This is a genomic window from Rhodococcus sp. MEB064 (genome assembly GCF_000834565.1).
Lineage (GTDB): Bacteria > Actinomycetota > Actinomycetes > Mycobacteriales > Mycobacteriaceae > Rhodococcoides.
The window spans coordinates 57,348-98,188 of record NZ_JXQS01000038.1; the positions used below are offsets into that span (position 1 = coordinate 57,348).

The following is a 40,841-nucleotide window of genomic DNA, read 5'->3' on the forward strand; positions in this document are numbered from 1 at the left end:
GTAGCGGTCGATCAGTCCGTTCTCGTCGAGGTGCATCGCCGCGACGAAATAGCCCGTGACGACATCGCCGTGCTCGGTGACGGCTCCCTGGGCGAACTGGACGTCGCCGTCCTGTGCGCGACGCAGCAGTCGATGTTGTCGGCCGACAGGGGGACGTCCGGTGAGGTAGTCGAGCATCGCGGCGCGACCGGTGCCGGCTCGGGCTCCCGTCGGAACGATCATCACGAAGGCGACGTTCTCCGCCAGCATGTCGGTGGCCCGCTCGAGCTCACCGCTGTCGAGGGTGGCGTAATAGGACTCGATTCGATGCATGAACCGAACTTAGTTCAAGAAAAGTCCGCACGTCCTCGATTTCGCCGATACTCTCGAAACAGAACTGAACTCGACTCAGGAGTGTTATGTCTGTAGCGATCGACGACGTCACCTACTCGCCCTGGCCGGAAGCCGAGCCCGCGGGCCTGATTCCCGGGCCGGAGCAGGCCGATCTCCGGTCCGCGATGCGCGCAGTACTCGCACGGCACAGTGGGCGAGACGAAGGGACCCCGACGGCACTGTGGCGGGCTCTCGTGGACGACATGGCCGTGACCATGCTGTCCGTTCCGGAGATCCGCGGCGGCCTCGGATACGGGATGACGGACATGGCCGTGGTCCTGGAGGAGTGCGGCCGCGCGCTCGTGTCGGAACCGGTGCTGTTCGGGGCGGGTGTCGGCGTGCACGCGCTCCTGCTTGCGCCGGCCGGAACCGTGGACGCGATGGTGTCCGGTGCCCTGGCCGGTGAGCTCCGCGTCGCGGTGCATCTGCCCGTGACGCAGGCGGGACGCGCTGCCGCGCAGGTGATCACGGCCGACCACACGGCGGACGGATGGCGTCTGAGCGGTGTCGCGACCGACATCGTTCACGGTGCGTCGGCCGACGTCGTCGTGGTCGGCGCGCACACGGCCGACGGCGCCCGAGTGTTCGCCGTACCCCTCTCCGATGCGGTGCGCGCCGTACCGCGGACGGTCATCGACCCGACGCGGCCGCGTGCCGACGTGCACCTCGACTCGGCAGCGGCGTCCGCGCTCACCGAGGTGGCAGACACGGCCTCCGCTCGCGACGACCTCGCGGCGCGAGCGACGATCGGGCTGGCGAGCGAGCACACGGGAATCGCCGACTGCATGTTGGAGATGACCGTCGAGTACGTCACCACCAGGCAGCAGTTCGGCCGACCCGTCGGCTCCTTCCAGGCCGTGAAGCACCGACTTGCCGACCTGCTCCTCTCTCTCGAACGAGCGCGATCGGCATCCCGCTTCGCAGCTGCGCTGTACGACAGCTCCCCGGACCGTGCCGCGCTCGCGGTCGCGATCGCCGGTGCCGTGTGCACGGAGGTCGCGTCCGAGTCGGTTGCCGAGGCGGTGCAGCTGCACGGTGGCGTCGGTTTCACGTGGGAGCACCAGGCGCACAGGTACTTCCGACGAGCGACCGGTGACGAGGCGCTGCTCGGCGATGCGGTGTATCACCGCCGCCGCATCGCCGACCTCATCGGACTGAACTCGCTTCGATTCGAGGCTTGACGCGCTCGACCCCATGCCGTAAAACTGAAGTGAATCCAGTTCAAGTACGACGCAGCCCAAGGAGATCCCATGATCGACACCGACCACATCCTGCTCGAGAAGGACGGCGAGGTCGCTCGCGTCTGGCTCAACCGCCCGCACAAGAAGAACGCGGTGACTCCGGAACTGCTGTACCGACTCGACGAGATCATCGCCGAGGTCGACGCCGATCCGAACCTCAAGGTTCTGGTCCTGCGCGGAGTGAACAACACCTTCTGCTCGGGGTTCGACCTCGACATCCTGCTGTCCGACTATGTCGGCAGCACCAACGCGATGGACGTCGCCGTGCTCTCGGCCAAGGTCTGTGACCGTCTGTACTCCATGAACACTCCGTCGGTCGCAGTCCTCGAGGGCTACGTCACCGCCGGTGGATTCGAACTCATGATCTCCTGCGACTTCGCCATCGCCGACGACGACGCCAAGATCGGCGACTTCCACATCCGCCGTGCACTGTTCGGCGGCGCAGGCCCCATCTACCGCCTGCCGCGCATGATCGGTATCCGCAAGACGAAGGAACTGATGCTGACCGGCAAGCTGCTCTCCGGTGTCGAGGCTGCCGACTTCGATCTCATCAACGCGTCCGCGCCGGCCGCCGAGCTGGACAAGACCGTCGAGGAGTTCATCGCGCAGCTCACCGACAAGAGCCCGTTCATGATGAAGCTGACCAAGATGACGATCGACCGCGGCCTCGACGCGGACATCCAGTCCCTCATGGTCATGGAGCATCTCGCCGTGGGCAACGCCCTGCAGTCCGAGGACGGACGAGAAGGCGTCACCGCGTTCCTCGAGAAGCGTGAGCCGAAGTGGGTCGGTCGCTGACCCTCGGCGAAACACGACGGACGAACGACGGTCGGCGGGGAGCGGAAGGAACACGATGACGAACAGTCTCGAGGCGCAGCGGGTCGTGCTGCAGGGCAGCCGATGCACCGTGTGCGGCACGGTCGCGTTCCCCGCGTCGACTCTCTGCTCACGGTGCGTCACGCCCACGGCAGAACCCGTCGACCTGAGTACGTCGGGCACCGTGTGGGCCCACACGGTGCAGCGCTTCCCGCCCAAGTCGCCGCCGTACGTGCCACCCGTGGGCGGGTTCACCCCGTTCGCGGTCGGCTGGGTCGAGTTGAGCGAAGGCATCCGGATCGAGGCGATTCTCGACACCGAGAACGTCGACGACCTGCACGGAGCCCTCGTCCACCTCACGGCCGTCGTCCCGGTTCCCCGGTTCGAGGTCGTCGAGGCCGGCCCGTCGTCTGCACCGAGCACAGTGGGAGATACCGCATGAGCGAGTCCGTGGTCATCGTCGGAGTCGGGCTGTCGAAGTTCGGACGCCAACCCGGTGTCAGTGGCCGCGCGATGGCCGTCTCGGCCATCACCGCCGCGCTCGCCGACGCGGGAATCGCCTGGCCGGACGTCGATGTGGCGTTCGGCGGCAGCGACTCCGCCGGCCTCGCCGACACGCTCGTCAGCGAGCTCGGTTTCACCGGACTGCCCTTCACCAACGTGCGGAACGGCTGCGCCACCGGCGGCAGCGCCCTGTTCTCGGCAGTCAACGCCGTACGGGCGGGATCGGCGTCGATCGGCCTGGCCGTGGGCTTCGACAAGCACCCGCGCGGTGCCTTCGATCCCACGCCCGCGGAGTGGGGTCTGTCCGAGGGGTACGGCGAGGCGGGTCTCATGGTGACCACGCAGTTCTTCGGCGCGAAGATCTCCCGGTACATGCGCCAGCACGGCATCACCGCGGACACGCTCGCACGCGTCGCCGAGAAGTCCTACCGCAACGGCGCGCTCAATCCCAATGCGTGGCGCCGCGAACCTATGTCGGCCGAGGCGATCGCCTCCGCGGACATGGTGAACGATCCCCTCACCCGCTACATGTTCTGTTCGCCCGGCGAAGGCGGTGCGGCGGTGATCGTGGCCTCACCCGAGGTGGCGGAGCGTCTGACAGGCCGGCCGATCCGGTTGCGCGCCATCACACATCGAACCCGGCGTTTCGGTTCTTTCGAGGTCTTCAGTCCGTCCGTCCAGGGCGTCGGCGAGCCCACCAGCGTCAGCGCGGATGCTGCCGCGGCCGCCTTCGAACAGGCCGAAATCTCCCCGTCGGATGTCGACGTGGCCCAGCTGCAGGACACCGAGAGCGGCGCCGAACTCATGCACATGGCCGAGTGCGGCTTCTGCGAGCACGGCGAGCAGGAGCAGTGGGTCGCCGAGGGAGCCACCGAGATCGGCGGGCGTCTACCCGTCAACACCGACGGTGGGTGCATCGCGAACGGTGAACCGATCGGCGCCTCCGGTCTGCGCCAGGTGCACGAGGTGGTCACTCAGTTGCGCGGCGAGGCCGGCGATCGTCAGGTGCCGGGCGGGCCGTCCATCGGCTTCACCCATGTCTACGGGGCACCGGGCATCAGCGCCTGCACCGTTCTGTCCGTCTGAACCAGTCCGATCCGACCAGCGAGGTCAGTCCATGAGTACCAGCACCGTGTCGTCCGACGTCCGAGCATTCACCGCCGAGGCGACGGCGTGGCTCAGCAGCGTGGCCGCACCGCGGACCAGCACGACGTGGGGCGAGGGCTCCGACTCGGTGGCCGTCTTCGAGAACTGGACGCCCGAGGAGGAACGCCGGCACACGGACGTCATCCGCGACTACGAACGGCGGAAGTTCGACGCCGGCTGGGGTCCGCTCGACTGGCCCGCGGAATACGGTGGACGAGATCTCCCGCTCTCCCACGTACTCGCCTTCCGCCGCGCGGAGGACCGGTTCGATGTCCCGCGCCGCACCGAGATGTTCTCCGTGACACAGCAATTGGTGGCACCCACGATCGAGAAATGGGGGACGCCGGATCAGCGCGCAACGTACGTGCGCGCGATGCTGCGCACCGACCTCATGGCCTGCCAACTCTTCTCGGAGACCGAGGCCGGTTCCGACCTCGCTGCAGTCCGTACGCGCGCAGTCCGTGACGACGACGGGTGGGTGCTGAACGGCCACAAGGTCTGGACGTCGGGAGCCACCGTCTCGGACATCGGAGTGGCGGTGTGCCGCACCGATTCCTCGGTCCCGAAGCACAAGGGCCTCACCGTCTTCCTGGTCCCGATGGACGCGGAGGGCGTCACCATCCGCCCCATTCGGCAGATGACGGGCGGCAGCTCGTTCAACGAGGTGTACCTCGAGAACGTGCGGCTGACCGATGCGCACCGTCTCGGGCCGGAGGGACAGGGATGGCAGGTGGCTCTCACCGTGCTGGCGGCCGAACGGCTCGATGGCGGCAACCTCGGATTGGCGAACGCCGACCGGGCAGTGGAACTGGCGCGCAATCTGGGTCGGCCCCTCACCGAGATCGAGCTGGATCAGGTTGCTGATCTCGTTGTGCACAGCCATGTTCAGCGCGTCACCGCCATGCGCGTCGCCGGCGTCGTGGTCTCCGGACGCGATCCCGGCCCCGAGGCGTCCGTCGGCAAACTGCTGGCGACCACCACGATGTCCCGGACATCAGCGGCGGTCCGCCGGATGCTGGGCTCCGATCTGGTGTCCGACACCGGTGAATGGGGCACGTTCGCCTGGACGGAACACGTCCTGGGCGCACCCGGATACCGCATCGCCGGCGGCACCGACGAGATCCAACACAACATCATCGCCGAGCGCGTTCTCGGCCTTCCCCGAGAGCCGAGGCCGTGACCACCGACGACACGACACACTCCGCACTGCAGCAGCGCGTCGCCGAGAAGCTCGAGGCCGGCGGCCTCGGATCGCTGCGCAGCTACGATCCACTCCTCGGCGGGCACTCCGGTCTGACCTACCGCGTGCGGACCGACGACGCCGAGTTGGTGGTCAAGGCCGTGCCCGCAGGGCAGCGCCCCGTCGGGCGCCACGACATGCTGCGGCAGGCGACCATCATGCGGGAACTCGCGGGTACGTCGGTGCCGGTGCCCACGATCGTGATGGTCGACGACACCGAGCCCTCCTGGTACGCCATGACATTCGTCCGCGGTGAGTCGCTCGAGCCTGTTCTGGACGATCCGGCAGTCGACCCGGAGCTGGCGGCCGCGCGCATGCGGCGTGCGGCAGCGGTTCTGCCCGAGCTGCACGCGGTCGATCACCGGGCTGTGCCCGACGCCGGTCCCACACTCACACCGGGTGACGAACTCGCCCGGTGGGCTCGCACTCTGGGCGCCGTTCCACCGGAACTGGTGGAGGGCGGAGACAGACTGCTGAGCCTCCTCGGTTCCCACGTTCCGGACGCGGTCTCGTCGACGCTGGTGCACGGTGACTACCGCCTGGGCAATCTGATCGCGGACGGTACCGAGCCGGTCGCGCTCATCGACTGGGAGATCTGGAGTGTGGGCGACCCCCGTGTCGAGCTGGGGTGGTTCCTCGTCTTCGCCGATGGCGACAACTTCCCCGGTGTCGGGCGGTCCGTCCCCGGTCTGCCGAGCGCCGACGAGTTGGTGGAGATCTACGCCGGTGGGGGACGCGACCTGCCCGATCTGCCGTGGTTCGACGCCCTGGGACGACTCAAGATGGCCGCCATCATGGGGCACAACCTGCGTCGTCACCGGGAGGGCCGTCATCACGATCCGGACCAGGAGAAGCTGCCCGCCACCATCTCTCGGCTCATCGACACCGGCACCGCCTTGCTCGCCTGAGCTCCCCGTCCTCGCTTTCACACGCTCGATCCGCCCTCCAGGAGGCCAACCGTGGACTTCTCCTACAGTGCTCGTACCGACGCGCTGCTCGAGACCCTCGAGACATTCATGACCGATCATGTTCTGCCCGCCGAGAAGGTGTACGACGCGCAGATCGCGGCGAACACGAACAAGCACGAGCAGCCGGCGGTGATGCGCGAACTGCAGGAGACCGCGCGCTCGCAGGGACTGTGGAACCTGTTCATGACGCACGACGGGCTCGGGGCCGGACTCACCAACCTCGAGTACGCCCCTCTCGCCGAGGTGGTCGGGCGCTCGATCATCGGCAACGAGGCCATCAACTGCTCCGCCCCGGACACCGGCAACATGGAGATCCTCGCCATGTTCGGTACCGAGGAGCAGAAGAAGGACTGGCTCGAGCCCCTGCTCGACTGTCGTATCCGGTCCGCGTTCGCCATGACCGAACCGGCCGTGGCCAGCTCCGACGCCACCAACATCACCTCGACGATCCGACGCGACGGTGACGAGTACGTGCTCAACGGCCGAAAGTGGTACACCTCCGGTGTTCTCGACCCGGACTGCAAGCTCATCATCTTCATGGGCAAGTCGGATCCGGACGGTCCGACCTACCGTCAGCAGAGCATGATCCTGGTTCCGGCCGACAGTCCCGGCATCGAGGTGCTGCGCGATCTCCCGATGTTCGGTTTTCACGACCGTCTCGGGCACGGCGACGTCCAGTTCACCGATGTCCGGGTGCCGGCCTCGAACATGCTCGGAGCCGAGGGCGACGGTTTCGCGATCGCGCAAGGTCGTCTCGGCCCGGGCCGGATGCACTACGCCATGCGCGCCGTCGGCATGGCCGAGCGCGCTCTGGAGATGATGTGCCGACGCTCCCTCGACCGAGTGGCCTTCGGTGCCCCGCTCGCCGATCGTGGCGTCGTCCGCGAGTGGATCGCGCGCAGTCGTATCGAGATCGACCAGATCCGACTGCTGGTCCTGAAGTCGTCCTGGATGATGGACACGCGCGGTAACGCCTCGGCGCGCTCCGAGGTCGCCGCGATCAAGGTCGCGGCGATGGAGGTGGCGCACAAGGTGGTCGACCGCGCTGTCCAGACGTTCGGAGCGGCCGGGGTCAGCGACGATTTCGTCCTGGCCCGCCTGCACGCCATCACCCGCGCCCTCCAGATCGCGGACGGACCCAGCGAGGTCCATCTCCGCACGATCGCCCGCCTCGAGACGAAGAAGTACCGATGACCGATATTCATTCCCTCACCGGCAGAGTGGCTCTCGTGACCGGTGCGAGCCGCGGACTCGGCCTCGCCATCGCTCGTGGACTGCGCGACGCGGGAGCCACCGTCGTGGTGTCCAGCCGCAAACTCGAGGCGTGCGAGGAAGCAGTCGCCTCACTCGGACCGTCGACGGTGGGCAGCGCTCACGCCCGCGCTCTGCACGTCGGTCGCTGGGACGAGATCGAACCCGCGGTCGACGCCATCGTCGACGAGTTCGGCTCACTCGATGTCGTGGTCAACAACGCCGGCATCGCACCGCTGTCCGAGAACCTCGTCGGAGTGACGGAAGGGTTGTGGGACAAAACCATCGAGGTCAATCTCAAGGGTCCGTTCAGGCTGATGGCAGTGGCCGGAGCGCGGATGGCGGCCGCCGGACGCGGGTCGATCATCAACATCTCGAGCATCGGAGCTGTTCGACCGAGCCCGCCCGAAGCCATGTACGCCGCGGCCAAGAACGGCCTCAATGCGTTGACCATGGCGTTCGCGCAGGAGTATGCGCCGCACGTGCGAGTGAACTGCGTGATGCCCGGGGGATTTGCCACGGACATGGCCGAGCACTGGGACGACGAGTTCGTCGGCAAGATCGTCGACCGGCTGCCGTCGGGACGTCTGGGTCGCCCCGAGGAGATCGCCGGTCTCGTCGTACATCTCGCGAGTGACGCCTCGTCGTACACGACGGGTGCCATCATTCCCGTCGACGGCGGCCGCACCGCGGTCTACTGAGGAGGACGTGGACGTGACGGACATGAACGACACCCCGACCCCTGCTGCCCTGTTCGATCTGACCGGTCGAACTGCGGTGGTGACCGGAGCGTCGTCCGGTCTCGGTCTCGGGTTCGCCCGTACGCTCGCCGCCGCAGGAGCCACGGTGTACGCGGCGGCACGCCGCGCGGATCGTCTGGCCGCGGTGGCGGAGACGGTCCCTGGCCTCGTTCCCGTGCGATGCGATGTGACCTCGGACGAGGACCGTCGAGCGTTGGTGGATCGGTGCCGCGAGGAGACCGGGCGCCTGGACATCCTGATCAACAATGCCGGCATGCCCGGCCCGCCGGACGCGGAACAGGAGACCGCGGAGGGCTTCTCGGCGATCCTGGAGGTCAACCTCCTCGCAGGCTTCCACCTGGCGGTGCGCGTCGCCTCGACGACGCCGGAGTCCGCTCCGGTGTCGATCGTCAACATCTCGTCCGTCGTGGGTCTCGTGTCCACCGCCCCCATCGGCGGTGCGAGTTACGCGGCATCCAAGGCCGGTGTGCTCGGGCTGACCCGCGAACTCGCCGGGCAGTGGGGGAGACGGGGTATCCGCGTGAACGCGGTGGTCCCCGGGTGGTTCGACACCGAGATGACCGACGGGCTGTTCGAGAACGAGAAGTCGGCCGGGTGGGTGCGGCGCAACACGATGCTCGGTCGCGGAGGCACCGCGGGCGAGGTGGACGGCGCAGTGCTGTTCCTCGCCTCCGATGCCTCGTCGTACGTCACCGGGCACACCCTGGTTGTCGACGGCGGCTGGACGGCGCGCTGATGCTGGCCGTGCAACTGCTCGAGTGGGGCTCCGCTCCCGAGCTGCGGGACATTCCCGTTCCCGAACCGAGGGGTGAGCAGCTGCTGCTCGAGGTCACGGCGGCCGGCCTGTGTCGCAGCGATCTGTCCGTCTGCGATGCGCCGGCAGGGCGGTTCGACTACCCGTTGCCGCTCACGCTGGGACACGAGGTGGCCGGACGCGTCGTCGCTGCCGGCCCCGATGCCGACGGCAGCACGGTGGGATCCTCCGTGGTCGTCCACGGCGTGTGGTCCTGCAGGATCTGCCGCAACTGCCGGCGAGGACGAGAGAACTATTGTCTGGCACTGCAACCGGTCGACGGCAGACTCGCCGTGATCGGGAACGGGCTCGGCGCACCCGGGGGACTGGCCGAATACATGGTGGTTCCGCACAGCGGCGTGCTGGTCGACACCGGCTCTCTGGCACCGGAACTCGCTGCGCCCCTTGCTGATGCGGGCGCCACCGTGCATCACGCCGTCAGCGGTCAGGCCGACCTCCTCGACTCGAACGCCGTGGTCGTGATCGTGGGTGTCGGCGGACTGGGTCACCTCGCCGTCAGGATGGCATCGCTGCTGGGAGCCGGCCACGTCGTGGCCGTCGATCCGCGCGACGCGGCTCGGCGATCCGCGTCGACCATGGGCGCGACCGCGGTGTATTCGTCACTGGCCGAAGCGGATTCGGCCACGAGAGATCTCGGGGGCGTGGACGTGGTGTTCGACTTCGTCGGCAGCGACGACACGATGGCCGAGGGGCTGGCGACGCTAGTACCCGGAGGGCGCCTGGTCGTGGTCGGCGGCGCGGGTGGGTCCGTGTCGGTGGCCAAGAACCGGGGGATCGCCGCCGGGTGGCAGGTCTCGGCTCCTTTCTGGGGTAGTCGCGCGGATCTGGTCGAGGTGGTGGCGCTCGCGGAGTCCGGGGCGCTGCTGCCCGAGGTGACGACGAGACCTCTCGACGAGGCGATCGACGCCTACGCGCGTCTGCGTGCCGGGGAGGACGCCGGCCGAATCGTGCTCCTACCCACCACGTCCGACGACCCCACACCAGAACGTGATGCCGGAAAGGACCACCGTCAGTGAAGACTCTCGCGCTCGAACTGCGAGACCGCGTCCGGGAACACCCCGACGCGATCGCCGTGATCGACCTGCACGGCACCCATCGACTCGCCGACGTGATGGCTGCCGCCGAACGCGGAGCCGAGCAGATGGCACAGCACGACCCCACACCTCCCACGGTGCTGATCCAGGCGGACAACACGTGGCAGACGGTGGCCACCGCACTGTCGGTCGGTTTGCTTGGAGGCGTGGTCGCCGTGCTCAGTCCGCATGCCACAGCATCCGAGTTCGTGCTCGCCGTCGAGGACGTCGACCCCGACATGGTGGTGGCCGACCTCCGCACTCTCGACCACTGGGGAGTGTCCGACCAGGACTTCCCGTCGGGGAACGGGGCCATCGGGGATCGTCATCTGCGTGCACGGCGTGGTGACCCACGAGGTGTGGCGCGATGGAACGGAGGCAGTGTCATCGCGATGACCTCCGGATCCACCGGCCGCCCGAAGTGCGTCGTCCAGTCCGAGGACGCACTGCGCTATGCCTGTTCGTGCACGAGGGACGCCGTGGGCCTGCGGCCGGGTGACGCGGTGGGCGCCTTCGTGCCCCTGTCCTCCGTCGCCGCAGCATGTTTCGGGATGTATCTCCCGCTGTTCGTGGGTGGACCCATGGTGTCGATCGGCAAGTGGTCGCCGGCGGACGCGCTCGACGCGATGGCCGCTCACGACGTCCGCTGGACGATGCTGGTGCCGACGATGGCGCTGCAGCTGTCCCTCGTCGAGAACGGAGCCGGTCGACTCGCCGGAATGCGGGCGATGACGGTCGGCGGAGGGCCGATGAACGCGGCGGCTCTCGAACGCGCCGAGCAGTTCCTGGGGACGAGATTCCTCCGAGTGTTCGGCATGTCCGAGTGTCTCGGTCACACGACCGCGGCCCCGGACGACGACTCTCGGCTCCGTCTCGGTACGGACGGACGGCCGTTCCCCGGCACGACAGTGCGGGCCGTGAGCAGTGCGGGGAAGGACGTGGGAACCGGCGAGATCGGTGACGCGCAGGTCCGGGGACCCTCGATGTTCGTCGGGTACGCACGCGGAGGACAGGTCGCGGCTCCGGCCCTGACCGACGACGGCTTCCTCCCGACCGGTGATCTCGTCGAGGTGGCGGAGGACGGCACCATCACCGTCATGGGTAGGCAGAAGCAGATCATCATCCGCGGCGGCCGCAACATCGACATCAACGAGGTCGAGGCGGCGGTGGCCGGCGTCCCCGGAATCGTGCAGGTCTGCGTGGTGCCGATCCCGGACGAGCTGCTGTCCGAGCGCGCCGGAGCCCTGGTGGTGACCGACGGTCGCGCTCTCGGTCTGGCCGAGGTGACGGACGGGTTGTCCCGACGCGGTGTGCCGCGACACAACTGGCCGGAGTACGTCTTCGCTGTGGACGATCTGCCACAGAACCGGGTCGGGAAGCTATCCCGACCCGATGCCGTCCGGATGGCAGCACGTCTCGCCGGTGTAACCGATCCGAATTCACCTCGAGACCAGTAAGGTGGTGTCGATGACGACACGTTCGGAGGTGGCAGGATGAGCGTGGGAACGACGGCACGCCGTGAGAGCCCGCGATCCAAGCGGTCTCGCATTCTCACCGTCGCCATCGAGCAGTTCGGCAGGGTGGGCTACGACCACACCAAGTGGGCGTCGGTGGCGGACGAGGTCGGTATAGGCCAGACCGCGCTCTACCACTACTTCGAATCCAAGGCGCACTGCCTGCTCACCATCATGCGCCTGGAACTGGCCGACTCCGTCGAGCGATTCGACGCTGCCACGGCCGAGCAGAGCGACCCGGAGGCTGCGCTGCGAGCCGCCGTTGCGGGAGCTCTCCAGGCCTCGCCGCTGGACGCGCTGCAGCGCCGGATCCTGCAGAACCACATGGATCTTCTGGCGACGGAGCGACAGTCGGAGAAGGAGGAGGCCGAGCGTCTCCAGTCCCGGGAGCTGGTCCAGGAGATCGAGCGCCGGTGGACGAGTCTGATCGCCAGTGGCATGGACGACGGTGTCTTCGCCGACGGAGATCCGAAGACCGTGGGTCGCCTGGTTCTCGCCCTCGTCATCAGCGTATGGCGATGGTACCGGCCGAACGGCCCGGCCACCCTCGACGAGATCGCCGAAACCGTCACCACCGCAGTGCTCAAGATGGTGCGCCCCTGACCGCTGGGCCCTGAGCCCGGGCCGGCCATTCTCGACAACCATGCTCACGTATACCGAACCGAATTCATGTTGATCACACGCTGGAGGAAGTCATGTTCGATCTGATGGTTCTCGCCGCCCGTCCGAACGACTGGACGCACGAGCAATTCATGACCTGGTGGCGAGGGGAGCACGCGGACGTGACCTACCCGCTCCCGGGCCTGCTGCGGTGGCAGCACATCGACATCGTCCACTCGATCGACGAGCGCAGCGCCGGGTGGGACGGACTGTCGATTCTGAGCTTCGCCTCTCGCGACGACCTCGAGACCGCGCTCGCCAGCCCGGAATGGAAGGTCGCAGTCGAGCACGTCGGGACCATGCGCGGGCGTCGGATGATCTGGTACGGCGACGAGCGGACCATGGTTGCCGACACGTCGACCACCTCGTGACCGCCCGGTGGTCCGATCCGGGATCCGTTCGGGTCGCGGACGGCATCCACCGGGTGCCGTTGCAGATGCCGTCCGACGGACTCCGCGCCATCAACGTCTACGCCCTGGAGACCGATCGTGGCCTGGCGCTGATCGACGGGGGATGGCGACGGCCGGGCACGTACGACGAGTTCCGCACCGCCCTGGCCGAATTCGGTCACCGACCGGACGACGTGCACGACGTGTTCGTCACCCACGTCCACCGTGACCACTACACCTTCGCCGTCGACCTCCGCCGTCGACACGGCTGCCGCATCCACCTCGGGTCGGCCGAGGCGCCGGGGATCGTCGCCATCGGCGAGCTGGCCTCCAACATGCCGACCTCGTCGTTACGGGAGCTCCGACGGGCCGGTGCCGACGACATCGCTCGAGCGGTTCGTCTGGACACCGGCGACGAGGACTTCGACTCGGACGACTGGGAGCCGCCGGATTCGTGGCTCACCGACGGAGCCCTCGACATTCCCGGTCACCGGTTGACCGCGGTGCACACACCCGGACACACCAAGGGTCACATGGTGTTCCACGATCTCGACCGAGACATCAGCTACACGGGCGACCACGTTCTGCCGACCATCACACCGTCGATCGGATTCGAACTCGGTGAGTGGGACCTGCCCCTGGGGCACTACCTGCAGTCGCTGGAAATGATGCTCGACGATCGGGACCGCACCGTGCTGCCTGCCCACGGGGACACCGGTGTCGGTCTGCACGCGCGCGTGCGCGAACTTCTCGATCACCACGCCCGTCGCTTGGCGGCGACCCGGGCGGTCGTCGCCGACATGACTCGGGCGACCGGCCGCGATGTCGCCGAACGTCTCCCGTGGACCCGTCGTGATCGCCCGTTCTCGGATCTCGGAACGTTCGATCGCATGGTCGCGGTCTGCGAGACCCTGGCCCACCTCGATCTGGACGTCCACCGGGGCGTGCTGCGTGTGGAGAACCAGGACGGCGTCGACGTGTTCGGCCTCGCCTGAGAATCAGGCGGCGGTCCAGCCACCGTCGACGTACAGCTCGGTGCCGGTCACGAAGCGCGCATCGTCACCGGCCAGGAACGCCACCGCCGCAGCGACTTCCGCACCGGACCCCAGTCGTCCCATCGGCGTGCCGGCCAGCATGGCCTCGTGACGCGGGGTGCCCTCGTACCGTGCAAGCAACGGCGGGGTCGCGATGAAGCCGGGGTGGATCGAGTTGACCCGCACCCCCAGGCGGGCCCAGTGCAGCGCCGCGTTCTTCGTCATGGTCCGCACGGCACCCTTCGCCGCGGCGTAGGCGATGCTGTTGCCCAGGCCGCCGACGCTGCCGAGGATGGAGCAGATGTTGACCACCGATCCGCCGCCCGTCCGCTCGATCATGGCGCCGGCATGCTTCATTCCCAGCCACGTACCGGTCTGACTCACCTCCACGACGCGGCGGTACTGCTCCACCGTCTCGTCGACGACAGTGGCGAGCGAGCCGATAGCGCCGTTGTTGACGACGGCGTCGAGCGTGCCGTGGCGGTTCTCCACGAGGGCGAGCGTCGCGGCCCACTGTTCCTCGTCGGTGATGTCCAGCGCACACGCCAGATGAGAAGCCGAGCGCTCCAGCGCGTGTACCGCTGCGTCGCAGGCGCTCTGGTCCACATCGGTGACGATCACGCTGGCTCCCTCGGACGCCAGCCTCGTCACGATGTCGACACCGATCCCTCCGGTGGCGCCGGTCACGAGGATCACCTTGTCGGTCAGACGGGTACTGCCTTCGGGCATGGTGGGCCTTTCAGAGCTTGCTGAGGACGTTTCGACCGCCGACGAGCATGGCGATCGCGACTCCCGTGGTGGTCACCGCGGTCATGAGCAGCGCCATCGCCGCGACGAGCGGGTACGAGCCGTTCTGCCACATGTCGTAGAGCAGGGTGCCCATGACCTGGGTCGTGGAAGCGCGGACGAGCAGCGAGGCGGCGAACTCGTGGGTCAGGAGGATGAACATCAGGGCGACTGCGCCGAAGATGGCTCCTCGCATGAGGGGCAACAGGATTCGCAGGTTGGTCACCACAGGCGAGGCGCCACTGGTCGCGGAGGCCTCGGTGTAGGTATTGCCCAAGGCGAGCATCGCCGTCATCTGCAGCCGGACCGAGAACGGCAGCATCAGCACGATGTAGACGAGGACGATCACCGTCCGGGTGCCGTAGAGGATCAGTGGAGGTTCGGTGTACGTGAGGAGGAAGCCGACGCCGAAGATGACCGCGGGGATACCCAACGGCAGAGCAGTGATGAAGTCGCCGATCATGCCGAGAATGCGGAAGCGCCGCCCACGGACCAACAGGTTGGCCATGACGTATCCGATGGGAATGCACACGGCCACCGCGGCGAGAGACGTGAGGATGCTGGTGAGCACGGACGAGACGATCGCATCATCGGAGATCAGGGCCCGGAAGTTGTCCAGCGTCAACAGATCCAGGCTCAGGGTGTCCGACCAGTACGGGGTCAGCGACACGATGACGAGTCCGACGATGGGGATCAGCAGCGCGAACAGGGCGTACACACTGATGGTGACAGCGGCCCACGTTCCGCGTCCCGAGGGCGCGGAGAACGCCTTGCCGCCGTGAGTGACGAAGCGACTCTGATTGCCCAGCAACATCTTCTGCACGAGGACCAATGCCAGCCCGAACAGGACGAGAGGTGAGCCGGCTGCAGCGGCGGCCGCGAAGTCCGACGGTGATTCCGACACCCGCCGGTACATCTCTGTGGTGAGCACCTTCACTCCGCTGTTCTGGCCGAGGAGCAGAGGTCCGGTGAACTGGCCCAGCCCGAGGAGGAACGCGATGCCGCCACCGTAGATGAGCGACGGACGGAGCAGGGGGAGAACGATGCGGAAGAACACACCCATCGAGGACGAACCGCTGATCCGAGCAGCTTCGAGGTGTTCCGAACTGATGTTGTCCATCCCCGAGGACACGAAGAGGTAGACGAACGACGTCAGGCCGAACCCGGTCAGGATCACGATCCAGGGGACTGTGTAGACATCGACGGGACCGCTCTCGAGATCGCTCCACCAGGGCAGCGCACGCAGGACCACGTTGAGGTAGCCGGGTCCCGGCGAGAGCAGGAACGCCCAGCCGACGATGTTGGCGACGGCGGGAAGCACGATGGGCAGGATCGGGATCATCCTCAGGAACCCCAGCCGCGCCGGGAGGCGGCTCGCGGCGTAGGCGAGCAGGGTGCCGAGAACGAGCGCGATGACCAGAGATCCCAGCGCCAGAATCACTGTCGTCCAGAGCGTCTGGGCAATGTCGAAACGTCCGTACTGGCTGCGGTAGCCCCGTGCTCCGTCCTCGAACGCGAGCATCTGCAGGCGCACCATGGGGAGGACGACGAGATAGGCGAGTACAGCGAGGAGGATGCCGTAACCGAGGCGGGCGCGCCAGGGGCCGGTCAGCCGTGGCCGCCGTCCGGCCGGCGGCGGTGGCGTCGTGTCGGTGTCGGGGGGTGTGAGTGTGGCGGTCACGATGCGCTCCCCACTGCTGCGGCGACGGGTGCTGCGTCAGCGGCTGTGGCGGTGGAGGGCGCCGAGGGGAACACCCGCAGCGCAGCGGGGGAGAAGGAGACGACGACGGCGTCGCCCGGCTCGGCCGCACGCAGTGCGAGGCCGTGCTCGGCGGCCGACGCGCGCAGGGTGAGCGTCTCGGCGCCGGAACGCACGGTCACGTCGAAGTGCCGGCCTCCGTACTCGTGATCGACGAGGGCGGCGTGCAGTCCGACGTGTCCGGGCGGGACCTCGGTCATGCTGCGGTGCAGGAGCAGGTCGTCCGGACGTAGCCGTGCGACCGCGGACTCGCCCTCGTCGGCGCGGTCGCGGACCACCGAGTTTCGGAGATCGATCGCGTCACCCGCGGAGGTCTGCCAGCCGTCGTGTGCTCTGCGCAGTTCGAGCTTGTTGGCCATACCGATGAAGGCCGCGACGTAGTCCGACCCGGGGTTCTCGAACACGTTCGACGGCGTGTCGAGCTGCTCGATGCGGCCGGACTTCATGATCGCGAGGCGGTCTCCGAGTGCGAAGGCCTCGGACTGGTCGTGGGTCACGAACACGGCGGTGAACCCGAGTTCGCGGTGCAGACGGTGGATCTGAGAACGGACCTGATCGCGCAGCCGGGCATCGAGGTTGCTGAGCGGCTCGTCGAAGAGGATGAGATCCGGCCGCGCCACCAGACCGCGAGCAACCGCCACACGCTGCTGTTGACCGCCACTGAGTTGAGACGGGTACCGATCGAGCAGGGCCCCGCAGTCCACCATGTCGGCCGCTGCCTCCACGGCTCCCGGCCCGAAGGACTTGGTGAGTCCGCGGACGTCGAGGGGGTACTTGATGTTGCGGCGCACCGTCATGTGCGGCCACAGGGCGTAGGACTGGAAGACCATGCCGATGTTGCGCTTGTGCGCGGGGACGTCGACTCGCTGGTCCGCGTCGAAGACCGTCCTGTCCTTGAACGAGATACGTCCGCCCTGGGGTGTCTCGAGCCCGGCGAGGCACCGCAGCGTGGTGGTCTTCCCGCAGCCACTCGGGCCGAGAAGAACAAGGAACTCGCCCTGCTCGATATCGATGTCGAGACCGTCCACGACCTTCGTGCTGCCGTACGTCTTGGTCAGTCCGGAAATGGTGAAGCGATCGGTCATCTCATGCCTTCTGTCCAGAGGTGTGTGTGGGTGTTCGCGCGCCGGCCGCCAGACCACCGTCGACGACGAGGTCGGTCCCCGTGATGTAGCTGCTCCCGGATCCGGCGAGGAACACGACGGCGTCCGCGACGTCGGCAGTGGTGCCCCGACGCTGCATCGGAATGGTGCGCACATAGCCGGCGACATCGTGGTCGGCGAAGTCCTCGCTGCCGGTGATGTCGGTGTCGATGCTGCCGGGGCACACCGAGTTGACTCTGATTCCGCGCTCGGCGAGCTCGAGCGCAGCAACTCGGGTCAAGGCCCGCACCCCGAATTTCGATGCGCCGTAGGCACCGAGCTTCGCGGTCGCGAGGATTCCTCGCAGTGACGACACCGTGATCACGGAACCGCCGGACTTCACGGCGGTGCTCGCCGTCCTGAGGGCGAGGAAGGTACCGACCAGGTTGATGTCGAGCATGCGACGGAAGTCCGCGAGCGACGTGTCGGCGATGTCGGAGCGGTGAGCCGCACCGGCATTGGCGACCAGCACGTCGAGGCGCCCACCGTCCGCCTCGATCGTTTGCACGCACGCATCCCACTCGGCTTCCGACGCCACGTCCAGATGCAGGTAGCGCGCCGACGGTCCGAGGGCGTCGGCGACGGCGCGACCACCCTCGTCGTCCACGTCGGTGACGTAGACGGTCGCTCCGAGAGAGACGAAGCGCGCGGCACATGCCGCACCGATGCCGCGCGCGGCACCGGTGACGAGCACGCGTGAGCCGTGTGACGAAGCTGTCGGAGCGTCCATGATCACCTCCTCGGGTGACGAGTTCGGGTAGTCGACATCGGTAGGGCCCACTATCACTGGAAGAGCTGCGACCACTCCTGCGAGTACCGGTCGACGTTCTCGGGGGTCAGTTCGGCCGGATCTGGTGACGCGATGTTCTGCGCACGTTCGACGGCACCCGGCACGTCAGGCAACGCGGCGGCATAGCCACCGTTGAGTGCGGCCTGTCCCTCGGCAGTGACCATGAAGTCCGCCAGGACCTGAGCCGCGTTCGGATGCGGCGCCCTACTCAGAACCTCGGTGTACCACGGTGTGCCCCAGGGATTGTCCGGAAGTGCCCAGTCGACGGGTGCGCCTGCGGCGACCTCTGTGACGAGGGGCTGAACACTGGGCGAAACCACCACTTCACCCGACGTCAAGGCCTGCGCGACGGCCAGTGCGCTCGGGTAGACCCGCGGCTGGAGGTCGGACAACTTGTTCCAGTAGTCCTCGCCGTAGTTCTCGGCGTAGTGCCGATACAGATCGACGTACGACGCGATGCCCGTGGGATTGACGATGCCGATGCGGCCGCGGTAGGCCGGGTTCAGAATGTCCTGCGGGGTTTCGAGACCGTCGGGCACCGCGGCGGTGTTCCACCCGAGGCCGAAGACTGCGGCGGACGAGAGGAAGAAGCGGTCGTTCTTCACGCTGGCCGCGCGGTCGTAGTCGGGTGCGTCGAAGTCCGGACCCACGATCTCGGTGGAGTAGGTCCCGGACTCGGACGCGCTTGCGATCCACGACGCGTCGGTCACCATGTGGACGTCGGCGATACCCGTGCCCGTCCGGTTCTCGGTCTCGACACGGGGATTGATCTCGGAATCCGTTCCACGCACGAAGTCCATGGAGATCTCCGGGTACTTCTGCGTGAACGCGGCCTTCAGCGCGTCGAGGTTCGCGGGCTTCTGGCTGGAGTACAGCATCACGGTGCCCTCGGTCTTCGCCGCGGCGACGACGTCGTCCCAGCTGCCCTCGACGGGCCCGGACGGGGTGGTGCTGCCGCCGCACGCTGTGAGCGCGAACGCCGACGCTGCCACGGCAACGGTGGCGATGGCTCGGGGAATCCTCCGCATGGTCAGACCTCTCTGGGACTCACAGGGCCGCTCGGCTGTCGGTGCGAGTGGACTTCCTGAACTGATGTCAGTTTGAAAGTAGTATGACGTCCTTGTGATGTCAATCACGCAGGTGAGAACCGGTGCACTCGACCGTTCTCGGGAAGCGGTCGGGAGTTCGAACCTCCCCGGCTCCAGGGGGTACTCCCTCCACGAGCGCGCCATCCGATCCGAGGGATGCCGCCGAACGAGCAGGAGTGAGCACATGAGTACCCCCACTTCCCAGACGAGTCCCACCCCGAGGCGCCGACCGAAAGTCGTGGTCTTCGACGTGAACGAGACGCTGTCGGACACCTCGCCGATGCGTCGACGGTTCACGGACGTCGGAGCTCCTGGCCCCATGTTCGACACGTGGTTCGCGGGGTTGCTCAGGGACGGCTTCGCACTCGCCGTCGCGGGCGCGGCTCGACCGTTCGCTGACGTCGGTTCCGGCCTTCTCGAAGTTCTACTGTCGGGTACTGCGGTGAACCGCACCGTCGTTGACGCGGTGGACCACATCATGACCGGCCTGACCGAGCTCGACGTCCACGCAGATGTGGTCGACGGAGTCACCGCGCTGGCACGGTCGGGCATCAGGCTGGTGACGCTGTCCAACGGTTCGACGGACGTAGCCCGGACGCTTCTGGGCAAGGCCGGCATCGCGGACAGGTTCGACGCGATCCTGTCCGTCGACGATGCAGGGCGCTGGAAGCCGCACCTCGATGCCTATCGGTACGCGCTCGGCGAGTGCGATGTCGCCCCCGAGGAGGCCATGCTCGTCGCGGTGCACCCCTGGGACATCAACGGCGCGCGCACTGCGGGAATGGCCACGGCATGGATCGGCCGGAACGGCGGGCCGTATCCGAGTTACTTCCCCGACCCGGACCTGACAGCACCGTCCATCACGTCTCTGGCGCAGATGCTCATCGACCTTCCCGATGACGAGGCTGCGGACTCTACTCTCCAGTAAGAGTAGAGTTCCGTCCTGCGGAGAGGCCGTGCCAGGTGCACGTGATGCCGCGTCATCGCACCACCACGGAAGAGGCTTATCCATGTCGAACGCAGCCGCGCCGGTCACCGCACCCGAGGACACCTCGGTGATGGCGGCGCTGCGCTCACCCCGCAGGCTCAAGACCGAGGTGCTGGCGGGACTCGTCGTCGCCCTGGCGTTGATTCCGGAGGCGATCTCGTTCTCCATCATCGCCGGCGTCGATCCCCGCGTCGGACTGTTCGCCTCGTTCACGATGGCGGTGACCATCTCGATCGTCGGTGGCCGGCCGGCCATGATCTCCGCGGCGACCGGCGCGATCGCACTGGTCGTCGCACCGCTGTCACGCGAGTACGGCCTGGATTACCTGATCGCGGCCGTCATTCTCGGCGGTGTCCTTCAGATCGTCCTCAGCGTGATCGGCGTCGCGAAGTTGATGCGCTTCATCCCGCGCAGCGTGATGGTCGGATTCGTCAACGCCCTCGCCATCCTGATCTTCACCTCCCAGTTGCCCTATCTTCTCGGCGTGCCGGCACTGGTCTATCCGCTCGTCGCCGTGGGCCTGATCGTGATGGTGTTCCTCCCGAAGTTGACCAGAGTCGTTCCCGCGCCGTTGATCGCCATCGTGCTGCTCACCGCGGCCACCCTCGTGTTCGCGCTGCAGGTTCCCGACGTCGGAGACGAGGGCGAGTTGCCGTCGTCGCTTCCATCCCTGCTGATACCGAACGTGCCCTTCACTCTGGACACGTTGTCGATCATCGCGCCGTTCGCGCTCGCCATTGCCTTGGTCGGATTGTTGGAATCGTTGATGACGGCGAAACTTGTCGACGACATCACCGATTCCCACTCGAACAAGTCGCGCGAAGCGTGGGGCCAGGGCGTCGCGAACCTGGTCACCGGCTTCACCGGGGGTATGGGCGGGTGCGCGATGATCGGCCAGACGATGATCAACGTCAAGGTCTCGGGTGCGCGTACCCGGATCTCCACGTTCCTCGCCGGCACGTTCCTGCTGATTCTCGTCGTGGGACTGGGCGACATCGTGGCTCTCATCCCGATGGCCGCGCTGGTCGCGGTGATGATCATGGTGTCGGTGGGTACTTTCGACTGGCACAGCATCCATCCGAAGACGTTGCGGCGCATGCCGAAGAGCGAAACGCTGGTCATGGTCGTCACGGTGGCCGTCACGGTCGCCACTCACAATCTCGCCTACGGCGTCGTCGTGGGAGTCGTCACCGCGATGGTGTTGTTCGCGCGCCGGGTCGCGCATCTCACCGAAGTCGTCGACGTGGCGCATCCGGACGAGAACACTCGTGTCTACAAAGTTCTGGGGGAGTTGTTCTTCGCCTCCAGCAACGATCTGATCTATCAGTTCGACTACATCGGGGACCCTCTCGACATCGTCATCGATATGTCCGAATCCCACATCTGGGACGCCTCCACCGTTGCGACGCTCGACGCCATCACGACCAAGTACGCCGCGAAGGGCAAGACCGTGAAGATCATCGGTCTCGACGATTCCTCCACCGAGCGACACGACAGACTCAGTGGCAATCTCGGCGCGGGGCACTGAGTACGCGGTGGGTCGAAGCATGCAGATCGGTGAGGTCGCCGAGCGCACGTCGTTGTCGATACGCACTGTCCGCCATTACGACTCGGTCGGACTCGTGGTGCCTTCAGCGCGTTCTGTCGGCGGTTTCCGGCTCTACACCGACTCGGATGTCGAACGCCTGTTGGTGATCCGCCGTATGAAACCGCTCGACTTCACGCTGGCGGAGATGAAGGAACTTCTCGACGCCCTGGACATTCTTGCCGACGAGTCGTCCAGCGACGAGGAGCGCACGTCTGCAGCGCAATTCGTCGACCATTGCCACAACAAGACGCTCGAGCGATGCGAGACGTTGCGTCGTCACCTTGCTTACGGCGAGGAATTTGCCGGACTGCTCGCCGCCCGGAAGCCGGTCACCGGCCTCTGAAATCCGGTCCGCCCACCGGGTGCGTTGTGGGAGGGGGAGAAGCGTTCACGCCTATAAGCTTTCGAGGTGACTGATGTCGGCGATCCGGGGCGCGTCTACGGGGGCCGCTCGATGGCGGACCGTCGAGCGGACAGGCGCGCGAAGTTCCTGCAGGCCGCCATCGAGGTCCTGGGCACGAAGGGGTACTCCGCCACCTCGGTGGCGGATGTCTGCGCGGCTGCAGGGCTGGCGCGTAGCCAGTTCTACGGCGAGTTCGCCAACCGCGAGAAGCTCTTGACCGATGTCTACGACCTGATCCAGCAGGACGCCGAGACCGCGGTCGTCACTGCGCTGTCCGGGTCGACGGACCGAGACCACCGGAAGTTGGTCGCAGCGGCCATGGGCGCGCTGATCGACTCGTTGGGGAGTGACCCCCGCCGAGCCCGCATCTGCTACATCGAGATGCTCGGTGTCAGTGACACCGTGGAGCAGCACCGGGCCCGCAGACGGGCCGTCTGGGTGGGGTTCTTCGAGGCCACCTTGCGGGGAGAAGTCGGTGCCGAATTCGACCCGCCGGGTGGGTACCGGTTGGCTGCGACTGCGTTCCTCGGCGCGTTCACGGAGGTGGTCTCCGACTGGTCGCGCACCCCGTCGCCGCGTCCGCCGGTGGGCGCACTCGTCGACACGATGATCGCCGTGCTCGCCGCGTTCGTCCCTGACCTCGACTGACGCCGGGATTGTTATCCACGACACAACGCTCTACAGTCCTGTGAACCATCACGGACACTCGTGTCCAACATGCTGGAATGTGGTGCATACCGTCGCCGGGAGCACATTCCGCTGTCGTCTCGTCTCGGCGCGAAAGAGAGTGCTCGGTGTCCCCCTCCCCGACTTGGACACGGCGTGTCGTCGTCACAGCGGTGGTCTCGGCCGTCGTGTCCGCGCTGGCGTCGGTCCCCGCGACAGCAGCGCCTGCCGTCGACCCGTCGAGCGCCCCCCGCGAGTCGGACGTGGTGGTCCAACCGCCGCTACCGCCCCTGACCTGGCCGAAGATTCCTGAATTAGACACCGACTTCTACATGCCACCGGCCGACGTGGTCGCCGCCGCAGCACCCGGCGAGATCATCGCCGCACGCCCGGTGGACTTGGCGACGCTGAATCTGATTCCGACGCAGGTCGATGCGTGGCAACTGTCCTACCGGTCGAACAACGGCAGAAACGAGCCCATCCCCGCGGTCACCACCGTCATCCGGCCGCGGAGCACTCCGCAGTCACCACGGCCGCTGCTGTCGATGCAGGTCGCCGAGGATTCCCTGGGTGCGTACTGCGCCCCGTCGTACACGATGCGACAGGGTGCGATCCCGTGGCCGGTGACAGGGTCTGTCACGTCCGGGGCGCAGTTCCTCGAGGCGCAGGCTCTGCTCGCACAGGGATGGGCGCTGTCGGTCCCGGATCACCAGGGGCCCAATGATGCGTTCGCTGTCGGCCCGGTGGCCGGCCGGATCACCCTCGACGGCATCAGAGCAGCGGAGGCCTTCGATCCGTTGCAGGTGAGTGGGCTCGACACGAAGGTCGGCATGATGGGCTACTCCGGCGGCGCGATCGCCACCGGTCATGCCGCCGAGCTTGCGAAAAGCTATGCGCCGGAGCTGAACATCGTCGGTGTCGCCGAGGGTGGCACCCCTGCCGGGCTCGCAGCGCTGGTGAACAACGCCAATGGTCAGCTGGGTGCCGGCATCGTCGGCTCCGGGATCATCGGTGCGAGTCGGGAGGATCCGGAGCTGGCGAAGTTCGTCGACGAACACATCGACCCTTTCGGTCGCGCGTTGTTCGCAGCGAAGGACAACCTCTGTGTCGCATGGGGTTCCGCGCTACTGCCCTTCGTCGATCTCAAGGGACTGCTTCACACCGAGGGTGATCCGCTGGAGCAACCCGTGGTGAAGAAAGCGCTGAGTGCCCTGAACCTCGGTAGCACGACCCCGGACATGCCGCTGTTCGTCTACCACTCGAACCCGGACTGGTTGGTGCCGGTCGGCCCGGTGAACGACATGGTCGACTCGTACTGCGGTCGCGGCGATGCGGACGTCACCTACACCCGTGACCACTTCAGCGAGCACCTCACGTTGGAGCTCATCGGATTCCCCAGCGCGGTGCTCTGGATGCGTGACCGCTTCGCCGACGTTCCGATCGAGAAAGGTTGCCGCACCAACGATGTCGGTACGATGGCACTCGATCAGCGGCCGCACTCGCTCTGGGTCGATTCGGTCGGCGAGATCATCGCAGGACTGTTCGGCGAACCCGTCGGGGCGTGAGCCCCGTGTCGGGGACCGACCCGTCGAAAACTATCTCGCCGGTCCGTCGTCGACTCCGACCGATACCGGCTGCATCGGTCGGTCCGAGTCTCCGGTGTGGGTGGTGTCGTCACTCGCAGGTCGACGGATGAAGAACGCCGCCGCGACGCCGACGAGTGACACGGCACCACCGCACAGGAACGCGGTGTGGATCCCGTCCTGACTGGCGGCGAGTTCGTCCGATCCCGAGGCGATGCGCGATGCGGCCGTGCTCGACATGACTGTCACGAAGAGTGCCGTGCCGGCTGCTCCGGCGAGCTGCTGGAGAGTGTTGAAGATGGCACTGCCGTGGGAGTAGAGGTGCTTGGGCAGCGATCCGAGTGACGACGTCATCAACGGGGTCATTATCGTCGCGAGTCCGACGGACATCAGGACGTGGATCGCGATGACCATCGGCAGCGCGGACTGCGCATCGAGCAAGGTCATCGACCACAGTGCCGCACTCAGGATGATCGAGCCCGGAATGACGAGCGGCCTCGGGCCGACCCTGTCGAATGCACGGCCGACGAAGGGAGCCAGCAGGCCCATCGTCAGGCCGCCGGGAAGCAGCATCAGTCCGGTCTTCAGGGTGTCGAGGCCAAGGATGTTCTGCAGGTACATCGGGAGCAGGATGAGGGCGCCGAAGAGAGCCATCATGCTGATCATCAGCATGCCGAGGCCGATGCTGAAGGTGGGCGTCGCGAACGGGCGCATGTTCAGCAGTGCTCGCTCCGAGTCCTGGCGAGCGATCTGACGCAGCACGAAGACGACGAGTGCGACGACACCGACGGCGATCGGAACCCACACCGGGACACCCGATTCCTCGGAGGAATGGCCCAGACTGCTCAGGCCGTACACGAGTCCACCGAACGCGAGGGCGGACAGGACGACCGACAGGGCGTCGAACGACGGTCGACTGGTCGGGGTCACGTTCTTGACCAGGCCGGCGCCGACGGCGAAGGCGACCAGCGCGATCGGTAACACGAGCCAGAACATCCACCGCCAGTCGAGTGCGTCGAGGATGACTCCGGAAATCGTCGGGCCGACAGCAGGCGCGACGGCGATGACGATGGAGATGACACCCATCATCTTTCCGCGGTCGCGGGCCGGGACCAGGTTCAGCACGGTGTTGATCAGGAGCGGGAGCATCAACGCGGTGCCGGCCGCTTGGACGACTCGACCCACGAGGAGCAGCTCGAAGCCCGGTGCGGTCGCCGCGAACAGGGTGCCGACGGTGAACAACGTCATCGACGCGAGGAAGACCTGCCGCAACGTGAACCGCTGGAAGAGGTAGCCGGTGGTGGGGATGACAACGGCCATCGTCAGCAGGAAGCCCGTGGTCAGCCACTGTGCGGTGGCCGCGGTGATGTCCAGATCCACCATCAACCTCGGCAGGGCGACGCTCATGATCGTCTCGTTGAGAATCATGACGAATGCCGCGACGACGAGGACGCCGATGAGCAGGGTGGCGCCCGCTGGCATCTGCGTGTCGTCGGCCTTACCGGTCTGTGTCCGGTCCGTATCTGTCTGCATGACCTGTCGGGTCCTTTTCACGCTGGAATCGAGTATCTGTTCGACAGTCTTGTTCTTCATGACAGTGACTGTCAACTTGGCGCTGACTGGTATCGTGCTCTGCAACGAGAGGAGGCGCCATGGTGAACAGCGTCGATGTGTCGGATCGGCCGGTGCCTGACCTGAGGGAGCGTCGGCGGCGAGAAACGCGGCTCGACATCACGTTCGCTGCCCTCGATCTGTTCGAGCGCAAGGGTGTCGCCGCGACCACGGTCGACGAGATCGCGAAGGCCGCCGGCGTCTCGCAGAGCACCTTCTTCCGGCAGTTCAAGACGAAGGAAGAGTCGATTCTGTCGGTCGACACCGAAGTCCAGGCGGACATCGAGGACTGGCTGGGCGCCACAGCCCCTGACGAGATCGACCTGGCCGGCATGGAAGCGATCTACGAACGCGCCGCCGTACGCCTGGTGGAAAGCTCCGCGGAGACCAAGGATCGGGTGCTCCGCACTCGGCGTCTGATCGTGGGTGACGCGCACCTGCGTGCACTCGCCATCGCTCTCGACGCGACCACACTGTGCCGTCTTGCCGACGCCCTGGTGGCCAGGCTCGACGGGCGGGAGTCGCCGGCATACGCGCGACTGCTCGTGGAGAGTGCAGGTCTGACGCTGCGAGTTGCCTTCGACGAGTGGGCTACTCGCGTCGACGCAGGCGAGCACGCCGACCTCGCGGAGATCTATCGCGCCGCTCGCGCCGACCTCCGTCGAGTGACCACGGGCGTCTGACGCGCGGCCGTTCGACCGTCACGCAGTCACTGCTTTCCGTCCGACGCGGCGGGGAGCACCGCCGCGAACCGCACCAGGAAATCGGTGACGACGGTGAGTGTCTCGGAGTCGTAGTCCGCCAAGGCGGCCTCGAGCGCCGCCGAGGAGCGTCGCAGGAAAGGTTCGATCCGTTCGTGCGCAGCCTCGGTGGCGCGCAACGTCACGGTCCGACGATCGCGACTCTCTCTGCTGCGGGTGACGAAGCCACGATCCTCGAGCCGATTGATCAACGCGGTCGTCGCGCCGGACGTGAGGCCGACCCGCTGTGACAGTGCTGCCGGTGTCAGCGGGCTCCCCTCGCGTTCGGCCCAGATGACCTCGCCGAGAGCGGTGCCGTCCGTGGTCGGCAGATTCATGAACCGCGCGAGCAGATGCGCCGATTCCTGATACCTGACCGCGTAGAGTCGGAGTGCTTGCAGCGCACTGGTTGTCGCGGTCTCCATCGGTACGCGCTCCCGACTGTCGGCGTGGTGGATACGGTCGATGCTCAGTATCGAGCACGCAGGTGAGGGTAGTGGGGCAACAGCGGTACGTGCTTCTCGCTGGTGAGAAGGGTGGACTGGAACAGTCGACGCAGGGGCGCGGATGCCGCGATGCGGTGGCCGATCCGCAGTGCTCGCAGACCCGCCCGCGACGACGGGTGCATCAGTGCCGCGCCGCCGCGGGGGAGACCCTGTGCGCTGTCGGCATATCCGCGCATGAGCTGTTCGTAGCGCTCGAACGCTATCTGCGGCCGATCGGGGTGCGCGGCGAGTTCGCCCGCGAGAATGTGCGCGCCGACCAGGGACAGCGTCGTACCCATCCCTGTCGGGCCGGAGCCCCAGGCAGCGTCCCCGACGAGTACCACCCGGCCTTTGCTCCACGTGGACACCACGACCTGCTCCATGCGCTGGGTGTAGAACTCGTCCGGTCGTTCCGCGAATCCGTCGAGAATTCGCTCCGTCTGCCAACCGGCCCCACGGAAGCGCTCCCGCAGGATCTGCAACTGGATGTCCGTGGGAAGGCTCTCGAAGCCGAACGGTTCCGACTCGAACGACATGCTCGCCCGGATGGTCCCCACGTTGTCGGGACGAACCGAGGCGACGCGCCCTCGCGTGGAGGTGAACCAGTCCCAGGTGTCAACATCGTCGGGCCGCCGATCGAGGGTGCCGTAGGTGATGCTCACCCCGAAATCTCGGAGCTCCGTCTCGTCGGCGAACACCAGGCGCCGCGTCCGTGAACTGCGCCCTTCCGCGACCAGCACCATGTCGAAGCGTTCGCTGCTCCCGCTGTCGAAGGTGACGTCGACGCCTGTGTCGTCCTGCTGCACCGCGGTGATGTAGTCGCCGTGACGCTGCTCGACGCTGTCGGGAACGACGTCGACGAGGATCTGGGCGAGTCGACCGCGGAGGATTTCGATCTCCGCGGTCGGCCCGTCGCTGCCTTCCTCACGAGGGAAGACCGCATACGGCTCACCGCGCTGGTCGACGAACCGGGTTCCCTCTTCGCCGGTCAGATCGGCCCGGATCGCGGCGTCGACCCCCATGCGGGCGATGACGTCGCGACCGAGGCCGCGAATGTCGATGTTCTGTCCGGTCTCGCGCGGTGTCGCGGAACGTTCGAGCAGAGTCACGGCGAATCCGCCGCGGGCGAGTCCCCATGCGAGGGCTGGTCCGGCGATACTCGCGCCGGTGACTAGTACACGGGTGGGGTGGTGGGGAGAAGGCATGCCCCGACTATAACTCCACAGTGAAGAAACTTCACAGTGAAGAAGTTCTCGGTGTCGCGTCAGGCGTGAGGTGGTTCGCCGGTGACGACGTGGTCGGCGTGGTTGATGCCCTCGCGGATCAGGCGCGACAGGTGGCCGTCGTGGATGCGGTAGATCACCCGGCGGCCCTCCTTGCGAGTATCGACGAGACCGGTGAACCGCAGTTTCGCCAGATGCTGACTGACGGCGGTCCGGGAGGCCCCCGTCTCCTCGATCAGCGCGCTCACGTCTGCTTCACCGCGGGCAAGGATCCACAGGATGAGCAGGCGGGTGGGGTCGGCGAGCATGCGGAAGGTGGCCGTGGCGGTGTCGAGACGTAGCTGGTCCGGTTCGACGTAGTGGTTCAGGCTCGCGGGAGCCGTTGCCTCGCTGATCCGCTCCACAGCGTCACCGCCTTCCTGCCACCGCCATGGCGACATGCGCCGAGCGAGCCGGCCAGGCCCGTGCGGCCAGTAGTGCTGCGAGTGTAGCCAGGGCGGTCGACGCCGCGGCGGCGACGACTTGCCCGAGTTGGGCGCCGACCCACCCGGCGAGGGGGTAGGTGAAAAGGAAGCAGGCGTGGAACAACGAGAACTGCGCACTGAACACCGCGGCCCGGTCGCGCTCGTTCGATTCGTCTCGCAGCAGCCGGGCAGACGGGGTGTTGATAATGGAGGTCCCGGCGCCCAGCGCGCTCCAGATGACGGCCAGGAGTGGCCACTGCACGGTCGGCCCGGAATCGGTGACCACCATCAGCGTCGTCGCGGCGAGTCCGGCGGGCAGTAGTGCGGCCCCGGTCAGCATGATTCGACGTTCTCCGAACGCCGCCGGTAGTCGCGGCAACATCAGGGCCACGACCATCGATCCGCCGCCGAAGCAGCCGAGTGCCACCGCGACCCCGGTGCTCGATCCGTGCACGTAGACGACCGTGTCGACCACCACCAGCGCTGTCGCAGCGGCGACGACCATGTTCATCGCCAGCAGGGCGCGCAGTACCGGGCGCCCCGCCATCACCCGTGCCCCCAGCGTGATGCGCTGGAGCAACGGCGCCGACCGATCTGCGACTGCACCGCGCGGCAACGATGTCGTCGTCACCAGGAGCGCCGATCCCACGAACCCGGCGACAGTGCCGAGGAACAGGTAGTTGTAGGTCATCAGCGTCAGCAGCGTTGCCGCCAGAACAGGACTGAGCAAGGATTCCAGGTCGTACGCCAGCCGTGACAGCGACAACGCCCGCGTGTAGTCGGCCTCGTCGGGGAGTACCTGCGGGATCATCGACTGGAATGCCGGGGTGAACGTGGCCGATGCCGCTTGCAGGACGAAGACCAGCAGGTAGATCTGCCACGTCTGATCGACCAGCGGAAGCAGCAGCGCCACCCCCGCTCGAATCGCATCCGCCCCGACCAGGAGCACCGTGCGGGGCAGTCGGTCGGCAACCACGGAGATCACCGGCGCCACCGCGACATACGCGATCATCTTGATGGCCAGTGCGGTTCCGAGGACCGCGCCGGCATCGGCACCGGCGAGGTCGTAGGCCAGGAGGCCCAGGGCGACGGTGAGCAGGCCGGTGCCGACCAGGGCTACGAGCTGGGCGGCGAACAACCGGCCGAACGTGCGATCGCGCAGTACTCGGAACACAGCAGGCCTCCCGACTCGTCGTATCCGACGAGATCGAGCATATCCCTACATGTGCGCACGTGCGCAACTGTTGTCGGTTACCGCAGCTCTGCGGCGAGCCGGGGAAGTAACGTCAAGGGGGTGATTCGTTCGACTCGAGCGCGTCCATCCGCATCGAACACGTCGGACAATCCCGGGGCGGGGTCGTCGGTATCGGACGTCGAGTAGGTGAGTCCGCTGAACGGCCAATCCGTTCCGAAAACGATGTGGTCGACGTCGGTCACCTCGAGTACGGAGCGCAGGGACGAGGCCGAGGCCGAGAGCGCGGTGTCGTAGTAGAACCTGCGCAGGGCACCCTCGAGACCGAGGAGGGAGACCGACGGAATCGCGTCCGGTGCGACGGCACGGGGCGCCCCGAGGCGGGTGGCCAGGTACGGCAGGCAACCGCCCGCATGGGCGAGAACGAACCGGATGTCCGGGTAGCGGTCCAGTGTTCCCGCAGCGATCATCTCCACCGCGGTACGCGTGGTCTCGAAGGGAAACTCGAGAAGGAAGCTCGGAAGCGGTAGCGGCGGAGCGGATCCGGCAGGTAGTTCGCCGGGGTGCACGAAGACCAGAGCGGACTTGGCATTCAGTAGCGCCATGACCGGCTCGAATCGTGGATCTCCGAGGTAGATGCCGTCGTAGGACGACAGGAGTGCGACCCCGTCCATCCCCAGAACGTCGAGACCGTAGGTGATTTCGGCCAGCGACGCGGCGACGTCCGGAAGCGGCACCGTGACCAGGGACCCGAAGCGGGTGGGGTGGGTGCGAACCAGGTCGGCCGCGTAGTCGTTGCACGAGCGTGCGAGACGCATCGCGTCGGGACCGGACACGAACCGGACACCCGGGTCGGAGATCGACAGCACCTGCGTCGCCACGCCGAACTCGTCCATGAACGCGAGTGCGCTCTCCGGTGACCACGCAGGCAGGGGAAGACCCCCCGGAACAAGCAACCCGGCGCGAAGAACCGCGTCGCGATACATCGGCGGAATCATGTGCGCGTGCAGGTCGATTCGCTGTCCGCCGACCGGCGCTGCAGAGGCGGACTGCGCAGGCATCGCGAACAAGCCCGCGCCGACCATCCCTCCGCCGATCAAGGTCTGCAAAGCCTGTCGCCGTGTTGCCATGGTCGCCCCCTCGTCGGAGCCGCCCCCCGGCCCGCGGACAACCTAACAGGTGAACGCGCCAGTGTTGATGGTTTCGTCAGTCCTCTTCCGCGAGGACTTCTCAGCGACGGCGAACGCTGAAGACGTGTTGCTCCCGCTCCGTTCGGCCGTCGCGGGTGTGCGACAGAGCGTCGGTGATCAGTGCGTGATCGGAGTCGGTCCAGCGATCCCGGTGCTGTCGTTCGAATTCGGCCCAGGACGACGCCGTGAACTGCTCGATCCGCAGTTCCGCGTCCGCGCTGTCGCGGTAGAGACCCCAGGAATAGCCGCCGGTCCGGCGACGAGCGATGCCGACGGCGGACATGGCGTGATCGAATGCGTCCTGCTCGTCGAGGGCGACTCGGTAGGTCACGGAGATCACCACGGGTCCGTCCTCGGGGTCGGGCTCGAAGATGACGGTCGGCGTGGGCCAGGCCGTCGATACTCCCCGCGGCAGGGTGCCGGTCGCCGCGTGCAGCGGAAGGATGGCGACGCTCGCGCCTGCTGCGACGAGAAGAACTGCCGAGATGACAAGGGCTGCTGCATAACCCGCATGGGAAGCGATCACGCCCCAGACGAAGGAGCCGAGTGCCTGGGAACCCATGAACACCAACAGGTAGATCGACATCCCCCTCGCCCGCACCCAGTGCGCGAGGGACAGTTGGATCGATGCGTTGAGTGTCGTGAGAGTACCGATCCAGGCGGCGCCCGACAGCAGGAGCGCGGGCACCACGATCCAGATCGGCAGGATTGCCACCGCGACGACCCCGAGTGCGTACGACACCGCGGATATCGCCAGCATCGTATTGGCTCCGAACCGGCGTCGAAGCCTCGGGAAGAGTGCCACGCCGGCCACCGCGCCTACCCCGAGAACGCCGAGAATCATTCCGTAGCCCGACGCACCGAAACCGAGATGCTGTGACGATGCGAGCGGCAGCAGCGCCCAGAGGGCCGACGCAGGGAACGCGAACACGGCGGACCGCAGAAGAATGCGTCGAACGATCGGCGCGGACTGCATGTAGTGCACCCCGGTCATCATCGAACGGCCGAGCCGTTCGTGGTCGACACCCTTGTCCTCCGCGGGACGACGCCACCACACGAGCGCGGCGATGATGACGACGAACGACGCGGCGTTCAGGGCGAACACGGCGGCCGGCCCGGTGGCGGCCACGATCACACCACCGAGTGCGGGACCGATGGCGCGGGCGCCGTTCACGGTCACGCCGCCCAGTGCCGACGCGGCAGGGATCTGTTCTGCCGGAACCAGTTCCGGCTGAATAGCCTGCCACGCCGGCGCCGAGAGCGCAGATCCGCAGCCGAGAAGGAACGTCGTGCCCAGCAACATGATCGGCGACAGAATATCGGCGTAGGCCAGATACGTCGTCGCCGCCGCGAAGAGAGCCGTATAGGTCGTGACGACGATGAGGAGTCGACGGCGATCGAGCAGGTCGGCGAGGCCGCCGGCCGGCAGTGCGAGAACCAGCGTGGGGAGAAGGCTGGCGGTCTGGACCAGCGCCACGACGGTGGCGCTGCTGCCGTGCTCGACCAGGAACCATTGCGATCCGACCGTCTGCATCCACAGGCCGATGTTCGACACCAGCTGCGCGAGGAACAGCGTCCGGTAGATCCTGCTGCGCAGTGGTGCCCACGCGGATACCGGGGACGCGGGGGTGACGGTCGTGGTTGCCATGTCGAGATCCTCTCCGGGAACGGGCGTATCGACTATTCGGCGAGCAGCGCGAGAATGTCTGCGTCCAAGGCCTTCTGGTGGTCACCGTAGATTCCGTGCGGGGCACCCGGGTACACCTTCAGGGTGCCGTGTGCGACCAGCTCGGCGGTCTTCAGCGCCGCGGCCGCGATGGGAACGATTTGGTCGTCGTCGCCGTGAGCGATGAAGACCGGGACGGTCAGAGCCTTCAGGTCCTCGGTGAAGTCCGTTTCCGAGAACGCCTTCACGCAGTCGTACGCGGCGGCGAGATTGACGAGCATGCCCTGACGCCAGAAGTCGTCCTTGGCGCCCTGCGAGACGGCGGATCCTTCACGGTTCGCGCCGAAGAAGGCCTCGGACAGATCCTTGTAGAACTGCGAGCGGTCGGTGAGGACGCCGGCCCGGATGTCGTCGAGCGCCTCGATCGGCGTGCCCTCGGGATTGGTGTCGGACTTCAGCATGATCGGGGGGACAGCGCCCGCGGTGATGATGCGTGCGACGCGGCTTCCGCCGTGCTGCGCGGCGTATCGGACTACTTCGCCGCCGCCGGTCGAGTGGCCGATCAGCGTGAGGTCCTGCAGGTCCAGTGCCTCGACCAGTTCCGCGAGGTCGCGTGCATAGGTGTCCATGTCGTTGCCGACGTAGGTCTTGGAGGAGCGGCCGTGCCCGCGGCGGTCGTGGGCGATGGCGCGGAAGCCGGCGTCGGCGAGCAGCTTGAGCTCGGTCTGCCAGGCGTCGGACGACAGCGGCCAGCCGTGGCTGAGCAGCACCGGCTTCCCGGAGCCCTGCTCCGTGTAGTAGATCTCGGTTCCGTCGGTAGTGGTGATGTACGGCATGGTGTCCTCCTGGTGTGAACGACTTTTCGGTGTGAGGACAACACTGGTCCGCCCGCGAGTCGTTGTCGTCGCTGCTGACAGGCAACCCGGGGGAGTGGTGTCCGCAGAGTTCACTACCGGGTAGCAGGTATACGGGCCTCGAGAGTCGTGCCGACGCCGAGTGGGCTCGACACCGTCAACGTGCCGCCGATGGCGTGGACTCGATCCTGCAGTCCGATCAGTCCCGATCCTCCTGACGCATCGGCGCCTCCCGCGCCGTCGTCGGTGACGGTCAGTTCCAGCGTGCCGTCTCGCGCTACCGCCGAGATGACGACCTCGGTGGCCTGCGCGTATTTCGCCGTGTTCGTCAATGCCTCGGCGACCACGTAATACGCTGCCACCTCGACGGATTCGGGGAGTCGCCCGGGAATGTCCGTCGTCAGCGCTGTCGGGACGGGCGATCGACGGGCGAGTGTCTTGAGAGCGGGTGCGAGTCCGCCGCGCGACAGGATTGCCGGGTGGATGCCGCGGGAGAGTTCCTGCAGGTCCGAGTGGACGAGCGACAAGGTCCTGACACTGCGGTCCAACTGGTCGCGCAGGTCACCGAACTCGTTGGGCACCGACGCCTGGGCCGCTCGCAGATCCATCCCCAGGGAGACGATTCGTTGCTGTGCTCCGTCGTGCAGATCCCGTTCGATGACACGACGGGCTTGATCCGCGGCCGCTACGACACGTGCGCGTGACTCCGTCAGCCGGGCGCGGGTCTCGTTGTTGTAGACGGCGGTAGCGACGAGGTCGGCGAAATCCGACAACCGTTCGTAGACATCGTCTTTCGGATCCTCTGTGCTGGAGACACCGACGACGACGGCTCCCCACACGGTGTCGTCGACCGTGATCGGAACGCCGATACCCATCGCGAACCCCCGCTCGGCCAGTCGCTGAGCGATCGGTCCGGTCGCCTCGCGGTAGTCGATGGTCGTGGGTCGTCCACTGTCGTGGACGAGGGTGCACACGTTGTGTCCGCCGAGAGGCAGTACCTCGCCCGGATGCAGGTGAGCGCCGTCGTCGTCACGGGCGGAGATCACCGTGTAGTGCTCGTGGTTCTCGTATCGCACGAGCGAGACGTGCTCGACGTCGAGCCCGTCGGCAAGCTCCTCCGCGACGCGGCGATACACCTCGTCGAGATCCGACCGCAGAGCGACGAGCGTGGCGATGCGGCGCAACGACGCCTGCTGACGCGCGAGGTCGACGGTCGTGCGGTGGAGTCGTTCCCGCTCACGAGAAGCAGCCAACAGTGCTTCCAGCGACGGGACGACGCGGCGCACCCGACGGGAGTCGGCAGGGGAGAGGTGCGCGGGGACGAGCAGAGATCCGGTGAGTGTCGTACCGTCGCGCAACGTGATTCGCTGGTGACCGGGCCCGAGGGGCACATCGTGCGCGCCCAGAACGGCGTACGGAGCGGGCAGTTCGAGAACGTCGGTCAGGCGCCGACCGGCCTCGCCGAACATCTCGGGTGTCACCGTGCGACGCAGGAGGATCCGCGCGAAGTCGGCCAGCAGATCCGCCTCTCGACGCCGTTGGTCCGATTCGACGGCCCGGACTCGGGATTGTCCGACGAGGAGATTGGTCAGCAGCGCCAGGACCAGGAAGACCAGGACGGACGGAACCAGGCTCTCGCTGCTCTCGACGACATGGACGTACGCGTAGGCGGCCGTACTGGCGACCGACATAGCGATGGCCGTCCGGAAGTCCCACCCGGCGGAGATGCACAGGACGCCGAAGACGAACACTGCTCCGAACGCGTTCTCCGGTGCCAGCATCTTCAGCAGGTGCACGAGGAGGATCTCGACGACGATCAGACCCGCACCGGCGGCGATCCCCCACGCGAGCGGTGGCGTGCTCGGTCTCAGCAGGAAGGCGAGCGACCGTTCGCGTCCGGTGCCGCGCTCGGCATCCGGGCTCGCCGCGATCACCGACAGGCTCCCGGCAGGCGAAGATTGCGGCTAGCGGTAATGACGCTCGGCCACGTTTCTGACACTGTCGACAGCATGACCCGCTCCGACCGTCGCGCACTGATCGTGGACGACAGCGCTGCCTTCTGCGCGGCGGCGCGGCGGGTGCTCGAATCCGCGGGCGTGACCGTCGTCGGCACGGCGTCGACATGTGCGCAGGCCCTGCAGTCCGCCGACGAGGACCGCCCGGATGTGATTCTGGTCGATATCGACCTCGGCGCCGAGAGCGGTTTCGACGTCGTGGAGGCTCTCCACGCCGCGGGCGTCCGTCCTCGGCCGGACATCATCCTGGTGTCGACGCACGACGAAGAAGACTTCGCCGACCTGGTGGAATCGAGTTCCGCCATCGGATTCCTCCCGAAGTTCGGACTGTCCGCGGACGCCGTCGTGGCGTTGTTGACGCGTACCTGATCGGAGCGGTCAGGTCTGCGCGTCCAGGTACATGATGACGGCTCGCACGCGGCGATGGTCGTCCGACGTCTCGGCGAGGTCGAGCTTGGTCAGGATGCTGCGCACGTGCTTCTCCACGGTTCCCTCGGTGATCCACAACCGGCGCGCGATGCCGGCGTTGGACAGTCCCTCGGCCATCAACGTGAGTACGTCGCGCTCGCGGGCACTGAGTGCGCCCAGCGGATCGTCGCGCCGTCTGGCGGCGACCAGTTCGAACACCAGCCCGGGATCGATCACCGAGGCACCACCGGCGATGCGGTCGACTGTCGCGACGAAGTCGTCGATGTCGGTCACGCGGGACTTGAGCAGATAACCGATGCCCTTCCCGCTGTCGAGCAACTCCAGCGCCTGGTCGACATCGACATGCGCCGACAGGAGCAGCATCGCGACCTCCGGGAATTCCGCGCGGATCCTCAGCGCAGCGTCCAGGCCCTCGGAGGTATGCGAGGGCGGCATCCGGATGTCGATGATCGCGAGCTGGGGAGACTCACTGGCCACCAGGGCTTCCAACTCACCGGCGTCGCCGGCCTGCCCGACGACATCGAGCCCGGCCCGTGTCAGCAGACTGGTCAGCCCCTCGCGGAGAAGGACGTCGTCGTCCGCGACGACCACACGAAGCCCCATCGATGATCCCTTCGTCCGTGAACCGCCGAACTTACGGGGCCTGCCGGTCCACCGCCTGCTCCACGACCGTCTGCAGGGCCGTGTCGGCGAACTGGGGCAGAGGTCGGCTGCACAGCTCGGTCGCCTCGGTCGCCGATACCCCCAGCGCACACAGGACGTGGGCAGTCATGGCGTCGACGGCGGTGTCCCCGTCACGTTCGGGCTGGTCCATCAACAGGCGTCCGAGCGCCAGGAGGCACCCTGTCACCATGGCCAGGGCCAGTTCCGGATCGGCTGCCTCGAATCGGCCGATGTCTGCCGCGGCCGTGATGTCCCGCAGTGACCTGGGTCCGAGACCACTGTGCGTGGATCCGGCGAGCGTCGGTTCCGAATTGAGCAGCACCCGACTGAGTTCCGGTTCGAGGCGAAAAAGCCGTCCGACCAAGCGGAACGACTGGGTGAACATCTCGACCGGGTCCACCAGGTCCACGGTCAAGGTGTCCAGATAGGCGCCGACCGATTCGAGCGCGTCGTCCACGGCTGCGCGGAACAGATCGTCCTTGCTCTCGAAGTGGTTGTAGAACGAGCCCATTCCCACGTCCGCGGCCTGGGTGATCTCCAGAACCGGTGCCGTACTGCGGCCTTCGGCGAGAAACCCCTGTGCAGCGGCGACGAGCGCGGCGCGAGTACGCGCCTTACGACGTTCGAGTCGGTTGACCTGCGTCATGGAGTGCCCTGCTTTCGATGCCCAGCGATGTGACGAGTCTAAGCGGCGCCCCTTGACTGCGGAACTCCTCATAGGTGACGATATCGTCATAACTGTGAGGGGTGGCCATGACGATCGATCACGCGCATCGAACACGTGACGTCGACGGGCATCGAGGGATGCATGTCGACCAGGGGGCGTTGCCCGGTGAGCACCCGGGCCGCGCGACGAACCCGGTGATCAAAGTTCAGGACGTCGCCTGGCTCGAGTTCCGTAAGCCCGATCTGGACAAGGCCCGGACGTTCGCCGAGGCCTTCGGCTTCACCGTGACCTTCCGGACCGACGACGAGCTCCACCTGCGCGGACGGGCCGCCGGATCGCCGTGCGTGATCATCAGGAAGGGGCGTCGCACCGCCTACGTCGGCGCCGCGTTCCGCGCGGCCGAGAGCGCTGATGTGCTGCGTTTGGCCGACGCCACCGGACACAGGGTGGAGCGTCTTCCCGAGTCGATCGGCGGGGTCGGGGTCACCCTGACGGACCCGAGCGGGCAACCGGTACGTGTCGTCGCAGACCTCGACGACGGCCGACAGCTGCCGGGGCAACGTACGCATGACTACAACTTCGGAGCGATGGATCCGGCCGGGATCACGCGCACCAACGCGACACAGCGACCCCCGCACGAGCCGGCACTCGTGGAGCGGCTCGGCCACGTCGTGCTCCAACGCAGTCGCTACTTGGAGAACCTGAACTGGTACCTGCAGCATCTCGGTCTGATCGTCAGCGACTTCCTCTACTACGACGGCCAACGCCACCGCGGCCCGGTCATGAGTTTCATCCGCTGCGACCGCGGATCCGAGCCCACCGACCACCACACATTGGCGATGACCCTGGGGCCCTCCGACCGGTACGTGCACTCGGCCTACCAGGTGTGCGACCTCGATGCCATCGGCGCCGGGAGTCGCTACCTGACCGAACGTGGATATCAGCACTCCTGGGGGATCGGCCGACACATCCAGGGCAGCCAGATCTTCGACTACTGGCGCGATCCCGACGGCTTCCTGGTCGAACACTTCAGTGACGGTGACCGTTTCGACGCCTCGCTCGACCCGGGCTGGGCGCCGATGACGGCGTCCGGACTCGCGCAGTGGGGACCACCCGCCAGCAAGGATTTCCTGGGCATCGCGCCCAACAGACGTTCCCTGTCCGAGCTGCGCTCCATTCTCCTGGGACTGCGCAGCGACAACGAATTCGACTCCGAGCGCCTGCTCGGCCTGATGAAAGTAGCGTCGTCATGAGCATCGCCGTTCTCCGTACCGTCGACGGATGGTGGGTGCAGACCCGCGAGGGTGCCGTTCGGGTGGACACCGCCGCCGCCACCACCGCCGACCTGCTCGCCGATCGTTCGGCCGTCGACGCAGCCGCGGCCGGCGGCGAGACCGTCCCGGTGGCATCCCTCGAGCTCGTCTCACCCGTCACGGCGCCGTGCCGAGTGGTGGCACAGATGACGAATTACGTGTCGCACGTGAAGGATTCCGGCATGAATCCGGAGACGGTGCCCCTGACATTCTTCCGCAAGTCGTCCGGGTCGATCAGCGGTCCGAGCGCGGACATCGTCAAGCCGGCACACGTGACGTTGCTCGACTACGAGGTCGAGATAGGGCTGGTGGTCGGGAAGACCCTCCCGGTGGGATCGACGATCGACGAGGACACGGTCGCCGACCACATCGCCGCGTTGGTGATCACCAACGACGTATCGGCCCGCGACGTCCAGCTGCCCAAGACCCAGTTCTACGAGGCGAAGTCGTATCCGACCTTCACCCCCGTCGGCCCGGTCCTCCTCGTTCTGGAGGACGGCGACCTGGCCCGCTTCGAGCAACTCCGGTTGATGCTGCGAGTCAACGGCGAGATCCGGCAGAACAGTACCGTCGCAGACATGATCTACCGACCCACGGAAGCTCTGAGGACCCTGACGGGATTCCAGCGCGTCGATCCGGGCGACCTGATCCTGACCGGCACCCCGGGCGGCACTGCTCTGAAGGCGCCGCCCAAGCCGATCGAGATCATCGGCGCACTGTTGCCGCCGGCCGTGAAGTGGAAGACCTTCTTCAAGCGGCAGGCGAGCAACCCGGCATACCTGAAGGACGGTGACGTGGTCGAGCTGACCATCGCCACCGACGACGCGATGCTCGACCTGGGGATGCAGCGCACGACAGTGCGGTACGCATGACACACCACCAGGTGGTCGTCGTCGGCGCGGGCCCCACCGGGATGGTGGCGGCCACGTTGCTGGGGCGACACGGTGTCGACACGCTCGTCCTCGATCGGTGGGACGACATCTTCCCGCAGCCGCGTGCCGTCCACCTCGACGACGAGGTCTACCGAATCCTCGGCGACCTGGGAGTGGCGGACGATTTCGCGGCGATCTCGCGGCCCGGACGTGGGCTCCGGTTGGTGGACCCGGACATGCACACCATCGCCGAGTTCGAGCGCGATCCCGAGTCGCGTCCGCATGGCTTTCCCCCGGCCAACATGTTCGACCAGCCCGAGCTGGAACGCATTCTGCGCACGGCGATGACGGCGGACCCTCACGTGGAGTTCCGCGGGGGTGTCGAGGTCCTCGACGTTGCCACCGTGAAGGACCACGTGCGTGTGCTCGTGCGGGACGTCGCGACCGGTGAGACCAGTGCCGTCACCGCGGACGTCGTTCTGGGGTGCGACGGTGCCAACAGTGCGGTGCGAGCCGCTCTCGGGTCTTCGATGCGCACGCTCGCATCGGAGCAACGATGGCTGGTCGTCGACGCCTCGACGCCGGTGGACCCGGGGTTGTGGGACGGGGTGCACCAGCTGTGCGACCCGCACCGCGCCGGGACGTTCATGCGCATCGGGGAGCACCGCTACCGGTGGGAGTTCGAGATGCTCGAGCACGAAAGTGCCGACGACTACTCGGATCTGCAGACCGTGGCACCGTTGCTCGATCCGTGGCTCGGCGGCACTCCGCGGTCGAGTCTGGACCTGATCAGGGTCACCGAGTACACGTTCCGCGCGCAGATCGCCGATCGATGGCGTGATCGACGGGTGTTCCTTCTCGGGGACGCGGCACATCTGACG

41 protein-coding genes (1 of these 41 only partly in view) are annotated in these 40,841 nt (G+C 66.9%); 24 read left to right on the forward strand and 17 right to left on the reverse strand.

Features of this window, described 5'->3' with window-relative positions; all coding sequences use genetic code 11:
* Positions 1-312: the 5' portion of a nuclear transport factor 2 family protein gene (locus tag RU01_RS17040; protein ID WP_042575767.1), read on the reverse strand. 81 nt of this gene lie to the left of the window's left edge; only the first 312 of its 393 coding nucleotides appear in the window; it begins with the start codon at positions 310-312; its stop codon lies beyond the left edge, outside the window.
* An 86-nt stretch (positions 313-398) separates the two neighbouring features.
* Between RU01_RS17040 and RU01_RS17045 the strand changes: the two genes are divergently transcribed.
* The 14 genes from RU01_RS17045 to RU01_RS17110 all read left to right on the forward strand — a co-directional run bounded on the left by RU01_RS17045 (position 399) and on the right by RU01_RS17110 (position 13,744).
* Positions 399-1,553: an acyl-CoA dehydrogenase family protein gene (locus RU01_RS17045; protein ID WP_042575768.1), complete on the forward strand. Its 1,155-nt coding sequence runs from the start codon at positions 399-401 to the stop codon at positions 1,551-1,553.
* Positions 1,554-1,622: 69 nt separating this feature from the next.
* Entirely contained in the window at positions 1,623-2,411 is a 789-nt protein-coding gene (locus RU01_RS17050) for an enoyl-CoA hydratase/isomerase family protein (RefSeq protein ID WP_042575769.1), read from the forward strand.
* Positions 2,412-2,466: 55 nt separating this feature from the next.
* Positions 2,467-2,871 carry a Zn-ribbon domain-containing OB-fold protein gene (locus tag RU01_RS17055; RefSeq protein ID WP_042575770.1) on the forward strand — a complete coding sequence of 135 codons (405 nt, stop codon included), beginning with the start codon at positions 2,467-2,469 and terminating at the stop codon, positions 2,869-2,871.
* Complete coding sequence (locus RU01_RS17060; protein ID WP_042575771.1) at positions 2,868-4,019, forward strand: thiolase family protein; 1,152 nt, start codon at positions 2,868-2,870, stop codon at positions 4,017-4,019. Before RU01_RS17055 ends, RU01_RS17060 begins: the two co-directional genes overlap by 4 nt.
* A gap of 31 nt (positions 4,020-4,050) precedes the next feature.
* Entirely contained in the window at positions 4,051-5,259 is a 1,209-nt protein-coding gene (locus tag RU01_RS17065; RefSeq protein WP_027504432.1) for an acyl-CoA dehydrogenase family protein, read from the forward strand.
* Positions 5,256-6,227 carry a phosphotransferase family protein gene (locus RU01_RS17070; RefSeq protein ID WP_042575772.1) on the forward strand — a complete coding sequence of 324 codons (972 nt, stop codon included), beginning with the start codon at positions 5,256-5,258 and terminating at the stop codon, positions 6,225-6,227. The genes RU01_RS17065 and RU01_RS17070 overlap by 4 nt, the downstream gene beginning before the upstream one ends.
* A gap of 51 nt (positions 6,228-6,278) precedes the next feature.
* Positions 6,279-7,481, forward strand: coding sequence for an acyl-CoA dehydrogenase family protein (locus tag RU01_RS17075; protein ID WP_042575773.1), 1,203 nt, complete (start codon positions 6,279-6,281; stop codon positions 7,479-7,481).
* A complete protein-coding gene (locus RU01_RS17080) occupies positions 7,478-8,239 on the forward strand; it encodes an SDR family NAD(P)-dependent oxidoreductase (protein WP_042575774.1) in 762 nt (253 codons plus the stop codon). Before RU01_RS17075 ends, RU01_RS17080 begins: the two co-directional genes overlap by 4 nt.
* A 22-nt stretch (positions 8,240-8,261) precedes the next feature.
* Positions 8,262-9,035 (forward strand): SDR family NAD(P)-dependent oxidoreductase, encoded by a 774-nt coding sequence (locus RU01_RS17085; protein ID WP_042575808.1) that lies wholly within the window; start codon positions 8,262-8,264, stop codon positions 9,033-9,035.
* Positions 9,035-10,129: an alcohol dehydrogenase catalytic domain-containing protein gene (locus tag RU01_RS17090; RefSeq protein WP_042575775.1), complete on the forward strand. Its 1,095-nt coding sequence runs from the start codon at positions 9,035-9,037 to the stop codon at positions 10,127-10,129. The genes RU01_RS17085 and RU01_RS17090 overlap by 1 nt, the downstream gene beginning before the upstream one ends.
* Positions 10,126-11,643 (forward strand): class I adenylate-forming enzyme family protein, encoded by a 1,518-nt coding sequence (locus RU01_RS17095; protein WP_042575776.1) that lies wholly within the window; start codon positions 10,126-10,128, stop codon positions 11,641-11,643. The genes RU01_RS17090 and RU01_RS17095 overlap by 4 nt, the downstream gene beginning before the upstream one ends.
* Positions 11,644-11,679: 36 nt before the next feature.
* The gene (locus RU01_RS17100) at positions 11,680-12,303 is read left to right on the forward strand and encodes a TetR/AcrR family transcriptional regulator (protein ID WP_042575777.1); all 624 of its coding nucleotides are present in this window, start codon (positions 11,680-11,682) and stop codon (positions 12,301-12,303) included.
* 92 nt (positions 12,304-12,395) lie between these two features.
* Entirely contained in the window at positions 12,396-12,731 is a 336-nt protein-coding gene (locus tag RU01_RS17105) for an EthD family reductase (protein WP_042575778.1), read from the forward strand.
* Entirely contained in the window at positions 12,728-13,744 is a 1,017-nt protein-coding gene (locus RU01_RS17110; RefSeq protein ID WP_231568753.1) for an MBL fold metallo-hydrolase, read from the forward strand. Before RU01_RS17105 ends, RU01_RS17110 begins: the two co-directional genes overlap by 4 nt.
* A gap of 3 nt (positions 13,745-13,747) precedes the next feature.
* Here the strand turns inward: RU01_RS17110 and RU01_RS17115 are convergent, their stop codons facing one another.
* The 5 genes from RU01_RS17115 to RU01_RS17135 all read right to left on the reverse strand — a co-directional run bounded on the left by RU01_RS17115 (position 13,748) and on the right by RU01_RS17135 (position 19,288).
* Positions 13,748-14,512 (reverse strand): SDR family NAD(P)-dependent oxidoreductase, encoded by a 765-nt coding sequence (locus tag RU01_RS17115; protein ID WP_042575779.1) that lies wholly within the window; start codon positions 14,510-14,512, stop codon positions 13,748-13,750.
* Positions 14,513-14,522: 10 nt separating this feature from the next.
* The gene (locus RU01_RS17120) at positions 14,523-16,181 is read right to left on the reverse strand and encodes an ABC transporter permease (protein ID WP_042575810.1); all 1,659 of its coding nucleotides are present in this window, start codon (positions 16,179-16,181) and stop codon (positions 14,523-14,525) included.
* Between the two features lie 65 nt (positions 16,182-16,246).
* Positions 16,247-17,413, reverse strand: a complete 1,167-nt coding sequence (locus tag RU01_RS17125) for an ABC transporter ATP-binding protein (protein WP_042575780.1) — start codon at positions 17,411-17,413, stop codon at positions 16,247-16,249.
* A gap of 1 nt (position 17,414) precedes the next feature.
* Complete coding sequence (locus RU01_RS17130; protein WP_042575811.1) at positions 17,415-18,200, reverse strand: SDR family NAD(P)-dependent oxidoreductase; 786 nt, start codon at positions 18,198-18,200, stop codon at positions 17,415-17,417.
* A 53-nt stretch (positions 18,201-18,253) separates the two neighbouring features.
* Positions 18,254-19,288: a substrate-binding domain-containing protein gene (locus tag RU01_RS17135; protein ID WP_156148965.1), complete on the reverse strand. Its 1,035-nt coding sequence runs from the start codon at positions 19,286-19,288 to the stop codon at positions 18,254-18,256.
* Between the two features lie 244 nt (positions 19,289-19,532).
* Here RU01_RS17135 and RU01_RS17140 point away from each other — a divergent pair, with 244 nt between their 5' ends.
* The 5 genes from RU01_RS17140 to RU01_RS17160 all read left to right on the forward strand — a co-directional run bounded on the left by RU01_RS17140 (position 19,533) and on the right by RU01_RS17160 (position 24,558).
* A complete protein-coding gene (locus RU01_RS17140; RefSeq protein WP_042575781.1) occupies positions 19,533-20,276 on the forward strand; it encodes a haloacid dehalogenase type II in 744 nt (247 codons plus the stop codon).
* Between the two features lie 82 nt (positions 20,277-20,358).
* Complete coding sequence (locus RU01_RS17145) at positions 20,359-21,864, forward strand: SulP family inorganic anion transporter (RefSeq protein ID WP_042575782.1); 1,506 nt, start codon at positions 20,359-20,361, stop codon at positions 21,862-21,864.
* 19 nt (positions 21,865-21,883) lie between these two features.
* The gene (locus RU01_RS17150) at positions 21,884-22,267 is read left to right on the forward strand and encodes a MerR family transcriptional regulator (RefSeq protein ID WP_042575813.1); all 384 of its coding nucleotides are present in this window, start codon (positions 21,884-21,886) and stop codon (positions 22,265-22,267) included.
* 66 nt (positions 22,268-22,333) lie between these two features.
* Positions 22,334-22,975, forward strand: coding sequence for a TetR/AcrR family transcriptional regulator (locus RU01_RS17155; RefSeq protein ID WP_052493334.1), 642 nt, complete (start codon positions 22,334-22,336; stop codon positions 22,973-22,975).
* Between the two features lie 146 nt (positions 22,976-23,121).
* A complete protein-coding gene (locus RU01_RS17160; protein WP_042575784.1) occupies positions 23,122-24,558 on the forward strand; it encodes a lipase family protein in 1,437 nt (478 codons plus the stop codon).
* A 30-nt stretch (positions 24,559-24,588) separates the two neighbouring features.
* Here the strand turns inward: RU01_RS17160 and RU01_RS17165 are convergent, their stop codons facing one another.
* Positions 24,589-26,109: an MDR family MFS transporter gene (locus RU01_RS17165; protein ID WP_082043204.1), complete on the reverse strand. Its 1,521-nt coding sequence runs from the start codon at positions 26,107-26,109 to the stop codon at positions 24,589-24,591.
* Between the two features lie 119 nt (positions 26,110-26,228).
* Between RU01_RS17165 and RU01_RS17170 the strand changes: the two genes are divergently transcribed.
* Positions 26,229-26,870, forward strand: coding sequence for a TetR/AcrR family transcriptional regulator (locus tag RU01_RS17170; RefSeq protein WP_042575785.1), 642 nt, complete (start codon positions 26,229-26,231; stop codon positions 26,868-26,870).
* 26 nt (positions 26,871-26,896) lie between these two features.
* Here the strand turns inward: RU01_RS17170 and RU01_RS17175 are convergent, their stop codons facing one another.
* The 8 genes from RU01_RS17175 to RU01_RS17210 form a co-directional block, all read right to left on the reverse strand.
* Entirely contained in the window at positions 26,897-27,352 is a 456-nt protein-coding gene (locus RU01_RS17175; RefSeq protein ID WP_042575786.1) for a MarR family transcriptional regulator, read from the reverse strand.
* A 44-nt stretch (positions 27,353-27,396) separates the two neighbouring features.
* Positions 27,397-28,617 carry an FAD-dependent monooxygenase gene (locus RU01_RS17180; RefSeq protein ID WP_042575787.1) on the reverse strand — a complete coding sequence of 407 codons (1,221 nt, stop codon included), beginning with the start codon at positions 28,615-28,617 and terminating at the stop codon, positions 27,397-27,399.
* A 59-nt stretch (positions 28,618-28,676) separates the two neighbouring features.
* On the reverse strand, positions 28,677-29,075 hold the full coding sequence (locus tag RU01_RS17185) for an ArsR/SmtB family transcription factor (RefSeq protein ID WP_042575788.1): 399 nt from the start codon (positions 29,073-29,075) through the stop codon (positions 28,677-28,679).
* Positions 29,044-30,273: an MFS transporter gene (locus tag RU01_RS17190; RefSeq protein WP_042575789.1), complete on the reverse strand. Its 1,230-nt coding sequence runs from the start codon at positions 30,271-30,273 to the stop codon at positions 29,044-29,046. Before RU01_RS17190 ends, RU01_RS17185 begins: the two co-directional genes overlap by 32 nt.
* A 77-nt stretch (positions 30,274-30,350) precedes the next feature.
* The gene (locus tag RU01_RS17195; RefSeq protein ID WP_052493335.1) at positions 30,351-31,421 is read right to left on the reverse strand and encodes an amidohydrolase family protein; all 1,071 of its coding nucleotides are present in this window, start codon (positions 31,419-31,421) and stop codon (positions 30,351-30,353) included.
* A 100-nt stretch (positions 31,422-31,521) separates the two neighbouring features.
* On the reverse strand, positions 31,522-33,129 hold the full coding sequence (locus tag RU01_RS17200) for an MFS transporter (RefSeq protein WP_042575791.1): 1,608 nt from the start codon (positions 33,127-33,129) through the stop codon (positions 31,522-31,524).
* Positions 33,130-33,161: 32 nt separating this feature from the next.
* On the reverse strand, positions 33,162-33,983 hold the full coding sequence (locus RU01_RS17205) for an alpha/beta fold hydrolase (RefSeq protein ID WP_042575792.1): 822 nt from the start codon (positions 33,981-33,983) through the stop codon (positions 33,162-33,164).
* A 113-nt stretch (positions 33,984-34,096) separates the two neighbouring features.
* Positions 34,097-35,692 (reverse strand): GAF domain-containing sensor histidine kinase, encoded by a 1,596-nt coding sequence (locus RU01_RS17210; protein ID WP_442970550.1) that lies wholly within the window; start codon positions 35,690-35,692, stop codon positions 34,097-34,099.
* 318 nt (positions 35,693-36,010) lie between these two features.
* Here RU01_RS17210 and RU01_RS17215 point away from each other — a divergent pair, with 318 nt between their 5' ends.
* A complete protein-coding gene (locus RU01_RS17215) occupies positions 36,011-36,385 on the forward strand; it encodes a response regulator (RefSeq protein ID WP_156148967.1) in 375 nt (124 codons plus the stop codon).
* Between the two features lie 9 nt (positions 36,386-36,394).
* Here RU01_RS17215 and RU01_RS17220 read toward each other — a convergent pair whose 3' ends face one another.
* Positions 36,395-37,048, reverse strand: a complete 654-nt coding sequence (locus RU01_RS17220) for a response regulator (protein WP_042575794.1) — start codon at positions 37,046-37,048, stop codon at positions 36,395-36,397.
* A 31-nt stretch (positions 37,049-37,079) separates the two neighbouring features.
* Positions 37,080-37,754 carry a TetR/AcrR family transcriptional regulator gene (locus RU01_RS17225; RefSeq protein ID WP_042575795.1) on the reverse strand — a complete coding sequence of 225 codons (675 nt, stop codon included), beginning with the start codon at positions 37,752-37,754 and terminating at the stop codon, positions 37,080-37,082.
* Between the two features lie 107 nt (positions 37,755-37,861).
* On the opposite strand from RU01_RS17225, the gene RU01_RS17230 reads away from it, so the two are divergent.
* The 3 genes from RU01_RS17230 to RU01_RS17240 form a co-directional block, all read left to right on the forward strand.
* Positions 37,862-39,028 carry a VOC family protein gene (locus tag RU01_RS17230; protein WP_042575796.1) on the forward strand — a complete coding sequence of 389 codons (1,167 nt, stop codon included), beginning with the start codon at positions 37,862-37,864 and terminating at the stop codon, positions 39,026-39,028.
* Positions 39,025-39,960: a fumarylacetoacetate hydrolase family protein gene (locus RU01_RS17235; protein WP_042575797.1), complete on the forward strand. Its 936-nt coding sequence runs from the start codon at positions 39,025-39,027 to the stop codon at positions 39,958-39,960. The genes RU01_RS17230 and RU01_RS17235 overlap by 4 nt, the downstream gene beginning before the upstream one ends.
* Positions 39,957-40,841, forward strand: an 885-nt coding sequence (locus RU01_RS17240; RefSeq protein WP_042575798.1) for an FAD-dependent monooxygenase, incomplete at its 3' end; no start/stop codon positions are given. The genes RU01_RS17235 and RU01_RS17240, both read left to right, overlap by 4 nt.

Bases quoted from the DNA above. Each gene is read 5' to 3' on its own strand.
- RU01_RS17045 (WP_042575768.1), top strand. From the start codon at position 399: ATGTCTGTAGCGATCGACGACGTCACCTACTCGCCCTGGCCGGAAGCC.
- RU01_RS17050 (WP_042575769.1), top strand. From the start codon at position 1,623: ATGATCGACACCGACCACATCCTGCTCGAGAAGGACGGCGAGGTCGCT.
- RU01_RS17055 (WP_042575770.1), top strand. From the start codon at position 2,467: ATGACGAACAGTCTCGAGGCGCAGCGGGTCGTGCTGCAGGGCAGCCGA.
- RU01_RS17060 (WP_042575771.1), top strand. From the start codon at position 2,868: ATGAGCGAGTCCGTGGTCATCGTCGGAGTCGGGCTGTCGAAGTTCGGA.
- RU01_RS17065 (WP_027504432.1), top strand. From the start codon at position 4,051: ATGAGTACCAGCACCGTGTCGTCCGACGTCCGAGCATTCACCGCCGAG.
- RU01_RS17080 (WP_042575774.1), top strand. From the start codon at position 7,478: ATGACCGATATTCATTCCCTCACCGGCAGAGTGGCTCTCGTGACCGGT.
- RU01_RS17085 (WP_042575808.1), top strand. From the start codon at position 8,262: ATGAACGACACCCCGACCCCTGCTGCCCTGTTCGATCTGACCGGTCGA.
- RU01_RS17090 (WP_042575775.1), top strand. From the start codon at position 9,035: ATGCTGGCCGTGCAACTGCTCGAGTGGGGCTCCGCTCCCGAGCTGCGG.
- RU01_RS17100 (WP_042575777.1), top strand. From the start codon at position 11,680: ATGAGCGTGGGAACGACGGCACGCCGTGAGAGCCCGCGATCCAAGCGG.
- RU01_RS17105 (WP_042575778.1), top strand. From the start codon at position 12,396: ATGTTCGATCTGATGGTTCTCGCCGCCCGTCCGAACGACTGGACGCAC.
- RU01_RS17115 (WP_042575779.1), bottom strand. From the start codon at position 14,512: ATGCCCGAAGGCAGTACCCGTCTGACCGACAAGGTGATCCTCGTGACC.
- RU01_RS17125 (WP_042575780.1), bottom strand. From the start codon at position 17,413: ATGACCGATCGCTTCACCATTTCCGGACTGACCAAGACGTACGGCAGC.
- RU01_RS17130 (WP_042575811.1), bottom strand. From the start codon at position 18,200: ATGGACGCTCCGACAGCTTCGTCACACGGCTCACGCGTGCTCGTCACC.
- RU01_RS17135 (WP_156148965.1), bottom strand. From the start codon at position 19,288: ATGCGGAGGATTCCCCGAGCCATCGCCACCGTTGCCGTGGCAGCGTCG.
- RU01_RS17140 (WP_042575781.1), top strand. From the start codon at position 19,533: ATGAGTACCCCCACTTCCCAGACGAGTCCCACCCCGAGGCGCCGACCG.
- RU01_RS17145 (WP_042575782.1), top strand. From the start codon at position 20,359: ATGTCGAACGCAGCCGCGCCGGTCACCGCACCCGAGGACACCTCGGTG.
- RU01_RS17150 (WP_042575813.1), top strand. From the start codon at position 21,884: ATGCAGATCGGTGAGGTCGCCGAGCGCACGTCGTTGTCGATACGCACT.
- RU01_RS17165 (WP_082043204.1), bottom strand. From the start codon at position 26,109: ATGCAGACAGATACGGACCGGACACAGACCGGTAAGGCCGACGACACG.
- RU01_RS17170 (WP_042575785.1), top strand. From the start codon at position 26,229: ATGGTGAACAGCGTCGATGTGTCGGATCGGCCGGTGCCTGACCTGAGG.
- RU01_RS17175 (WP_042575786.1), bottom strand. From the start codon at position 27,352: ATGGAGACCGCGACAACCAGTGCGCTGCAAGCACTCCGACTCTACGCG.
- RU01_RS17180 (WP_042575787.1), bottom strand. From the start codon at position 28,617: ATGCCTTCTCCCCACCACCCCACCCGTGTACTAGTCACCGGCGCGAGT.
- RU01_RS17185 (WP_042575788.1), bottom strand. From the start codon at position 29,075: ATGTCGCCATGGCGGTGGCAGGAAGGCGGTGACGCTGTGGAGCGGATC.
- RU01_RS17195 (WP_052493335.1), bottom strand. From the start codon at position 31,421: ATGGCAACACGGCGACAGGCTTTGCAGACCTTGATCGGCGGAGGGATG.
- RU01_RS17200 (WP_042575791.1), bottom strand. From the start codon at position 33,129: ATGGCAACCACGACCGTCACCCCCGCGTCCCCGGTATCCGCGTGGGCA.
- RU01_RS17205 (WP_042575792.1), bottom strand. From the start codon at position 33,983: ATGCCGTACATCACCACTACCGACGGAACCGAGATCTACTACACGGAG.
- RU01_RS17210 (WP_442970550.1), bottom strand. From the start codon at position 35,692: ATGTCGGTCGCCAGTACGGCCGCCTACGCGTACGTCCATGTCGTCGAG.
- RU01_RS17215 (WP_156148967.1), top strand. From the start codon at position 36,011: ATGACCCGCTCCGACCGTCGCGCACTGATCGTGGACGACAGCGCTGCC.
- RU01_RS17220 (WP_042575794.1), bottom strand. From the start codon at position 37,048: ATGGGGCTTCGTGTGGTCGTCGCGGACGACGACGTCCTTCTCCGCGAG.
- RU01_RS17225 (WP_042575795.1), bottom strand. From the start codon at position 37,754: ATGACGCAGGTCAACCGACTCGAACGTCGTAAGGCGCGTACTCGCGCC.
- RU01_RS17230 (WP_042575796.1), top strand. From the start codon at position 37,862: ATGACGATCGATCACGCGCATCGAACACGTGACGTCGACGGGCATCGA.
- RU01_RS17235 (WP_042575797.1), top strand. From the start codon at position 39,025: ATGAGCATCGCCGTTCTCCGTACCGTCGACGGATGGTGGGTGCAGACC.